General features: G+C 38.5%; 60 protein-coding genes and 1 tRNA gene (2 of these 61 cut by a window edge). 35 read left to right on the top strand and 26 right to left on the bottom strand.

The window, feature by feature from the left end:
• Positions 1-630: the 5' portion of an ATP-binding protein gene (locus ACSZOX_RS08290; RefSeq protein WP_437919397.1), read on the bottom strand. The gene continues 513 nt to the left of window position 1, outside the view; 630 of the gene's 1143 nt are visible here — the first part of the coding sequence; its start codon is at positions 628-630; the stop codon falls past the left edge of the window.
• 122 nt (positions 631-752) lie between these two features.
• On the opposite strand from ACSZOX_RS08290, the gene dnaN reads away from it, so the two are divergent.
• From dnaN to nadD, 6 genes are all read left to right on the top strand, one after another.
• A complete protein-coding gene (gene dnaN / locus ACSZOX_RS08285) occupies positions 753-1874 on the top strand; it encodes a DNA polymerase III subunit beta (protein ID WP_437919396.1) in 1122 nt (373 codons plus the stop codon).
• A gap of 11 nt (positions 1875-1885) precedes the next feature.
• Positions 1886-2551: a DedA family protein gene (locus ACSZOX_RS08280; protein ID WP_437919395.1), complete on the top strand. Its 666-nt coding sequence runs from the start codon at positions 1886-1888 to the stop codon at positions 2549-2551.
• Between the two features lie 149 nt (positions 2552-2700).
• Positions 2701-3288: a CAP domain-containing protein gene (locus ACSZOX_RS08275; RefSeq protein WP_437919394.1), complete on the top strand. Its 588-nt coding sequence runs from the start codon at positions 2701-2703 to the stop codon at positions 3286-3288.
• A 67-nt stretch (positions 3289-3355) separates the two neighbouring features.
• Entirely contained in the window at positions 3356-4231 is an 876-nt protein-coding gene (locus ACSZOX_RS08270; RefSeq protein ID WP_437919393.1) for a YicC/YloC family endoribonuclease, read from the top strand.
• A gap of 2 nt (positions 4232-4233) precedes the next feature.
• The gene (gene gmk, locus ACSZOX_RS08265; RefSeq protein ID WP_437919392.1) at positions 4234-4803 is read left to right on the top strand and encodes a guanylate kinase; all 570 of its coding nucleotides are present in this window, start codon (positions 4234-4236) and stop codon (positions 4801-4803) included.
• Positions 4804-4809: 6 nt separating this feature from the next.
• Positions 4810-5385 carry a nicotinate (nicotinamide) nucleotide adenylyltransferase gene (gene nadD / locus ACSZOX_RS08260; RefSeq protein ID WP_437919391.1) on the top strand — a complete coding sequence of 192 codons (576 nt, stop codon included), beginning with the start codon at positions 4810-4812 and terminating at the stop codon, positions 5383-5385.
• Between the two features lie 41 nt (positions 5386-5426).
• Here the strand turns inward: nadD and ACSZOX_RS08255 are convergent, their stop codons facing one another.
• Positions 5427-6191 (bottom strand): SDR family oxidoreductase, encoded by a 765-nt coding sequence (locus ACSZOX_RS08255; protein ID WP_437919509.1) that lies wholly within the window; start codon positions 6189-6191, stop codon positions 5427-5429.
• A gap of 48 nt (positions 6192-6239) precedes the next feature.
• Positions 6240-7088, bottom strand: coding sequence for a 5-dehydro-4-deoxy-D-glucuronate isomerase (kduI, locus tag ACSZOX_RS08250; RefSeq protein WP_437919390.1), 849 nt, complete (start codon positions 7086-7088; stop codon positions 6240-6242).
• 188 nt (positions 7089-7276) lie between these two features.
• Between kduI and ACSZOX_RS08245 the strand changes: the two genes are divergently transcribed.
• From ACSZOX_RS08245 to ACSZOX_RS08205, 9 genes are all read left to right on the top strand, one after another.
• The gene (locus tag ACSZOX_RS08245; RefSeq protein WP_437919389.1) at positions 7277-7465 is read left to right on the top strand and encodes a CsbD family protein; all 189 of its coding nucleotides are present in this window, start codon (positions 7277-7279) and stop codon (positions 7463-7465) included.
• A gap of 121 nt (positions 7466-7586) precedes the next feature.
• Positions 7587-8375: a 5'/3'-nucleotidase SurE gene (gene surE / locus ACSZOX_RS08240; RefSeq protein ID WP_437919388.1), complete on the top strand. Its 789-nt coding sequence runs from the start codon at positions 7587-7589 to the stop codon at positions 8373-8375.
• On the top strand, positions 8365-8634 hold the full coding sequence (locus tag ACSZOX_RS08235) for a hypothetical protein (protein ID WP_437919387.1): 270 nt from the start codon (positions 8365-8367) through the stop codon (positions 8632-8634). The genes surE and ACSZOX_RS08235 overlap by 11 nt, the downstream gene beginning before the upstream one ends.
• A 55-nt stretch (positions 8635-8689) precedes the next feature.
• Positions 8690-9568, top strand: a complete 879-nt coding sequence (locus ACSZOX_RS08230) for a menaquinone biosynthesis family protein (RefSeq protein WP_437919386.1) — start codon at positions 8690-8692, stop codon at positions 9566-9568.
• Between the two features lie 221 nt (positions 9569-9789).
• Positions 9790-13095: a preprotein translocase subunit SecA gene (gene secA, locus ACSZOX_RS08225; RefSeq protein WP_437919385.1), complete on the top strand. Its 3306-nt coding sequence runs from the start codon at positions 9790-9792 to the stop codon at positions 13093-13095.
• A gap of 8 nt (positions 13096-13103) precedes the next feature.
• Positions 13104-13559, top strand: coding sequence for an SPOR domain-containing protein (locus ACSZOX_RS08220; protein ID WP_437919384.1), 456 nt, complete (start codon positions 13104-13106; stop codon positions 13557-13559).
• 19 nt (positions 13560-13578) lie between these two features.
• A complete protein-coding gene (locus tag ACSZOX_RS08215; RefSeq protein WP_437919383.1) occupies positions 13579-14772 on the top strand; it encodes a M20 metallopeptidase family protein in 1194 nt (397 codons plus the stop codon).
• Positions 14773-14818: 46 nt separating this feature from the next.
• On the top strand, positions 14819-15385 hold the full coding sequence (locus ACSZOX_RS08210) for a thiamine diphosphokinase (protein WP_437919382.1): 567 nt from the start codon (positions 14819-14821) through the stop codon (positions 15383-15385).
• Positions 15385-15876 carry a GNAT family N-acetyltransferase gene (locus ACSZOX_RS08205; protein ID WP_437919381.1) on the top strand — a complete coding sequence of 164 codons (492 nt, stop codon included), beginning with the start codon at positions 15385-15387 and terminating at the stop codon, positions 15874-15876. Before ACSZOX_RS08210 ends, ACSZOX_RS08205 begins: the two co-directional genes overlap by 1 nt.
• 42 nt (positions 15877-15918) lie before the next feature.
• On the opposite strand, the gene ACSZOX_RS08200 is transcribed toward ACSZOX_RS08205, so the two are convergent.
• The gene (locus ACSZOX_RS08200) at positions 15919-17232 is read right to left on the bottom strand and encodes a M28 family metallopeptidase (RefSeq protein WP_437919380.1); all 1314 of its coding nucleotides are present in this window, start codon (positions 17230-17232) and stop codon (positions 15919-15921) included.
• Between the two features lie 332 nt (positions 17233-17564).
• Here ACSZOX_RS08200 and ACSZOX_RS08195 point away from each other — a divergent pair, with 332 nt between their 5' ends.
• The 4 genes from ACSZOX_RS08195 to ACSZOX_RS08180 all read left to right on the top strand — a co-directional run bounded on the left by ACSZOX_RS08195 (position 17565) and on the right by ACSZOX_RS08180 (position 20188).
• Complete coding sequence (locus ACSZOX_RS08195; protein ID WP_437919379.1) at positions 17565-17879, top strand: rhodanese-like domain-containing protein; 315 nt, start codon at positions 17565-17567, stop codon at positions 17877-17879.
• A 247-nt stretch (positions 17880-18126) separates the two neighbouring features.
• On the top strand, positions 18127-19551 hold the full coding sequence (locus tag ACSZOX_RS08190) for a Glu/Leu/Phe/Val family dehydrogenase (protein ID WP_437919378.1): 1425 nt from the start codon (positions 18127-18129) through the stop codon (positions 19549-19551).
• 101 nt (positions 19552-19652) lie between these two features.
• Positions 19653-19946, top strand: a complete 294-nt coding sequence (locus ACSZOX_RS08185; RefSeq protein WP_437919377.1) for a hypothetical protein — start codon at positions 19653-19655, stop codon at positions 19944-19946.
• A gap of 8 nt (positions 19947-19954) precedes the next feature.
• Positions 19955-20188, top strand: a complete 234-nt coding sequence (locus ACSZOX_RS08180; protein ID WP_437919376.1) for a DUF6358 family protein — start codon at positions 19955-19957, stop codon at positions 20186-20188.
• Positions 20189-20219: 31 nt separating this feature from the next.
• Here the strand turns inward: ACSZOX_RS08180 and gcvT are convergent, their stop codons facing one another.
• The 5 genes from gcvT to ACSZOX_RS08155 form a co-directional block, all read right to left on the bottom strand.
• Positions 20220-21299, bottom strand: coding sequence for a glycine cleavage system aminomethyltransferase GcvT (gcvT, locus tag ACSZOX_RS08175; RefSeq protein ID WP_437919508.1), 1080 nt, complete (start codon positions 21297-21299; stop codon positions 20220-20222).
• Positions 21300-21394: 95 nt separating this feature from the next.
• Positions 21395-22219, bottom strand: coding sequence for a DUF6929 family protein (locus ACSZOX_RS08170; protein WP_437919375.1), 825 nt, complete (start codon positions 22217-22219; stop codon positions 21395-21397).
• The gene (locus ACSZOX_RS08165) at positions 22216-22899 is read right to left on the bottom strand and encodes a pseudouridine synthase (protein ID WP_437919374.1); all 684 of its coding nucleotides are present in this window, start codon (positions 22897-22899) and stop codon (positions 22216-22218) included. The genes ACSZOX_RS08170 and ACSZOX_RS08165 overlap by 4 nt, the downstream gene beginning before the upstream one ends.
• Positions 22899-23270 (bottom strand): DUF4359 domain-containing protein, encoded by a 372-nt coding sequence (locus tag ACSZOX_RS08160; protein ID WP_437919373.1) that lies wholly within the window; start codon positions 23268-23270, stop codon positions 22899-22901. Before ACSZOX_RS08160 ends, ACSZOX_RS08165 begins: the two co-directional genes overlap by 1 nt.
• Positions 23271-23400: 130 nt before the next feature.
• Entirely contained in the window at positions 23401-24123 is a 723-nt protein-coding gene (locus ACSZOX_RS08155) for an SIMPL domain-containing protein (protein ID WP_437919372.1), read from the bottom strand.
• Positions 24124-24274: 151 nt separating this feature from the next.
• On the opposite strand from ACSZOX_RS08155, the gene ACSZOX_RS08150 reads away from it, so the two are divergent.
• A complete protein-coding gene (locus ACSZOX_RS08150) occupies positions 24275-24466 on the top strand; it encodes a cold-shock protein (RefSeq protein WP_148909422.1) in 192 nt (63 codons plus the stop codon).
• 141 nt (positions 24467-24607) lie between these two features.
• Here the strand turns inward: ACSZOX_RS08150 and ACSZOX_RS08145 are convergent, their stop codons facing one another.
• Positions 24608-25051 carry a DUF805 domain-containing protein gene (locus ACSZOX_RS08145; protein ID WP_437919370.1) on the bottom strand — a complete coding sequence of 148 codons (444 nt, stop codon included), beginning with the start codon at positions 25049-25051 and terminating at the stop codon, positions 24608-24610.
• An 82-nt stretch (positions 25052-25133) separates the two neighbouring features.
• Complete coding sequence (recO, locus tag ACSZOX_RS08140; protein ID WP_437919369.1) at positions 25134-25859, bottom strand: DNA repair protein RecO; 726 nt, start codon at positions 25857-25859, stop codon at positions 25134-25136.
• A 327-nt stretch (positions 25860-26186) separates the two neighbouring features.
• Between recO and rpmB the strand changes: the two genes are divergently transcribed.
• From rpmB to ACSZOX_RS08095, 9 genes are all read left to right on the top strand, one after another.
• A complete protein-coding gene (gene rpmB / locus ACSZOX_RS08135; protein WP_437919368.1) occupies positions 26187-26420 on the top strand; it encodes a 50S ribosomal protein L28 in 234 nt (77 codons plus the stop codon).
• Positions 26421-26491: 71 nt separating this feature from the next.
• Entirely contained in the window at positions 26492-26674 is a 183-nt protein-coding gene (rpmG, locus tag ACSZOX_RS08130) for a 50S ribosomal protein L33 (RefSeq protein WP_002998409.1), read from the top strand.
• 40 nt (positions 26675-26714) lie between these two features.
• The gene (locus tag ACSZOX_RS08125; RefSeq protein WP_320186571.1) at positions 26715-26876 is read left to right on the top strand and encodes a DUF4295 domain-containing protein; all 162 of its coding nucleotides are present in this window, start codon (positions 26715-26717) and stop codon (positions 26874-26876) included.
• 250 nt (positions 26877-27126) lie between these two features.
• Positions 27127-28089 (top strand): signal recognition particle-docking protein FtsY, encoded by a 963-nt coding sequence (gene ftsY, locus ACSZOX_RS08120; protein WP_437919367.1) that lies wholly within the window; start codon positions 27127-27129, stop codon positions 28087-28089.
• 136 nt (positions 28090-28225) lie between these two features.
• Positions 28226-29560, top strand: coding sequence for a 30S ribosomal protein S12 methylthiotransferase RimO (gene rimO, locus ACSZOX_RS08115; protein ID WP_437919366.1), 1335 nt, complete (start codon positions 28226-28228; stop codon positions 29558-29560).
• Positions 29561-29993: 433 nt separating this feature from the next.
• On the top strand, positions 29994-31583 hold the full coding sequence (gene bshC, locus ACSZOX_RS08110; protein WP_437919365.1) for a bacillithiol biosynthesis cysteine-adding enzyme BshC: 1590 nt from the start codon (positions 29994-29996) through the stop codon (positions 31581-31583).
• A complete protein-coding gene (locus ACSZOX_RS08105; protein ID WP_437919364.1) occupies positions 31583-32191 on the top strand; it encodes a Crp/Fnr family transcriptional regulator in 609 nt (202 codons plus the stop codon). The genes bshC and ACSZOX_RS08105 overlap by 1 nt, the downstream gene beginning before the upstream one ends.
• Positions 32192-32417: 226 nt before the next feature.
• A complete protein-coding gene (gene gcvP, locus ACSZOX_RS08100; protein WP_437919363.1) occupies positions 32418-35291 on the top strand; it encodes an aminomethyl-transferring glycine dehydrogenase in 2874 nt (957 codons plus the stop codon).
• 115 nt (positions 35292-35406) lie between these two features.
• Entirely contained in the window at positions 35407-36234 is an 828-nt protein-coding gene (locus ACSZOX_RS08095) for an N-acetylmuramoyl-L-alanine amidase (RefSeq protein WP_437919362.1), read from the top strand.
• A 61-nt stretch (positions 36235-36295) separates the two neighbouring features.
• Here ACSZOX_RS08095 and ACSZOX_RS08090 read toward each other — a convergent pair whose 3' ends face one another.
• The 6 genes from ACSZOX_RS08090 to ACSZOX_RS08065 all read right to left on the bottom strand — a co-directional run bounded on the left by ACSZOX_RS08090 (position 36296) and on the right by ACSZOX_RS08065 (position 42328).
• A complete protein-coding gene (locus ACSZOX_RS08090) occupies positions 36296-37609 on the bottom strand; it encodes a nicotinamide mononucleotide adenylyltransferase (protein ID WP_437919361.1) in 1314 nt (437 codons plus the stop codon).
• Positions 37610-37680: 71 nt separating this feature from the next.
• On the bottom strand, positions 37681-38223 hold the full coding sequence (locus ACSZOX_RS08085; protein WP_437919360.1) for an NUDIX hydrolase: 543 nt from the start codon (positions 38221-38223) through the stop codon (positions 37681-37683).
• Between the two features lies 1 nt (position 38224).
• On the bottom strand, positions 38225-39964 hold the full coding sequence (locus ACSZOX_RS08080) for a phospho-sugar mutase (protein ID WP_437919359.1): 1740 nt from the start codon (positions 39962-39964) through the stop codon (positions 38225-38227).
• 97 nt (positions 39965-40061) lie between these two features.
• Positions 40062-40691, bottom strand: coding sequence for a hypothetical protein (locus ACSZOX_RS08075; RefSeq protein WP_437919358.1), 630 nt, complete (start codon positions 40689-40691; stop codon positions 40062-40064).
• Positions 40688-41560, bottom strand: a complete 873-nt coding sequence (locus tag ACSZOX_RS08070) for an SDR family oxidoreductase (protein WP_437919357.1) — start codon at positions 41558-41560, stop codon at positions 40688-40690. The genes ACSZOX_RS08075 and ACSZOX_RS08070 overlap by 4 nt, the downstream gene beginning before the upstream one ends.
• Positions 41561-41563: 3 nt before the next feature.
• A complete protein-coding gene (locus ACSZOX_RS08065; protein ID WP_437919356.1) occupies positions 41564-42328 on the bottom strand; it encodes an enoyl-CoA hydratase/isomerase family protein in 765 nt (254 codons plus the stop codon).
• Positions 42329-42416: 88 nt separating this feature from the next.
• Between ACSZOX_RS08065 and ACSZOX_RS08060 the strand changes: the two genes are divergently transcribed.
• Entirely contained in the window at positions 42417-42944 is a 528-nt protein-coding gene (locus ACSZOX_RS08060) for an ExbD/TolR family protein (protein ID WP_437919355.1), read from the top strand.
• 49 nt (positions 42945-42993) lie between these two features.
• Here ACSZOX_RS08060 and ACSZOX_RS08055 read toward each other — a convergent pair whose 3' ends face one another.
• A complete protein-coding gene (locus ACSZOX_RS08055) occupies positions 42994-45645 on the bottom strand; it encodes a TonB-dependent receptor plug domain-containing protein (RefSeq protein WP_437919354.1) in 2652 nt (883 codons plus the stop codon).
• Positions 45646-45735: 90 nt separating this feature from the next.
• Here ACSZOX_RS08055 and purD point away from each other — a divergent pair, with 90 nt between their 5' ends.
• From purD to ACSZOX_RS08030, 5 genes are all read left to right on the top strand, one after another.
• Entirely contained in the window at positions 45736-47010 is a 1275-nt protein-coding gene (purD, locus tag ACSZOX_RS08050) for a phosphoribosylamine--glycine ligase (protein WP_437919353.1), read from the top strand.
• A 98-nt stretch (positions 47011-47108) separates the two neighbouring features.
• Positions 47109-47180 (top strand) — tRNA-Glu (locus ACSZOX_RS08045).
• 252 nt (positions 47181-47432) lie between these two features.
• A complete protein-coding gene (locus ACSZOX_RS08040) occupies positions 47433-48311 on the top strand; it encodes an SDR family oxidoreductase (protein WP_437919352.1) in 879 nt (292 codons plus the stop codon).
• A gap of 9 nt (positions 48312-48320) precedes the next feature.
• The gene (locus ACSZOX_RS08035) at positions 48321-49238 is read left to right on the top strand and encodes a helix-turn-helix domain-containing protein (RefSeq protein ID WP_437919351.1); all 918 of its coding nucleotides are present in this window, start codon (positions 48321-48323) and stop codon (positions 49236-49238) included.
• A 290-nt stretch (positions 49239-49528) separates the two neighbouring features.
• Entirely contained in the window at positions 49529-50230 is a 702-nt protein-coding gene (locus ACSZOX_RS08030) for a hypothetical protein (RefSeq protein ID WP_437919350.1), read from the top strand.
• Positions 50231-50793: 563 nt separating this feature from the next.
• Here ACSZOX_RS08030 and ACSZOX_RS08025 read toward each other — a convergent pair.
• The 8 genes from ACSZOX_RS08025 to ACSZOX_RS07990 all read right to left on the bottom strand — a co-directional run.
• Positions 50794-51048: a hypothetical protein gene (locus tag ACSZOX_RS08025; RefSeq protein ID WP_437919349.1), complete on the bottom strand. Its 255-nt coding sequence runs from the start codon at positions 51046-51048 to the stop codon at positions 50794-50796.
• A 173-nt stretch (positions 51049-51221) separates the two neighbouring features.
• Positions 51222-51785 (bottom strand): biliverdin-producing heme oxygenase, encoded by a 564-nt coding sequence (locus ACSZOX_RS08020; protein ID WP_437919348.1) that lies wholly within the window; start codon positions 51783-51785, stop codon positions 51222-51224.
• Positions 51786-51798: 13 nt separating this feature from the next.
• Positions 51799-53073 carry a S41 family peptidase gene (locus ACSZOX_RS08015; protein WP_437919347.1) on the bottom strand — a complete coding sequence of 425 codons (1275 nt, stop codon included), beginning with the start codon at positions 53071-53073 and terminating at the stop codon, positions 51799-51801.
• A 158-nt stretch (positions 53074-53231) separates the two neighbouring features.
• Positions 53232-53516: a hypothetical protein gene (locus ACSZOX_RS08010; protein WP_437919345.1), complete on the bottom strand. Its 285-nt coding sequence runs from the start codon at positions 53514-53516 to the stop codon at positions 53232-53234.
• 15 nt (positions 53517-53531) lie between these two features.
• A complete protein-coding gene (locus ACSZOX_RS08005) occupies positions 53532-54554 on the bottom strand; it encodes a hypothetical protein (RefSeq protein WP_437919344.1) in 1023 nt (340 codons plus the stop codon).
• Between the two features lie 206 nt (positions 54555-54760).
• Positions 54761-55429 (bottom strand): hypothetical protein, encoded by a 669-nt coding sequence (locus tag ACSZOX_RS08000; protein ID WP_437919343.1) that lies wholly within the window; start codon positions 55427-55429, stop codon positions 54761-54763.
• A 78-nt stretch (positions 55430-55507) separates the two neighbouring features.
• A complete protein-coding gene (locus tag ACSZOX_RS07995; protein WP_437919342.1) occupies positions 55508-56233 on the bottom strand; it encodes a hypothetical protein in 726 nt (241 codons plus the stop codon).
• 19 nt (positions 56234-56252) lie between these two features.
• A protein-coding gene (locus ACSZOX_RS07990) for an HmuY family protein (protein ID WP_437919341.1) crosses the window boundary here: on the bottom strand, positions 56253-56820 show its 3' portion. The gene runs 230 nt beyond the window's last position; the window shows 568 of its 798 coding nt (coding positions 231-798); its start codon lies beyond the right edge, outside the window; it ends in the stop codon at positions 56253-56255.

Genomic DNA, 56820 nt, shown 5'->3' with positions numbered 1-56820 from the left:
CTCATCGTGTTTAAGCTTAGCGACTTTAACGAGTTGTGTTCGTGATATAATGGTATTTAATATCCTATCTTGATTTTCGGCAACCAGTAAAAAAAGTGTTTTAGCAGGAGGTTCTTCTATCAACTTCAATAGTGCGTTTCCTTGAATATCCAAATACTCTGGAAGCCACATAATAAGTACTTTATATTCGGCTTCGAAAGCTTTAAGACTAAGCTTTTTTATAATATCATGGGCTTCAGCTATATTAATATTAGCCTGCTTATTCTCCGCCTCTAAGTTATGCCTCCAAAAGTCTAAACTTAAGTACGGGTTGGCTTGAAAAGCTTTTCTCCATTCTTCTAGATAGGTTGCAGCAACATCATCTTTTCCTTTAGCAAAGAAGGGGTAAGAGAAATGTAAATCAGGATGAATGAGTTTTTGGTATTTATTACAGGAACTGCATATTCCACAACTGTCTTGTTCACCCTTATTTTCGCAATTTATATATTGTGCATAAGCTACCGCTAATGCTAGTCCACCAGAACCTTCAGGACCAAGAAAAAGCTGCGCATGACTCACGCGGTTTTCTTTAACCGTGTGTAAGAGATGTGCTTTCATTTCGTGTTGTCCTATTATATCCTTAAACTGCATATATTTCGATCTTACAAATGTACTAATTAATTAATTTGCGATAAGAATTAAGACACAATGAGTTTATAAAATGTAGATTCTTTTCTGTAATATTGCATATAAAAATCTATAAAATTCAGGAAATGAGATTTATTGTATCCACGTCAATTTTATTAAAACAATTACAAGCAATTAGCGGTGCATCGAGCAGTAGTACCGTTCTTCCTATTCTCGAAAATTTCTTATTTGAGATCAAAGATAATCTGTTGACGATATCAGCTACAGATTTGCAAACCAGCATGGTCACTTCTCTCCAAATAGAAGCAAAAGAAGAGGGAAGAGTTGCGATGCCTTCCAAAATTTTGATCGAAACATTAAAAACCCTTCCTGATCAACCCGTTGCTTTTTCAGTCGATACCAATACATTGGCTATCGAAATCAGTGCAGGCGATGGAAAGTATAAATTAAGTGGTGAGAATGCCGATGATTTCCCTAAAATTCCTATCGTAGATAATGTATCTACAGTTGCCTTAGGAGCTTCTATATTGTCGGAAGCCATTAACAAAACTATTTTTGCGGTGAGCAATGATGAGTTAAGACCAGCAATGTCAGGAGTTTTGGTCCAACTTGCTGAGCAGAGTATCACTTTTGTATCCACAGATGCACATAAATTGGTTCGCTATCGTCGGACGGATGTAGGATCGGATAAACCTGCATCGCTTATCTTGCCTAAGAAAGCATTAACTTTGTTGAAGTCCTCTTTACCTTCGGATGATACGGTGGTTTCTATCGAGTACAATAATACAAATGCTTTTTTCCAGTTCGGAAACATTCACCTTATTTGTCGCCTCATTGATGAAAGATATCCAGATTATGAAGCGGTTATTCCACAGGTAAACCCAAATAAATTAACAGTTGATAGGCTTTTATTTCTTAATACACTTCGTCGTGTCGTTATCTTTGCAAACAAAACTACCCACCAAGTGAGACTAAAAATTTCGGGAAGTGAATTGCATATATCTGCTGAGGATTTAGACTTTTCTAATGAAGCACATGAACGTTTAAGTTGTCAATTTGAGGGACAGGATATGGAAATAGGTTTTAACGCCAAATTTCTAGTAGAAATGTTGAATAATTTAAGTTCTAGCGAAGTGGTGATTGAAATGAGTACACCAAACCGTGCAGGGTTACTTATTCCTGCTATTAAAGAGGATAATGAAGACATTCTAATGCTTGTTATGCCTGTCATGTTAAATAACATTTAAACTGTATTGTTTTGGAAATCGTATATTCCGTAATTGATTTTATACTACATATTGACGATCATCTCGCTACATTAATAGCAGAATACAATTATTGGATTTATCTGATTTTGTTTCTTATCATTTTTGTCGAAACAGGGTTGGTTGTTATGCCTTTTCTACCTGGCGATTCTCTGCTTTTTGCTACGGGAATGTTTGCTGCACAGGGAATGTTGGACATTTCGACAAGTATTGCATTAATGCTTATTGCGGCCGTATTGGGAGATGCCTGTAATTATTTAATTGGGAAATACGCAGGAGATAAATTTGTGCAGATGCGTCTTTTTGGTAAACAGCTTGTAAAAGGAGAATACATCGAGAAAACGCATGGATTTTATGCAAAGCATGGCCCTCAAACTATCATTATAGCACGTTTTGTTCCTATTGTACGAACATTCGCTCCTTTTGTGGCAGGGGTAGGTAAGATGAAATATAGTATATTTCTTACCTACAACTTAATAGGTGGTGTGTTATGGGTCGTTGGGATTACTTTGGCTGGATACTTTTTAGGAAATATCCCCTGGATAAGGGATAATTTTGAAAAAGTTGTTATAGGTATTATTTTAGTTTCTGTTTTGCCTATAATTATTGGGTTTATTAAAGAACGATTAAGTACAAAAAGACAAACAATAGAAAGCTAATATTTTCATCGATATAGTAAAAAACTCGGCAAAACATGCCGAGTTTTTTTATTTTGTAATTCTTTTTGTTTATGGAGATTAACAATTCAGGGTTTAACGTCGTTAAACGTTAGTTAAAAAAAGAAGTCTCATTAAACAAACCTTACGCTATGCGAATCATTTCAATAATGACTTTTTTTGTATGTGTACTTTCGGTGTCTATTTATGCACAACGAAAGAATATTATCGTAGATAGAGTAGGTGCCAAAGAAGCTTATCATTATCTCCTAGCTTTTCGAGAGCGACCCCAGGAAATGATGCGTATGTTAGGGATTAAATTTGATGCTTCTAAAGTTTCCAAACTTCATTTAAATTGGGATTCAGACTTAGCAAAAACGGCTGAGTGGCGTGCTACCGATATGGCCAAACGAGATTATTTTGAACATAGTACCCCAGAAGGGATAGGGCCTAATCATTACATGAGTCAATTTGGTTATCAATTGAATAAAGATTGGTTGAAAAAAAAAGAAGCTAATAATTTCGAGTCCATCGCTGCAAATCATCCAACGGCTGTGGATGGCGTTAAAGCATTTATTGTAGGAAGAAACTCTCCTGGTTTTATGCATCGAAAGCATGTTTTGGGTATGGACAGTTGGAATGGATCCCTTCATGATATAGGCATTGGCTTTGTTAGAGTACCTGAAGGATCTACCTATAAAACCTATCTTAGTGTTATTATAGCAAAACACGATTGGTGAGAAAGATTAATTTCAATTTTACTTTTCAGTTTCTACTTTTTGCTTTTTACTTTTCCTACCTTTGCATATGATAAAATCTATGACAGGGTATGGTATTGGTTCCCAGGAAAATGGGAAAGTTAAATATACCGTCGAATTAAAATCCCTGAATTCCAAATTTCTTGAACTCAACTTGCGGTTGCCAAAAGTTGTTTCGGACAAAGAGTTTACTTTGCGTTCTGAATCAACGAAACTGATCGAACGTGGTAAAGTAAATATTTTTGTCACGGTAGAATATACTGACCAGACTGCAAAGGCTTCTTCTATAAATGCGACCTTATTAATGAAGTATTATAAACAGTTGGAGGAAATTGCTATTCAATTGGGCGAAAAAAATGCTTCGTTGTTTCAGATGGCGCTTGAAATGCCGGAGGTTGTAACATCCAATGAAGATGCTGTTGATGAGGAGGAAGGAAAAGTTTTGTTGGATGCATTCTATATTGCTGTTGAGAAATTTAATAAATTTCGTCAAGACGAAGGTATTGTTCTTAAAAATGATCTTGATACACGCGTGGGTATGATTCTTTCCTATTTGACCGAGGTAGAGTCTTTAGAAGGAAATCGGATCCCGCTTATCAGAGAGCGTATTAGTCATTACCTGGACGAAGCTGTAGGAAAAGAAAATGTAGATATGAATCGTTTTGAACAAGAAATTATTTTTTATATCGACAAATTAGATATCACAGAAGAAAAGGTACGTTTGCGGAGTCACTGTAATTATTTTATACAAGCTTTACGAGCGACAGACTCTAATGGAAAGAAGTTGGGATTTATTTCGCAGGAGATGGGACGAGAGATAAATACGCTCGGATCAAAAGCCAATGACGCGAACATTCAACAGATCGTGGTGCGCATGAAAGAAGAATTAGAAAAAATTAAAGAGCAACTGCTTAATGTATTATAAGAATGAGTGGTAAATTAATTATATTTTCTGCGCCTTCGGGAGCTGGAAAAACAACAATAGTTAGACGATTACTAGAAAAGCATGGGGATAAGATTTCTTTTTCAATCTCTGCAAGCACCCGGAATCCGAGAGAGGGAGAAATTGATGGAAAAGATTACTATTTTATCAGTAACGATGATTTCTTACATCGTATAGCAAAGCATGAATTTATAGAGTTTGAAGAGGTTTACTCAGGTACTTTTTATGGAACATTGCGCAAAGAAGTAGAACGGATATGGGATGAAGGAAAATCGGTGATTTTTGATATCGATGTTATTGGTGGACTTCGCTTAAAGTCAAAATTTTCCGAAGAAGCATTGGCAATCTTTGTAAATCCTCCTTCATTAGAAGTTTTAAAGGATCGTCTTCGTGGACGGGGGACAGATTCTGAAGAAAAGTTACTTGAACGCTTTGCGAAAGCAGAAACAGAGCTAAGTTATGCTGATAAATTCGATATTGTTCTCAATAACTTCGATTTAGATACTGCTTGTGAAGAAGCGGAGCAGCTTGTATTGGATTTTCTTAAGTCATAATTAGGAATGACAAAAGTTGGTTTATTTTTTGGATCATTTAATCCGATCCATATCGGGCATCTGATTATTGCCAACTATATGACAAGCTTTACTGCTCTTGATGAGGTTTGGTTTGTGGTGTCACCTCATAATCCCTTCAAGGAAAAGAAAAGTTTAGGTAATATGTATGATCGGTTGGAGATGGTAAATCTCGCTATCGTAGGAGAGGAGAAACTTCGGGCTTCCGATGTTGAATTCAATCTTCCGCAACCTTCTTATACAATTGATACGTTGACTCATCTTAAAGAACGTTATCCGAATAAGGAATTTCTGTTGATAATGGGAGAAGATAATCTTCAGGGATTTTCCAAATGGAAAAATGCAGATATCATTTTGAGGGATTATAAACTTATCGTATATCCTCGACCTGGTTTTCATGGTGGAGAATTGAGAAATCATTCGTCAGTCATTTTAACGGATAGTCCTGTGATGGAATTATCATCTACCTTTCTTCGATCTGCTATTAAAGCAAAAAAAAATATTCGATTTTATACACCAGACTCGGTATTGGAATTTATTGACAAGAAAGGATTGTATTCCTAGTAAGAGGCGAAAATTTCTTACTAGGAATACGAAGTGTAGATTTAACGACCCATCCAACCGCCATCCACCGTTAATATGGTGCCGTGGACGTAGTCGGATGCTTTAGAGGCAAGGAATACAGCCGGACCTTTAAAGTCTTGAGTTTCCCCCCATCTTCCAGCAGGTATCCGGGATAATATCGATGCTGAACGTTCTGGATCATCACGCAAAGCCTCCGTGTTATCCGTAGCAATATAGCCAGGAGCTATTGCATTAACATTCACACCTTTGCTTGCCCATTCATTCGCAAATGCTTTTGTTAATGAGCCTATTGCTCCTTTAGAGGCTGCGTAGCCAGGAACATTAATTCCTCCTTGGAAAGTAAGTAAAGATGCTGTGAATACGATTTTACCTGTTCCACGTGAAAGCATTTCTTTTCCTATTTCTCGTGTTAGAATAAATTGTGCATTTTGGTTGATTTCTATAATTTCATCCCAATAGTTATCTGGATGTTCCGCGGCAGGCGCGCGTAAAATATTACCAGCGTTATTGAATAAAATATCAATAACAGGATGATCTTTTTTTACCTGATCAATAAATGCATACAGAGACTCTCGTTTGGAAAAATCACATTTATACGCATGAAATTTGCGACCAATAGCATGAACCGATTGTTCGACATCAGAATTTTCAAGCTCAAGTGTTGCAGAAACACCAATAATATCAGCACCTGCTTCCGCAAGAGCTTCCGCGAGAGCTTTACCTATTCCTCTTTTGCAGCCAGTCACTAAGGCTATTTTTCCAGAGAGGTCGAATGTGTTTAAAATAGACATGGTTTCGTGTAAAAAATAAAAAATTAATTTCTAGCGTACGGCTTATCTTAATGCTGTAATAGCACATTTATCCATATCATCGTAATCTAGATTCTCTCCTGCCATACCCCAAATAAACGTGTAATTGCTTGTTCCCGCTCCAGAATGGATGGACCAAGGTGGAGAAATTACCGCCTGTTCATTCTGCATCCATATATGACGGGTTTCGTCGATAGGCCCCATAAAATGCGATACAGCCTGTCCTTCTGGTACTTCAAAATAAAAATATACTTCCATTCGACGGTCATGAGTATGCGAAGGCATTGTATTCCATACAGATCCCGGTTTTAGTTCTGTCATACCCATTTGTAATTGACAAGTGTCAACGACTTTGTTTAATAACATCTGATTGATGGTACGATGATTTGCTGTCTCCAAAGATCCGAGTTCTATTTTATTAGCTTCGGCTTTAGTTACCCTTTTCGTAGGATATGTTTGATGTGCAGGTGTTGAATTTAAGTAGAACTTTGCGGGATTAGTCGGATCAGAGCTGCTGAAAAAGACTTCTTTAGCTCCTTTTCCAATGTAAAGAGCTTCTTTGTTCCCAATTTCATATGTTGTTCCATCAACTTCCACTTGACCATTCCCCCCTACATTGATTATTCCAATCTCGCGGCGCGATAAAAAGTAAGGCTCTTTAAGAAGTGCATCGATTGTTTCTAACTGAAGTCTATCTTTTACAGGCATTGCTCCTCCCGCCATGTAGCGATCGTAATGTGTGTAGACGAAATGGATTTTATCTGGGGAAAATAAAGTTTCTATTAAGAAGTTTTCACGAAGCCCTTTCGTATCCAACGATTTGGATTCATTTGGTCCTATAGCATATCTACTTTCAAAGATGGTATGGCTCATAATAAGAATTAAATAAAACAAAGATTGATAATCAGTCTAAGATAGGAGTTAAAAACTAGAAAAATAATTTAATCTTCGGAAACGTTGTCATTGGAACGATATAGGAACAAAAAGTATTCGATTCATATTTTTCTACTGAACTTTTTTCGAGAAGCATTGTTCTCTAGGGAAACAAGAAAGGATAGAAAATGGACAAGTTAGATTTAAAAGGAAAGTGGAATGAATTAAAAGGAAAAGTGAAGCAGGAATATGCTGAGTGGACAGACGACGACTTGAAATATGAAGAAGGTCAAGATGATGAATTGTTAGGACGCATCCAGCAAAAATTAGGAAAGACAAGAGAAGAAGTGGTGGATTGGTTGAAAAGTCTAGGTTAGCAGCAAAAGACAAGTAAAAATATAAAGAGGCGTTGTATCGACACAACGCCTCTTTATATTTTTATATATACCGAAGCACTGTTTGATTCTTATTTATAGAGCTTTTTCCTAAATTAGCAATATGACAAAGAAGAAGCCGACTATTTTAGTTGTGAATGATGATGGTATAACTGCGCCAGGTATCAAAGTTTTGCTCGAAGAAATGCAAAAAATTGGGAATGTGGTAGTAGTCGCTCCAGATAGCCCTCAATCTGGCATGGGACATGCGATAACAATAGGTAGGCCGCTGCGATTAGATAAGATTAATCTTTATGAAGGTGTCGAGATGTATAAATGCTCCGGTACTCCAGTGGATTGTGTGAAGTTGGCTGTAAACAAGATTTTTAAAGGAAAGAAACCTGATCTTTGTGTTTCTGGAGTGAATCATGGATTAAATTATTCAATAAACGTACTGTACTCTGGTACTATGTCCGCCGCAGTAGAAGGTGCTATTGAGGATATCCCTTCAATTGGTTTTTCACTGGATGATTTTTCCCATCATGCCGATTTTTCCCATTGCCGTCCGTATTTAAGGGCTATTGCTACTCAAGTTTTGACGCACGGTCTTCAAAAAGCAACTTTATTGAACGTGAACTTTCCAAATAGTACTAGGCCTATAAAAGGGATTAAGATTTGTCGTCAAGCTACTGCGAAATGGTTCGAAGAATTCGATGAACGAGTTGATCCTTATGAGCGAGAATATTTTTGGATGACTGGAAAATTTCAACTGCTAGACAAAGGCGAAGATACAGATGTATTTGCATTAAGTCAAGGCTATGTATCGGTGGTTCCCACACAGTTTGATATGACGGCTCACCATGCTATTACGGAATTAAATTCCTGGACTTTTGATGTTGCAGATGAAAAATAACATAATAGTTGGTATTGTTATCGGTGTACTCCCTCCCTTTTTTGCTTATCTATTGACTGCACATACAGATTTCGCGAACGAACTTTTTCCAACAAAGCCGTTTATTTTATATGTGTTGGCTGCGGCAATTAATTTGATATTGATTCGCGTTTTTTATAAAAAAACTGCTGAAGGAAAAGAGAAAATAGCACAAGGAATTGTAATGGTGACATTTGTAGGTATGCTGCTTTTTTTGTACTTCTACAAAATTAATATGTGATGCATTTATAACTGTAGCCATTATATAAGAATATTAAAATTTTAAAAAGATAAGAATGAAACTAACATTAGGATTTTCTCCATGCCCTAATGATACCTTTATTTTTGATGCATTGATACATCATAAAATAGATACAGAAGGATTGGATTTTGAGGTGGAATACCAAGATGTTGAAACGTTAAATCAAAAGGCGTTTAAACAAGAATTAGATATTACAAAATTAAGTTATCATGCTTTTGCCTATGCAGCAAAAGATTATGAGCTGCTGGATGCTGGTAGTGCTCTGGGGTTTGGAGTAGGTCCGTTACTAATTGCAAAGGACGAAAAGCTGGCTTCACGACTTCGGGAAGCGCTTTTGTCAGGCAACGGTTTAACGAAGGAAGATCTTTCACTAAGAATAGGTATACCAGGAAAATATACGACAGCAAATTTTTTGTTGAGTTTAGCGTTTCCATCCTTAGAAAATAAAGAGGAATTGTTGTTCTCTGCTATTGAGAACTCATTACTTGTAGAGGCGATAGATTTGGGATTAATTATACACGAAAATAGGTTTACTTATCAAGAGAAAGGATTACATAAAGTTGTCGATTTAGGCGATTTTTGGGAGAAAACAACGGGAAGTCCGATTCCATTGGGTGGAATAGTGGTGAAGCGTTCGCTAGGAGAAGAAGTAAAGCTTAAAATTAATCGGCTTGTGCGTGCTAGCGTTCAATATGCTTTTGCAAATCCTAAATCTGGATTAGATTACATTCGCTCCCATGCGCAGGAAATGGAAGAATCAGTAATGTATAAGCACATTGAGCTGTATGTAAATCAATATTCTGAAAATTTGGGAAAAGAAGGGCGGCGAGCGATTCAAGAGATGTTTGATAAGGCCGTTGCATTAAACATTATTCCGAAATCAAAAGACAACCTTTTTTTAACAGAAAAATAACAAGAGGTTGCAAAGGATGCTCTTTTCTTTTAAAGCTGTATCTAAGGTCGATACAAGGTAAGAAAGTCTACAGCTATCGTTGACTAACAAATTAAAAAAATAACTTGTAATCCTGTTAGTTATCACATCTAATAAGTAAATTTGCCCGATTAGTGCCAAAATGTCTGCAAATAAGGATTGGAGTCATTATTGCACGGCGGAAATTGAGATAAAAAAATATTATGTTAAAATTTTTAAGTAAACTATTTGGCAGCAAGTCTGAACGGGATATCAAAGCAATACAACCTATTGTATCGAAGATAAAAGAAGAATACGAAAAGCTTTCAGGTTTAACCAATGATGAGTTGCGTGAAAAGACGTTGGCTTTTAAAAATCGAATAAAAGAATATTTGACAGACATCGATTCTGAAATAGCTTCGTTAAAAGCAGAAGCCGATCAGGATGATGTTGATATGGGTAAAAAGACTGAACTTTATGAAAAGGTCGACAAACTCAATAAAGACAGAGACAAGAAACTGGAAGATGTATTATTAGAAATTCTTCCTGAGGGTTTTGCCGTTGTGAAAGAGACTGCCCGCCGTTTTACTGAAAATAAAGAAATAGCAGTCACCGCAAGTGAATTCGATCGGGACCTTGCTACACGTAAGACCAATGTCGTGATTGAGGGTGACAAAGCAATTTGGAAGAATTCTTGGACAGCTGCAGGTACAGATGTTACTTGGAATATGGTGCATTATGATGTACAGCTTATCGGTGGTATTGTCTTGCACCAAGGTAAGATTTCAGAAATGTCTACAGGGGAAGGTAAAACCTTAGTTGGTACTTTACCTACCTATTTAAATGCATTAACTGGTCAAGGTGTGCACATTGTTACGGTGAATGATTACCTTGCTCGTCGTGACTCGGAATGGAATGGCCCTTTGTTCGAATTTCATGGACTTAGCGTAGATTGTATCGATAAACATCAGCCAAATTCTCCGCAACGTAGAAAAGCGTATACGTGTGATATCGTATATGGAACGAACAATGAGTTCGGTTTTGATTACCTTAGAGATAACATGACACAGACTCCTGATGCCATGGTACAACGGAAGTTACATTTTGCAATGATCGACGAGGTGGATTCTGTATTAATTGATGATGCTCGTACACCTCTAATTATTTCAGGGCCTATTCCAAGAGGAGATCAGCATGAATTTTATCAATTAAAACCGCGTATCGAACGTTTGGTAAATGCTCAAAAAGCTTATATCAATACTGTTTTCAATGAAGCAAAGAAAGCTATTTCTGCTGGAGATAGCGATGCTGAAGGTGGAGGTATGGCCCTTTTACGTGCTTATCGTGGATTACCTAAGAATAAAGCCTTAATTAAATTCTTATCAGAAAGTAACCACAGACAAATTTTGCAGAAGGTAGAGAATTTCTACATGCAGGAGCAAAACCGTAATATGCCAAAGGTGGATGCGGAGTTGTTTTTCGTCATTGATGAGAAAAATAATCAAGTTGAGTTAACGGAGAAAGGAATTGAACTGATTACTGCTTCAGGAGAAGATGCAACGTTCTTTATATTACCAGATGTAGGCTCTGAAATTGCAGATATTGAAAAATCTGATTTATCTTTAGAAGAAAAAGCGCAGAAAAAGGAAGAATTGTTGCGTGATTATTCTATCAAATCGGAGCGTATACATTCCATAAACCAGCTGCTTAAAGCATATACATTATTCGAAATTGATGATCAATATATTGTTGATGAGGGTAAGGTAAAGATTGTCGATGAGCAAACTGGCCGTATTATGGAAGGTCGTCGTTATTCTGACGGTCTACATCAGGCTATTGAAGCAAAAGAAAACGTTAAAGTAGAAGATGCTACGCAAACGTATGCAACAATCACTCTTCAGAATTATTTCCGTATGTACCATAAATTGTCTGGAATGACGGGAACAGCGTCTACTGAAGCGGGAGAGTTGTGGGAGATATACAAACTTGATGTTGTAGAGATTCCAACAAATAAAGGAATTCAACGCGACGATCGTCAGGATTTTATCTATCGTACTGCTCGTGAAAAATACAATGCGGTAGCACAGGAGATACAACGTCTTACCGAAGAAGGAAGACCGGTATTGGTAGGTACAACTTCTGTTGAGATATCAGAATTGCTAAGTCGTATGTTGAAACTACGGGGCATTAAACACAATGTTTTGAATGCGAAGCTTCACCAAAAGGAGGCGGATATTGTAGCAGAGGCAGGTCGTCCGGGGCAAGTCACTATCGCAACAAATATGGCAGGCCGTGGTACCGATATCAAGTTAACAAACGAAGTTATCAACGCAGGCGGTTTGGCAATAATAGGTACGGAGCGTCACGAGTCTCGTCGAGTGGATCGTCAGTTGCGTGGTCGTGCCGGTCGTCAAGGAGATCCTGGATCTTCTCAATTCTTCGTATCCTTAGAAGATAACCTTATGCGTTTATTCGCTTCAGAGCGAATTTCTAACATCATGGTCAAAATGGGGGTAGAAGAAGGAGAAGTGATGCAACACAGCATGTTGACCAAGTCTATCGAACGTGCACAACGTAAGGTGGAAGAAAATAACTTTGGTATTCGTAAGCGGTTGCTGGAATATGACGATGTTATGAATTCTCAGCGTACAGTTATCTACACGAAACGCAAGAATGCATTATTCGGTGAGCGATTAGATGTAGATCTCAATAACACCATTTTTGATGTTGTAGAAGATGTTATTTCGGAAGCTAAAGAAGGAGGTACATTTGAAGATTTTCAGATTGAGGTTATTCGTCTTTTTGCTATCAACCCTGAAATTACAGCGGAAGAATTTGCGCACAGCAATCTTATAACATTAACTGATAAACTTTTCCATCAGGTTATAGAACATTATCATGTAAAATCACAGCATGTCGCAGCACAAACGTTACCTGTTTTAACAAACGTATTGGCCGAGCGTGGAGCGATGATTGAAAATGTCGTTGTACCTTTTTCAGATGGTATTCGTGGCATACAAGTTGCAACGAATCTGAAGAAAGCCGTAGAATCTAATGGTAAAGAGGTATTCAAATCTTTCGAAAAAGGTATTGTACTTGCTTTAATCGATGAAGCTTGGAAAGAACATTTGCGAGAAATGGATGATTTAAAGCAATCTGTTCAAAATGCTGTTTATGAACAAAAAGATCCGATTATCATCTACAAGATGGAGGCGTATAATTTGTTCAAAGGCATGTTAGCGTCTATGAATAAAGAAATTGTAAGTTTCTTATTTAAAGGTGAGATTCCGGGACAACAGCAACAGCCACAAAATATACAAGCAGCTCGCGCTATACCTGCTCAACCAGCACAAGTAAAGGCAACAAAGGCAGAACTGTCTTCTCCTACAGGAGTTTCTGAGGAGGATAAAGATACACGAGAACAACAAATAACACAACCTATCCGTAAAGAACAAACAGTAGGTCGTAACGATGAATGTCCTTGTGGTTCAGGATTAAAATATAAAAACTGTCACGGTAAGAACAGCTAAATTAATAGATGATGTTATATAGAGGATTGATACTTGCCTTCATATGTATTGGATGTACACAAATTGCTCAAGCACAGTCTGGCATTGTAGAAGTTCAAAAGGATTCTTTAATAAGTTTATTGCAAGAATTTAGGGCAGAGAATGGTATCAATCCCACAACAGCACGGTTGGTGAGTTTGGGATCGAAGGTGGTGGATAAAAAGAATGCCAAACGTGTTAAGGTAAGGGGATTCCGCGTGCAGGTTTTTTCGGGTGCAAATCGTAGTGAAGCGTATGCCGTTCAGGCAAGATTCCAAAATTCTTATAGTGATATAGGGAGTTATGTTACTTACGACGAACCAAACTACCGAGTGAAAGTCGGAGATTTTAGAAGTCGGACGGATGCAACAGCTTTCATGCGAGAGCTCCGCTCACAATATAACAACGTGTTTGTCTTTACCGAAGATATTTGGGTCTACGAATAGGACGTTAGTTTCAATAGGTATGTCTACGCTCAAGGAAAAAATAGAACAGGTAGCACAGGATTTTTTTGAAGATACTGTGCGCCTAAGAAGGCATTTGCATCAAAATCCCGAACTTTCGTTTGAAGAATTTCAAACGGCTGCTTTTGTAAAGGAACGATTAGATTTTTTAGGCATTCCTTATAAGAGTATGGCAGAAACGGGGATTGTGGCGCTTATCCATGGAGAAAAAAACTCGGATAAAGTGTTGGCTCTTCGTGCAGATATGGATGCTCTACCTATTCAAGAAGTTGAAGGTAGAGAATATGGCTCTCAAAATAATGGCGTAATGCATGCCTGCGGTCACGATGTACATACTTCCTCACTCTTGGGGGTAGCGGCTATTTTGCAGTCTCTAAGAAGTGAATTTGGCGGTACGATAAAGCTTATCTTTCAACCTGGTGAGGAACGACTTCCAGGAGGCGCATCGATTATGATTAAAGAAGGCGTGTTGCAAAATCCAGAACCGCAGGGGATTATTGGACAGCATGTTATGCCTTTGATTGAAACAGGAAAAGTTGGCTTTCGTTCGGGAAAATACATGGCGTCTTGTGACGAATTGTTTATGACGATAAAAGGTCGTGGTGGACATGGAGCCCATCCACATCAAAATATTGACCCTATTGCCATAACAGCGCAAATTATTACAGCTCTTCAGCAAATCGTGAGCAGAAATGCAGATCCACGTACACCGACCGTACTCTCTTGGGGTAAAATTATTGGCATGGGGGCGACGAACATTATTCCTAACGAAGTTTATCTAGAGGGTACCTTTCGTACGTTTGATGAAAAGTGGCGATCGGAAGCACATACCCTTATGGTAAAAATGGCTGTGGGAATTGCCGAAAGTATGGGGGCAACGTGTGATTTTGAAGTTCGGAAAGGGTATCCATTTTTAATAAATGAACCAAAAATAACAGATTCTTCAAGGCAATTTGCGATAGAATATTTGGGTGAAGAGCAAGTATTAGAACTAGATGTTTGGCCAGCAGCCGAGGATTTCTCCTATTATTCCCAAGAAGTGAATGCTTGTTTTTATCGATTGGGAACAGGCAATAAAGCTGCTGGAATTACTTCTGCAGTGCATACTCCAACTTTTGATATAGATGAAAAAGCATTGAAAGTTAGTATAGGATTAATGGCTTATATCACGCTACGGCAGTTAGAACAAAAATAAAACGGCCTATAGGTTGATTTTTTACGTAATTCTACTTTTTTGATAAATGTCTTCCCATCATATTGTTAGAGAGAACCAAGAGCCCGCGCTGATCATAGCGTCTATTGATGCACTTTCTAGTGAATACCTAGGACAACTTTTAGAATGGAGTCCTACTATTATAGCAAATGAGTATACCCTCGATTTTTTCCTTGCTGATAATATTAAAGTAGATGTTGTTTTTACAGAAAAGAAAGAATGCTATTCGCAAGAACAGATCAAAGTCTTTCAGCTTACCCAGAGTTTTTTAGTGGAAAGCCTGACTTATTTAGTTTCTAATAACTACGCAGCAGTACATATTATCTCTGATGAAATTGTCGTAGATGAAATACTTCCATTTTGTGATAAAATGAACATCTCTCTTTTTTCGGCTGATCGAAGATATGTCTTTGTTCAACAGCATTATGAAAAGTGGAAAGTAGCCCATTCTCTAATTTATGTACACGAAGACAAATTAAAGTCATTTGTCGGGCTTCGTAAGTTGTCTGATAATGTTTTTGAAACAGTACAGGACGGTTTTTTTTATATAGATTTTAATACGGATGCTTACGTATTAATAGGCGAAGAAATTTAATGAAAATTATACAAGCCGAGGAAAATGATTGGTCTATAATTTCTGCAATAGCGTCTGATAGTTGGAGAGTGGGATATACTTCTATTCTTTCTTCAGAACAGATTGAGTTTATGCTGGCAAAATCTTATAGCCATCAAGGAATTATTGAGGCGATGCAAAAGGGTCAATATTTCTACTTGCTAGAAACTGAAGAAACCTTTGTGGGATTTATAGCATTGCAATCCAAAAAAAATCACATTTTAAGAATTGAAAAATTGTATTTGAGCCCCTTAGTCCAGGGTCTTGGATATGGAAAGGAGCTTCTTGAGTTTGCAAAGCAGAGGGCGCTAGCTTTAGGTTTTCGGATTTTAGAATTGAATGTTAATAGAAGAAATAAAGCATACCATTTCTATTTGAAACAAGGGTTCAACGTGTTATCTGAAGTTGATATACCTTATTACAATTTCATATTGGACGATTATATTATGCAGAAAGAATTGTTGGATCTGTAGTGTTCCGGTTCTCTATTTTCGTGAAATTACGGTCTATATGCTCTAATCTTTGAGTTTTTCAACTCTAGAAGGTGTCTGTAGGCCTTTAACAATACCAAGAACTCCCTGCGCAATGGCCTCTATACTGGATTGAATATTTTTTAGATCAAGAGTAGATAGTTCATCCTTCACGGTGTGGTAATATTCATCCTTGTCGATTTGTGAGGTAGAAAAGGTATGTGCGGGAACTCCCAATGCCGCTAAGACAGCGTTGTCACTTCGATAGAAAAGATTTTGTTGGGGATAAGGATCAGGATAAAATTTAAATTTTGTACCCTTTAGATTTTCTTGCATCAGCGAGGCTAGATTCGAATTATTATAGCCCGTTACATAAAGAGAATTTGGGCCAAATTTGGAATCTTTTCCAATCATTTCTATATTAATCATGGCCGCGACTTTATCGGCGTCAATATGTGAAGAGAAATACTTTGAACCGAACATGCCAATCTCTTCGGCAGTAAAGGCTACGAAAATTAAGGTTCGCTCGTTAATATCGCTTAGTCGGAAATGTTTTGCAAGAGCGATCATAGCGGCTGTTCCAGATGCATCATCATCGGCTCCGTTTGCAATGGAATCCTGATTTACAGGATCTAAAATTCCGATATGATCATAATGTGCGGAGAAAATAACGAACTCATCGGCTTTCGTTTTTCCAGGAAGGATTGCAGCAACATTGAAGAGAGGAAAATCCTCGTGTAACGTATTTATTTTGATTTCAAAGTCTTCTATTTTTCTAGGACTAATTGCGAAGACCTTCATGAGACCGTAGTCAACGTTTTGTTGTTTGGGAACTACATTTTCGTTGGAAATAATCTTTTTGAATCGTGCGAGCTGTGATTCAAAAACTGGATCTACCCATACGAGATTGTCATTTTTATTTTCACGTACGATTTCTCGAAATCGTGCTGAAAAATCCTCTCCCTTTTTTATCTCCAGAATTTCTATGGGTGAACCCTTTGTCCAGTCAAGCTCTGGAGCATTACTTATTGCGATAAATTTTTCAGAAGCCAATTCCTCTCCATTTACGCGGATCAGTTGCTTTCCGGGACTTACTTTGGTTACATGAAAGGTTTGTCTAAAGTTGTCTTCAGCATAGGGTTTTAAACCAGCATTTCGAAATTCATTTGCAATAAAATCTGCTGCTTGTCCAATGTCCGGCGTCAAAGCAGCCCTTCCTCGCATACTGTCGTCAGTCAGTGCTCCCATGACTCGTTGAATATCATTAAAATCAATATATTGCTCTTGTGAATAGGAGTACTGAGCCGTAAATTGAATAGCTGTAAAAATAGAATAGGTAAGAATTTTTATGTATTGCATACCACATTAAATTTATCTAAGTTTGATAAAAGTAAAAAAATATATGGAATAACGCATGTTTCAAAAGATAGAAATACACCTATTTGATTAAAAATACAGGGCGTCAAGAAAACATGAAGAAATACAGACGAATAATATACATATATGAAATGTCCATGCTTGCAAAGCACAAACACGAATGAAAATAATCCCGAAGGGCTCATTGAATATAACCGAACGAAGTGAGCTCTCCAAAGGAAATCTGGACATTCCATATGACCGTTAGAAAACACCGAGTGAAACGATTTCATTGAAATAAATGAAATCTAATACTTATAAATAATTATTTACATATGAAAGAAGTTACAGTTCAAGAGTTGAAAAATTTGATAGATAACAACGAGGAATTTCAACTGATAGACGTTCGCGAGCCATTTGAGTATGAAGTTTCAAACCTAAATGGATTGAACATTCCTTTGGCAGGAATAGTTATCGAGTCGGATAAAATAGCGAAGGATAAGCCAGTAATTATTCAATGCCGAAGCGGGAAACGAAGCGCACAAGCAGTGATGTTATTGGAACAACAAGGCTTCGATAACCTAGCGAATCTAAGTGGAGGAATTTTAGCCTGGAAAGAGGAAATTGATCCTGAAATTGATGTTTATTAAAAAATTGGAAAAAATTAGAAAAAGGAGGCTCGATAGCCTCCTTTTTTGTTTTCAAAAATCTACAGTTTTAGAGCAAAATTTGTATCGTTTCGATTGATTTTTTGAGGGTTCCAAAACAAAATCAACGTAAAAACGTAAAAGAAGTAAAAGTATACAATGAAAGGTTTTTTGTCGGCAAGTCGGCGAAAGATTTTTTAATTTTATGATGAAAAATAAAACCAAAATAAACATATAAAGAACAATTGTTATGGCGATAACAAATTCAGCAAACAACAGTTTTTTTGAGAGTGTTCTGCAAAATTTTGATAAAGCAGCTAAACACACGCGGTTCGATAAAGGTATTCTCGACCAGATAAAAGCCTGTAACTCTATATTAAGGGTGAAATTTCCTGTTAAGATAGGCGAGAAAATCGAAGTAATAGAGGCCTATAGGGTACAACATTCCCATCATAAGTTGCCCTGCAAAGGAGGTATTCGTTTTAGTTTAGAGGTAGACCAAGAAGAAGTCATGGCCTTAGCTTCCTTAATGACTTACAAATGTGCGATTGTGAATGTGCCTTTTGGTGGAGGAAAAGGAGGAATAAAGATTGACTCTAAAAAATATTCTGCATTCGAATTGGAAAAAATAACAAGACGTTATACTTCAGAGTTATGTAAAAAGAATTTTATTGGTCCGGGTATTGATGTTCCTGCGCCAGATTATGGAACAGGGGCAAGGGAGATGAGTTGGATATTAGATACTTATTCTTCTCTTAATCCGAATGATATTAATGCACAAGCCTGCGTAACGGGAAAACCAATTTCGCAAGGAGGAGTTCGTGGACGGACTGAAGCGACAGGTCTTGGTGTTTTTTTTGGAGTACGGGAGGCCTGTTCATTTGATGTCGATATGGAAAAGCTGGGAATTACTCCAGGAATTGAAGGAAAGCGTGTCATTGTTCAGGGCCTTGGAAACGTTGGATATCATACTGCAAAATATTTTCAGGAAGCAGGAGCTAAGCTGGTTGGATTAATAGAATATGATGGTGCTATTTATGATGAAAATGGGCTAGATTTGAATGCTGTACAAGCACACCGCCAATCAACAGGTGGAATTTTGAATTATCCCAATGCTGTTAGCTTTTCTAATCCGGCAGAAGGACTAGAGCAAGATTGTGATATTTTAATTCCAGCAGCTTTAGAGAGCGTGATTCATAAAGATAATGCAGATCGTATACGAGCAAAAATAGTCGGCGAGGCTGCCAATGGACCTTTAACCTCTGAAGCAGATGAGATTCTTAACAGAAAAGGTGTATTGATTATTCCTGATATTTATTTGAACGCAGGTGGAGTAACTGTATCTTATTTCGAATGGTTGAAGAATTTAAGCCACGTTCGCTACGGTCGTTTAGAAAAACGCTTTAGTGAAAATATGTACAAGGAACTTATTGATATTATAGAATCTACAACCGGAAAACGCGTTTCAGATTTAGAGAGAAAGACGATTTTGCGTGGCCCTGATGAGATTGATTTGGTACATTCGGGCTTGGAAGATACTATGATTGGTTCTTATCGAGAAATTCGGGATATTTATATGTCTCTAGAGGGAATCGAAGATCTACGAACTGCGGCATTTGTTTGTGCCATTAACAAGATTGGTGTAGCTTACGAGGAGTTGGGAATTTTCCCTTAATCGGGTTATAAAAGAAAATATCGGAACAGTCTTGTTATCATTCCTCGTAACAGAACAAGACTGTTCTGCTGTATTCGTGCGAATTTGCTTATTTTTGTGGTATGCGTAATTTAGCACAGCAAACAAAGCAAGCTTTTTATTTTAGTTTGGGGTTTTACCTACTGGCGATCGTTTCAAAATTGCTCCAGTTTTATTTGGCAGATGTTCTAATTAGCGTTGGACTATTGCTTTCCCTTGTTTGGATAGTACTTGTGCTTCGTGAGGTTATGCTTTCTGTCAAATTGAGTAATGGAGAACGCTTGTTGTTAATTATTTTTATCATCTTTGGTAATATATTGGCAGGCGTAGTTTACTTTTTCTTTATTCGTGAAAAAGTGTTGGCTGACGCAAAATGAAGATAAGCATGACAAAATATTTTATTCTTAATATTGCATTGAACTTTGGTATAATTTTCCTGCTTTACAGCGCTTATATGTCATATCAATCAGGAAATCAACTCTTTTTATTTCTTTCTGTTGCTTTACTTGTGGTGCTGATTTACCTCAAAGTTGTCCTTTTTAAAATTGTAAAAAAGAGGACCGCTGCAACAAAAGAAAAGCCAACTGAAGTGCTACAAAAAAAAGGAACAAAAGCATAGACTTTGTTCCCTTTTTTCCTTTCTTTTGTTGCTACTTTACAAAAGGAGCTTTCCGAACGACAGCTTTGATTGCTTGATTTCGAATATTGACAAAGATTTCGGATCCATCTTTGGCGAATGCACTATCTACATATCCTAAACCAATAGACTTTTTTAATGTAGGAGATTGCGTTCCAGAAGTTACCCGACCGATCTTATTTCCGTTAGCATCTACAATTTCGTAGTCGTGGCGAGGGATTCCCCTTTCAATCATCTCAAAACCTACTAATTTTTGAGATAGTCCTTTCTCTTTTTCTAATTTCAAGTTCTCGCTGTTTACGAAATCTTTTGAAAATTTTGTTACCCAGCCTAGTCCTGCAGCGAGTGGGGAGGTTGTGTCATCAATATCATTTCCATACAAGCAGAATCCCATTTCTAGTCGTAAGGTATCCCGCGCTCCAAGTCCTATCGGTTTAATACCAAAATCAGCACCTGCCTGAAAAATTGCATCCCATACTTTTTTTGCGTTTTCATTGGCGACATAAATTTCAAATCCACCAGCACCAGTATATCCTGTTGCGGAAATTAATACATTTTCAACACCAGCGAATGTGCCTTTTTGGAAGCTATAATATGCCATCGGAGCTAGCTCGATCTCGGTAAGAGCTTGTAAAGCTTCTGCTGCTTTAGGGCCTTGTACGGCAAATAAAGAAGTTTGATCAGAAATGTTTTTCATTTCAACATCGTATACGTTGTATTTTGAAATCCAATTCCAATCTTTTTCAATATTTGAAGCATTAACTACTAAAAAGTAAGTGTATTCATCAATTCTATAGGTCAAAAAATCATCTACAATACCCCCTGTTTCGTTGGGGATATAAGCATATTGCACTTTTCCATCATAAAGTTTGGACGCGTCATTGGAAGATATTTTCTGTATAAGATCAAGGGCCTTTTCTCCTTTTAAAATGAATTCACCCATGTGACTAACATCGAAAACGCCGACACCTTTGCGGACTGTTTCATGTTCATTGTTGATTCCAGAATATTGTACCGGCATATTGAAGCCTGCAAAAGGCACCATTTTAGCGCCGAGGGCAACATGATGTTCGGAAAGTGCAGTATTTTTAATCATAGCAGTCTGATTATCTAATTTTTTTTCAAAAATAGATAAAAAAAGGGCATTTCTGCCCTTAAATTTTATCATATGTTGACGCAAATCGTTGTTTAAAGAGGAATTTGCAAATAATAAATTGTTGAAGATGGGTTGCCATCATCAGGATCTTCACAAAGTAAAAATTCTACCGTACGGTTACTTTTTTTGTAGAAAGATATTCCTTCAAATTTATGCGTATTGGAAATTGTGCTTATGGATTCTATTTTGTGAGATATGGGATTTAGTATACCTAATATAGAGCCCTTTATTGCGCCATCATGATAGTTGGAATTGCTATCCTCAGCAGCGGCTAAAAAGTAGATTTTTTTATTCCAGAAAGTGGCGTCAGTGAAGCCAGTCGATATGCCCTGTAATTTTGGTAATGAAATAGGAAGAAAAGCTTTGGGACGTAGGCTCGTTTTATCTAAAATAAAGATGCCATTTTTTTCTTGCGGTCCGTTTCCTCGATTGAAGAGCCATAGTTCATTCTCTTTTTTGAGGATGATAGCCCCTTCTATATTGAAATCAGCTGGAGAGACATCAAATTGTGTTTGTAGCGTTTGATAGATCGTCTTCAATTGCACTGGAACAACCTTCTTTTTTTTGTGTTTTATCAAAAGATTTCTGTTTTCTCCAGATCCCGAGCCAAAAATATAAAGCTCATTTCCTATTCGTGTGATTGCTTCGAAATCTGATTTGTCTTTTTTAGGTATCTGTTCCGAAACAGCCGTATTCAGTAGGTTTTGTTTGTCTAGGTGTCGATTGCTAAAGTTGTAATGATAGAGCAAATTACTGTCGTCAGCGATTAGCGTCAATTTGTTGTCTTTATATAAAAGACCAGAAGCAGCACCTATCCCATGTATAGTAAATAGTATTTTTAGAAGGATTTCATTCATGGTTGTAAATTTAAGAGATGTAACGCGCGGATAAATTCTCCTTGTAGCGGCGCTTCTATACAGATTTTCTCCTTTGTTCGAGGGTGTTGAAATTGCAGTTTTTGAGCATGCAAAAGCATCGTGTCAAGATCAAATGTTTCTTTCCATAGCTTATTTTGTTTGTTACAACCATGAGGTCTATCTGCGATGATCGGATGGAGAATATGTGCAAAATGTTTTCTGATCTGATGCATTCTTCCTGTTTCTGGATAGACCTCTACAAAAGAATAACGAGAGGTGCTAAACTTTCCACACGGAAGATCGATTTCTGCTCTGCCTCGTGTAACAAAATGTGTAATGGCATCCTGTATCGTACCGTTTTCCTTTTTTAAAGGATAGTTAACCGTTCCTTTATCCTCTGTGAAACCTCGTACTATGGCAAGATAGGTTTTTTCTATGGCTTTTTCGGCAAAGAGCAACTGTGTCAATTTATCCATCTCTTTATGGAGAGAAAAGAGTAATATCCCACCAGTTTTTCTATCTAATCGATGTGCAGGATATACGGTTTGTTGGATTTGGTCCCTTAAGATTTGTAATGCAAATTCGGAGCTGTCAGCAGCGATGGACGAACGATGTACGAGTAGTCCGTGGGGTTTGTTCACGGCAATTAGATCGTCATCTTGGTATAAAATGTCTAACATCACTTCCCTTTTATCATGTTGACAACATCAGCCGCCATATCATCTATTTTAGCGCTTAGCCAGACTTTTTTAAACATACCTAAGCCGATTATCTGTTCTTTGTCTTCCCACGTCACCTTTGTGACGGAGAATAAATAATAATTCTGTACGTGGATATGATTCTTCATAAATTGGTCAACAAGAGTGTTGCCGAATAATTGTACCCCTAAATTGAGTACATTGTTGTCGTTATTTTTTCCTGTGTGTTGCTGCAGAAGCTCCAGGGCTTTAATCCGTACCGCTTCTTCATGCTGTTCGTTGCTAGGGTTTGTAAAGAAGGCCACTAGCATCAATACGATTGTGCTAAGTGAGAATATGCGTGTTTTACTCATAAAACAAAAATAGGATTTTATAAAACGAATCCGAATGGAAATTCCATCTCGAGGGGAGGTACTCGTTCACATTTTATACGACAAAAGGAGAACATTTGTTCTCCTTTTGTCGTATAAAAATTAGTAAGGATTATTGAAGCTCAAATACCCCATCGATATTACAAGTCAACTTAATAGGGTGAATGCTGATATCAAGCCCTTGATCGGTGTTGTTCATATCCGCAGATGCCATCTCAGCTTTGGCCATATAAGCCCGTGTTACAGGCATAACATCGTTCCAGCCGAATGAACTGTTATCATTTATAACGAGCACTTTTCCGATTTTATCACCAGTAGCAGAGGCAATGATTTCAGCGTTTGCACGTGCGTCTTGCACAGCAGCTACTTTTAGTTCTTTTTCTATTTGTCTTTTTTGTGAGTGATCATAACCATTTATTGATGTACTTTGGAGTCCTTTCGGATCGACCTTGTCCATCATACCATTCAATCCGTTGAGATTTGAAATCTTTAAACGATATTGTTTAGCTTGTAAAAGCTCAGAATTTCCTTTTTTCTTGTTGTCAGTATTGTAGCTGTAGACATTTTGTATCGTAAAATCTTCTTTTTTTACACCGATAGCAAGGGCTGCGTTGTAAAGTTGCTTTTCTAAACTTTCAATATCGACCTTCTTTTTGTTGTTTCCATCAACAAAGTATTCCTTTAAAGATACAGATAGGTATATGATATCGGGAGTCACCTCTTTTTCCGCATAGCCTCGAGTGGAAACTTTTCTGCTGAACTCATAATTGTTCGTTTGTGCACCAACCATCGTGATCATACAGATGGCTAAAATTAGACCGAATACTTTTTTCATATTATTCTTTTTTTAGTTTCAAATACAAATATACATTTAGGATGTTTGACGTTAAATCAATCATATCGTTTAAAAAAATTAAAAAGAAATAAAGGCGCATTGAAAAATAATTTATACCTTTAGGAACAATACATAATAATACAATAATAAAATGCAAGAAGGCGTAGTAAAATTCTTTAATGAGACCAAAGGTTTCGGTTTCATCATTCCTAACTCTGGCGAAAGTGAGATCTTTGTTCACGTTTCAGGATTAGTAGACAAAATTCGTGAAAACGATCATGTTTCTTACGAAATTGAACAAGGCCGTAAAGGTCTTAATGCGGTAAATGTAAAGCTTATCTAATCTTAGATTTCAAATATATTTATTGTGAAAAAGCCAGATTTTTGATCTGGCTTTTTTATTTCTCCTGTTGGAGATCAGTGAAAAAATCCGTTCGTATACATCGACTTGAAAGCCGGGAATAAGTAGACTAAAGGACTATTATTATGGGTTGGGGTTAGTAAATGGATTATTTCCAGGTGTAGGAGGGAAATTCCCAAACGAGTTAATACCATTCTCATCGGCCTTTGGATCAGGTCCAAATTCGTTCGGGCCTCTATCTCCTTCTTTGACCATCAAGTAGAGAAAATAGAAATTTACAAGAGGTATGAATGCAAATACAATATACCAAGTCGGATTTCCCGAATCATGTAGACGACGTATGCCAACGGCTAAATAAGGAATCAATAGAGCCAATCCTACTAAAGAAAGCAAGCCGTAAACAAGAAGCCCCAAACTTTCGCTAATAAACGATAAAATACCGCTGACAATAAGTAAGGCGATATAAATTGCGATATAGATAAGAATAAACATCCAAAATTCTTTGCGACGAGCCCGTCCTTCGAAATTAGCGTAATTATCCCTTACTACTTTTAGAAACCATTCCATATCTGTTTGATTTATAAGTTTATAAAGTGTTACTTTCTTTTATCATTATAAATATAATAATAAAAATGTTACAAGAAAATATTTATTGAAAAATTTCTTCTAAAATGTCGAGCGAATGTATAGAACCAAAGTTTTCTGTATGTAGTTTATAGAATTCAACAATTTTTCCAAGTAAGGTTTTTCGGTCTTCTTTGTTTACTTTGAAAGTATTGGCGTTTTCAAATCCTATAGCCAAAAGCTGTCGAAATTGTGAGGTGTGAGGTTCTTGCAGTACGTGGCTGTGTGCGGGCAGATTGGGTGTAAATGTTCCTTCTAATAAATTAAAGTATGGTGATCTGTTGAGGGAGGAAGGAAGAGGGAGAAATCCCAAAAAACGGCTTAGCTTAAGTAAGAAAATAAGATGAAAGTTAGCAAGTCCTCGCTGGGATTCATCAAGCCATAAAATTGCTTGTTGTATGAAGTTGAAAAGAAAAGGATCTGGTGCCTGCTGTCGGAGTACCTTATATAAGATTTCGTCAATGAACAGCGCAATTGCACTTTTGGTAATATTTAATGGGATGTCTCGTAGAACAGGAATCTGGCGGACTTCCTTGATGCGTTGAAGGCCCCCGTTATCTTTATGATAGACTACCATTTCTAATGGATGCAAAGGTTGGAATAGGTTGGCAGAAATCTTCGCCTTAGGCTTTTTTGCTCCTTGGATAAGATAAGATTGCATACCAAAGGTCTCCGTAAATATATGTACTACAATACTGTTCTCAGAGTAGGCCGTTGTTTTAAGAGCAATTCCTTTCGTTTTGTGGAGCATGCGGTTAAGGTGTTTTTGCAAACATAGAGATTTGTATTTTATTTTCGAAAATTTGCACTTTCGATTATTGTTAACGGAATAAGATTACGCGCGGGAAGTCTTGCAATAGCGATTATGTGCAAATGTGAATTGTGGAAAACTATTTGTTTGTCTATCGTTTACATTTGGAGTTTAAAACGGTAGTTTTGCTTGCCAAAGCAAAGGCTAACCTAAATTTAAAAAATTATTCTTTTCAGTCCTTGCATTTCACAAAAGAAATATAGATATTTGCAAACTCTTTGTGAAAAGAGTGTAAGACAATAGATAACAATAAAAAAATCAAATATCATGTCAAGAATTTGTGATTTAACAGGCAAGGCGGCATTAACAGGAAATAACGTTTCACATTCAAACGTTAAGACTAAACGTAAATTTTACCCGAATTTACAAACTAAGCGTTTCTACATTCCAGAAGAAGATCGTTGGATTACGTTGAAAGTGTCTACATCTGCAATTAAGACAATTAACAAAAACGGTATTACAGCAGTAATCAATAAATTTATCCAAAAGGGATCTATTTAATAATTACAGCCTGTTATCAAAATATTCATGAAATCTATCCATCAAAGCGATGGGTTAAATAAAGTAAAACAATGGCAAAAAAGGGAAATAGAGTACAAGTAATCTTAGAGTGTACTGAGCACAAAGAAAGTGGTCTTCCGGGCATGTCTCGTTATATCACAACAAAGAACAAGAAAAACACAACAGAACGTTTAGAGCTTAAAAAGTTCAATCCAGTTCTTAGAAAAGTTACTGTTCATAAAGAAATTAAGTAATAAACCATAGGGCAAAGGCACTATATAAAAAAATAAAACAATGGCAAAGAAAGCAGTTGCGTCGTTACAAAAAGGTGGTGGTAAAGAATTTACAAAAGTTGTTCTTACTGCGAAATCTGCGAAAACGGGAGCTTATACTTTCAAAGAGAGTATGGTTCACAATGATAAAGTGAAAGATGTTGTAGCAGCCGCTACTAAATAAGCTTACGCAGGAAATATTCCTTTTTTTTAAAGTTTTTCTTTAAAAATAAAAGAAGCCGTTTTGGTATCCGCCGAAAGGGCTTTTTTAGTATAGCTTATCAAAGCTTTTCTTTCGTCTTTTGTATAGAAATCGACAGGAGATGAGTGGGGTCGTTTAGTTTATATTGCGTTGATTGTTATTGTATATAAAACTAAATTTATCTAAGTTTGATAGGTTATAATCAAAAACATATCCATTCACAGATCATAAGATGGGATTATTCGATTTTTTTAAAAAGAAGCAAGAGACACCCGAGGCGCAGGAAGCTTTAGATAAAGGTCTTGAAAAAACGAAAGAGGGTTTTTTTTCCAAGATAACTAAAGCCGTTGTTGGGAAGTCAACAATTGACGATGAGGTTTTGGATAATCTGGAAGAGGTGCTTGTCATGTCGGATGTTGGTGTGACAACAACCTTGAAAATCGTTGATCGTATACAGAAGCGTGTCGCAAGAGACAAATATCTGGGGACAGATGATTTGAATCGTTTGCTGCGTGAAGAGATCCAAGATTTATTGGCGGAGAATAACAGTAATGATTTCGAAACCTTTGAATATGGAAGCCATAAACCCTATGTTATTATGGTTGTCGGTGTGAATGGAGTTGGTAAAACAACAACGATCGGTAAATTAGCACATCAACTAAAAGAGGCCGGAAATAAGGTCGTTTTAGGTGCGGCAGATACGTTTCGTGCAGCAGCGGTGGATCAGATTAAGCTTTGGGGCGAGCGCGTAGGTGTTCGGGTTGTTGCTCAGGCAATGGGTTCAGACCCTGCATCAGTAGCTTATGATACCATTAAATCTGCTATAGCAAATGGAGATGATGTAGCTATCATTGATACAGCAGGTCGCTTACATAATAAAGTCGGCCTGATGAATGAGTTGACGAAGATTAAGAACGTAATGCAGAAGGTGGTTCCTGAAGCACCTCACGAAATTTTGTTGGTGTTAGATGCTTCCACAGGTCAGAATGCAATAGAGCAAGCTACGCAATTTACACAAGCGACAGATGTGAATGCCCTTGCTCTGACAAAATTAGACGGTACAGCGAAAGGTGGGGTTGTGATCGGTATATCAGATCAGTTTAAAATCCCTGTGAAATATATTGGTGTAGGGGAGAAGATTGGGGATTTGCAACTATTTAATAAGAAGGATTTCGTCGATTCTTTGTTTAAATAGATAAAATAGACTTCCAACTTGGCTTGAAACCAAATTCAAGCGTAATTTATTAAAAGTGGTTGATCAAGGAGCTCGCTATTCTTTGTGTAGTGTAGAAAAGCTTGATTGTAATTGCTTTGCTAGTAAGAGATAAGAGATGAAAACAAAATATGTAAAGGTTGCTACGACGGTGCGTAAGCCGCGAGTGAATGTCGTGACATTGGGTTGTTCTAAAAACATTCATGATTCGGAAGTGCTCATGGGACAATTGAGAGGCAATCAAATGGAAGTTGTGCACGAATCAACGAACATTCAAGCGAACGATATTGTTGTAATCAATACATGTGGGTTCATTGACAACGCAAAACAAGAATCTATTGATACGATTCTACAGTATTCAGAGCTAAAGGATCAGGGAAAGGTTAATAAGGTTATCGTGACAGGATGTCTTTCGGAGCGTTATAAACCCGAATTGCAATCTGAGATCCCAAATATAGATGCCTATTTTGGAACCAACGATTTGCCCGAATTGTTATCTACAATCGGAGCGGATTATAAACATGAACTTTTAGGAGAACGTCTTTTGACCACTCCATCCCATTTTGCGTATTTTAAGATTGCAGAAGGATGTAATAGACCTTGTTCTTTCTGCGCTATTCCTTTAATGCGTGGAAAACACATTTCAAAATCAATAGATGATTTGGTTAAGGAGGCTAAGTTTTTGGCCGCAAATGGAACAAAGGAACTAATTCTTATTGCACAAGATCTTACATACTACGGACTGGATATTTATGGAAAGCGAAATCTTTCCGATTTAATGCGACATTTATCGGACGTGGATGGTATTGAATGGATTCGTTTGCAATATGCGTATCCTTCCGGTTTTCCAATGGATATTTTGGACGCAATGAATGAAAGATCGAACATCTGTAACTATTTGGATATGCCATTACAGCATGTTAGTGATAACATGTTGAAGTCGATGCGGAGAGGTACAACTAAACAGAAGCAAATTGATTTGGTGAATCAAATTCGTGATAAAGTGCCAGATATTGCTTTGCGTACTACATTAATATGTGGTTATCCAGGAGAAACAGAGCAGGATTTTCAAGAAATGTTGGAATGGGTGGAAGAATCCCGCTTTGACAGATTGGGATGCTTTACTTATTCGCACGAGGAAAAAACTCATGCTTATAGTTTGAAAGACGATGTGCCTGATGAGGTTAAGCAATCGCGTGTAGAGCAGATTATGGAAGTTCAGCAGGGCATTTCTTATGAACGAAATCAGGAAAAGATAGGTGAAACCTTTAAAGTTCTCGTAGACCGTGTTGATGGGGATTACTTTATAGGCCGTACAGAGTACGATTCTCCAGAAGTGGATAATGAAGTCGTATTGAGTGCTAAAGATAATTATGTCCGGATTGGCGATTTTGTGCAGGTGGAAATCGATAGAGCAGAGGATTTCGATCTTTATGGAAAAATTGTTCGCTAGTCTTTGTTTTCGGTCAAACGAGTTTAGATAATAATGGCGGCTATTTGTATAAAAAGTTTTCCCGAGATTTTAACAAAAAAAAATAGATTTTAAACCTCGCTACAACTTTCGACCTTTATTATTTCCGGGGCCGATATCGTGTAAACTACTATATCTGTTAGGAACAGAGCTAGTAGTATTGTTTTATAGCTAAAAGAAAGGACACACAGACGTAGTGTCCTTTCTTTATTTGTTATGGGGAAGTATAAAGCAATTGTCAAATAAACAAGAAAACGAATTACTGTAATAGACCTTTTCTGAAAATTATGTAATTTGAGCTCCGTTTAGAGACGGAGAGGTGAAGGGATGTCTAGCTCGTTTAGAGCGAGATGTGAGGAGGCCTTCTTCCGATAGTTTGTCCCTAGTCTCTAGATGCCGATACAAGAAGAGATAAATGAAAGCAACATATATCGATTATAGCGATACAGCAAGTTTTTCTAAAACTCTATTAGCCTATCTAGCTAATGATGAAGAGTTAAAGCCTTTCTATGGTCAAAAGCCTGATTTAGCGGGTTTTTTGTCACAGATGGAATATAAACAAGATTTTCAGCACCGTGATTTACTGGTTTCACAATTAATTGACCAATATGGAGGATTACTCGAAGAAAGTCCTCTTGTAGCGGCGCACATTGATTTGTTAAAAAAGAAGGACACATTTACGGTGACAACGGGTCATCAGCTTAATATTTTTACTGGACCGCTTTATTTTATTTTTAAAATTGTAACAGCAATACGGTTAGCGAAAGATCTCAAAGCCGCTTATCCCGATAAAGATTTTGTACCAATTTATTGGATGGCGACAGAGGATCATGACTTTGCTGAAATTAATCATACTCGTGTCTTTGGAAAAAAAATCAGTTGGGATGTGCCCGCTGTTTCCGGTACGGGACGTATGTCAACGGCTACAATACACGATGCGGTAAAACAGTATTGTAACACCTTTGGTCTTTCTATTAATGCAGATCGTTTAAAATCAATTGTAGAGAAAGCTTACCTGCAAGAGTTATCCTTAGCGGATGCAACGCGTATCATGGTTAATGAACTATTTAAGCATGAGGGGCTTATCATTATAGATGCAGATAGAAAAGCACTTAAAGAACCTTTTATTCCCTATATAATACAAGATATCTTAGAAGAGAAAAGTGTGAAGGCGATAGAGAATACATCAAGGAAGTTGGAGGATCTTGGATTTCAAACACAAGTACATGCCCGACCGATCAATTTTTTCTATTTGACAGACTCATTTCGAGAACGCATTGTACTTACCGAGGATGGTCAATTCGAGGTCCTACACCAAGGACTCTATTTTTCGAAAGAAGAAATGCGTGCCGAGATAGAAAGGCATCCGGAACGCTTCAGCCCCAATGTTGTCATGCGCCCTTTATATGAGGAAATTATTTTACCGAATTTAGCATATATTGGGGGAGGTGCCGAAATTGTTTATTGGTTGCAACTGAAAGCGAACTTTAATCAATATGATGTTCCGTTCCCTATCTTGATTCCACGTAATTCAGCGATGATAACCGACGATAATGTTGCCGGAAAAGTTTTTCGTCTGGATCTCACCTTTAAGAGTGTTTTTAAACCCATGGATGTGCTGAAAAATGAGTACGTACGTAGACATACCAAACATCGCTTGAACCTCCGTGACGAGTGGATGGAACTAAATGCCATCTTCGGAAAGATTAAGCTCAGGACGCATAAGATCGATCCTAGTCTTGGTGCGAGTAGTGAAGCGGTCAAAGCCCGCTTAAAAAAAGCAATCAATAGTTTGGAGAAAAAACTACTTAAGGCAGATAAGCATAATCATGAAGATGCGTTAATCCAAATCGAGCGTCTAAAAGATAAATTATTTCCTAATGGCGGCTTGCAGGAGAGGACAGAGAATTTTGCTTCTTTATATCTAAAACATGGAGATACATTGATTTCGGAACTTGAGAAACATTTTAACCCCTTAGAATTTAAGTTTACAATATTGTATTAGTGGAAAACTCAAAAATCAATTTAACGGAGAGCAGATTTTATAAATATTACACAGAAAAAGGAGGATTGACAGCCGCCCAAATGGAGCAACTGAGTCCTTACTTTTCGTTCAAAACAGTTGCTCATAATACCTATCTGTTACGTGCGGGAGAGTTAAGCCATTATGCTTTTTTTGTTGAAAGTGGTTTGTTACAATCGTTTTCATTGGACGAAAAAGGAGGCGAGCATATTCTTCAGTTCGCTCCCGAAAATTGGATTATTTCAGATAGGGCAAGTCAGTATTTTAATAAACCCTCGGATTATTATATAAAAGCAATAGAGCATTCTACTCTTGTCTTTATTCAGCCTGACTTTATGGAAAAGGCATCGCTCTGGAGTAATGAATTCGCTTGTTTTTTGGAAAATTCGCTGCAAAGAAATATTTATGTACAGCAAAAGAGGATTAGTTCATTGCTTGCAATGAATGCCAAAGAACGCTATCTTTCCTTTATGGAGATGTATCCAGGATTGTTATTACGTGTACCGCAGTGGATGATTGCTTCTTATTTAGGAATTACTCCCGAAAGTTTAAGTCGAGTACGGCGAGAACTGCTTAATGACAAGATTTGATCTTCCTTTTCTAGACCTGCATATAAGAGTTTTCGTCGTTGCTGTGTGTTCTTGGAAGAGGACGCTGTTGTCTTTTCTTTTTTACTGTATAAGAAATGATTAGACACATTTTTATTAGCAGATAAAATCGTATTTTTGCACTCTCAAAAAGTATATGAAAAGTGTCTTTCTAAAAACCTGTTTTGGAGTGATTTAGGACGATGCTAATGAAAAAGTTAAGCGAAAAATGAGCAACGTATTTTATCAAGAAAAATTTCAAGATCGCCACAACGGCCCGCGGGCTGTAGAAGCACAAGAAATGTTAGCCTATTTAGGTGTGCAATCGGTGGACGAACTTATCGAGCAGACTGTTCCTCGCCAAATTAGGTTAAAGAAATCACTGAACCTGCCTGAAGCGTTAAGCGAGCAAGCCTATTTAAGAAAGGTAGAGCAGTTGGCAGATAAGAACAAGGTTTTTAAATCTTACATCGGTCAAGGTTACTATGATGTAGTGGTGCCTGGAGTTATTCAGCGGAATGTATTGGAAAATCCAGGATGGTACACCCAATATACGCCCTATCAGGCGGAGATTGCACAAGGACGTCTGCAAGCGCTGTTAAACTTTCAAACCGCAGTTTCTGATTTGACGGGATTGGAAGTTGCAAATGCTTCTTTATTGGACGAGGCAACGGCTGCTGCAGAGGCTATGTTTATGCTGTACAGCGCCCGTAAGAAAAAGAATGCAAACGTGTTTCTCGTTACTCCTCAAATTTATCCGCAAACACTAGATGTGTTGCAAACGAGATCTGTTCCCTTTGGAATTGAAATTCGTGTAGCAGATATCGTTGAAGAGAACCTGTCTGACGAAATTTTTGCAGTGTTTATTCAATATCCGGCAGCGGACGGTACTCTTGCAGATTATGCTTCGTTTACCGCAGTGGCCCATGACCAACAAATAACGGTATGTGTGGCTGCTGATCTCCTGTCTTTGACTTTGTTAATGCCTCCTGGAGAGTGGGGTGCTGATGTCGTTGTCGGAAATTCACAACGATTTGGTGTACCGATGGGATTTGGAGGTCCTCACGCGGCATTTTTTGCTACAAAAGATGCCTATAAGCGTAATATCCCAGGACGTATTATCGGTGTAACTTCGGATGCACAAGGTAACTACGCTTTACGGATGGCCCTACAAACCCGCGAACAACATATTCGTCGCGATAAAGCGTCTTCTAATATTTGTACAGCTCAAGCATTATTGGCCATAATGGCTTCCTTTTATGCCGTTTATCATGGTCCGGAAGGAATAAAACAAATCGCTAATCGAATCAATGACTTAACGAAGCTGTTGGATAAGGCCATTCAGGAATTGGGATATGAGCAAACCAATGCGTCTTATTTTGATACTTTGCGTATCGTCGTTGGGGAACAAGTCGGTGCATTAAAAGCGGAAGCACTCAACAATGAACTTAATTTCTTTTATCATGAAGGTGTTGTCGGAATTTCTATTGATGAGACCAGCACATTCGACGATGTTCAGACCATTGTAAAAGTATTCGCGAAGATTAAAGGGAAATCATTGAACGATGTAGATTTGACAGCATTCGTCGATCAACTTTCAACCTCTATTCCAGAGACCTTGTTACGCACATCGAGCTATCTTACCCATCCGATTTTCAACAGCTATCACTCAGAAAGTGAAATGTTGCGTTACATCAAGTCTTTAGAGTCTAAAGATCTTTCTTTATGTCACTCCATGATTCCTTTGGGTTCTTGTACCATGAAATTGAATGCAACAACAGAAATGGTTCCCTTGACTTGGGCACATTTCGGTGGTTTACATCCTTTTGCGCCAGTTGATCAAACTTCGGGTTATATGCAGTTAATCAATGAACTTAATGATTGGTTGTCCGAAATCACAGGATTTGCGAAGATGTCTTTTCAGCCGAATTCAGGCGCACAGGGCGAGTATGCTGGATTAATGGTGATCCGTGCTTATCATGAAAGTAGAGGTGATAGCCACCGTGATATTTGTTTAATTCCTGCCTCAGCGCACGGAACAAATCCCGCCTCAGCTTCTATGGCAGGGCTTAAAGTTGTTGTCGTGAAGTGTGATGAACTCGGCAATATTGATGTTGCAGATCTTCGTGCTAGAGCAGAGGAGCATGCTACCAATTTAAATTCATTGATGGTAACCTATCCTTCTACACATGGTGTATTTGAGGAGTCTATCATCGAGGTCTGTGAAATTATTCACGAAAATGGAGGCCAGGTTTATATGGATGGTGCGAATATGAATGCGCAGGTTGGGCTGACTAGTCCTGGTTTCATTGGTGCGGATGTATGTCACTTGAATTTGCACAAAACATTCTGTATTCCACATGGTGGAGGTGGGCCAGGTATGGGGCCTATTGGTGTGGCATCACATTTAGTTCCATTTTTGCCAAATCACGAGGTTATAGAAGTTTCTGGAGATCAGGGTATTTCTGCGGTATCAGCAGCGCCATTTGGCTCCGCTTCTATTTTAACTATTTCATATGCTTACATTGCAATGATGGGGGCTGATGGATTAACGGAAGCGACAAAAACAGCCATTTTAAATGCAAATTATATCAAGGCTCGTCTAGAGGGACATTATGCTGTTTTGTATGCAGGAGCAAATGGACGTTGTGCACATGAAATGATTTTAGATTGCCGCACATTTAAAAATGTAGGCATTGAAGTCGCAGATATCGCTAAGCGTTTGATGGATTATGGTTTTCATGCTCCTACAGTTTCTTTCCCTGTAGCTGGAACACTTATGGTTGAACCCACAGAGTCTGAATCGAAAGCAGAATTAGATCGTTTTTGTGAGGCCTTAATTGCAATTCGTTCCGAGATTGCTGCAGTAGAGGCGGGAGAGGTTGACCAGAAGAATAATGTGTTGAAGCACGCTCCACATACAGCAGAAATTGTTACTGGAGATGATTGGGATAGACCTTATAGCAGACAAAAAGCAGCTTACCCGCTTACTTATGTAAAAGCTAACAAGTTTTGGCCTTCAGTAGGGCGCGTAAATGATTCTCAGGGGGACAGAACGTTAATCTGTTCTTGTCCATCTATAGAAGAATATGCAGAGGCATAGTTCTTGTATACTATAAAGTAAAACTCCTGTTTTTTAAGTAAAGCAGGAGTTTTTTTTGATGAGGAAGTTGCTTAAGGGGTGGTTTTTGTTTAGTATGAATTGTATTTTTGAATATATGAGACGAATGAGATATGTATGGTATGCTTTGCCTAGCATGTTATTTATTGCTTCCTGTGGCGGCGGAAAGTATGCTGCGACGGAGAAAGTTTATAAAGAGAAGGCAAAGGTATTAGCGCAACAATATGAAAATGCTCCTGCGGAGGGACAACTTGAAAAGGTATTGGTGGCAGACAAACAGTGGATTGCTTCTGTAAACTTCGGTGTACGGAAACCTAATTATGTGATGATTCATCATACTGCTCAGGATTCCTTGGCGCAGACCATTAAGACCTTTCATAGTGTCAAAGCAGGTGTGAGCTCACATTATGTTGTCGGTCGTGACGGCAAAGTAGTCCAGATGGTTAACGATTTATTCAGAGGACATCATGCCGGTTTGGGAAAATGGGGAAATGACACGGACCTTAACTCTTCATCTATTGGTATAGAGCTCGATAATAATGGAACAACAGATGTTTGGCCGGAAGCCCAGATTAATGCATTGGTAAATCTTTTGCAGTACTTGAAAGATACCTATAAGATACCCCAAGCAAATTTTATCGGTCATATGGACTATGCGTCTACAAGGAAGAACGACCCCTCTCGATTTCCTTGGAAGAAACTTGCCGACCGAGGTTTTGGATTTTGGTATGATGCTAATTTGGAAACACCGCCAATAGGATTTGATCCAAAATTAGCCCTGCGTATTATCGGTTATGACATCAAAAATCTGGATGCGGCGATAAAAGCATTCAAAATACATTACATTCAAAAAGATACAAATTCTGCGATTTTAAGTGAACAGGATTTGAAAATTTTATATGCTATTTTTAAGAAATTTTTGTAGGTATAGGGCGAAAAAAATGCAGGCCTGTCATTGATGGGCCTGCATTTTTTTTGGATTGTTTTTAAACTGTTTTTACGAATTTTTCATCGTAATTCTCAATATCAACAATGTATTTGTTTTGAATAAGAAAGTCGAAAAGATGTTGTGCTTCTTTTGCAACAGGCATGTTTTTCGTTGTCACAATCTCGTTTGATTTTCGATCTAAGTAAGGATAAGCATATAATTTTACATCTTTGCTGAACATCCCCGATATGTAGGAGAGTAATTCGTGTGTATACTCTTCCATATTATACTTATCGGTATTGAATATGTTCTTAAGATTAGAGACGTTCGTCGCAATACCGATATTTTTTGGTTTGAAGGACTTAATGAATTCGGCCAGGTGATTGTTACGACGGAAATTGGAAACCATAATATTGTTTCCTGTCGAACAAAGGTATTCAGCTCTCTCTGCAAAATATGTCAAATCTTCATCCGTAATTGTACTTTCTTCGTCTAATACATTTCCCATAAGTACTTCAATAAGGACTACTGTGTCTGCTGGAATTGCCGCTGTATTTTTTTCGAATTGTTCTACGGCGAGGTTAAACAAGTCGAAGTTTGGGTTTGATTTTTGGCGATATTTTGTGCGGAGAATGATAATGTTTTTTTTGTACAAATAGTCTTTAATTTGTGCTGCTTTTGCGTCAGGTCTAAATATGGCTGCTTTAGCAAAACCTTTTGCAATAAGATAGAGATTCAGTAAACGTTCATTTGCCTGTTCGAAAGCCGGGCCAGATACTTTTACGAGATCGATTTCAACAGAACCGACAGAAAGGTTGTCTACTAAAGATTCGATCATGACCTGTGGCGTCTCTGCATAGTAATACGCTGCAAATATCAGATTGACACCAAGGATACCCAGTACTTTAGATTGTAGATGGGAATCACTGTCTAAAAGGCGTACATGAATAACGATGTCATTTACTGGTCCGCCCACCTCATGTTGAAAACGAACGCCAATCCATCCATGGGGATCATTTGTTTTTGTGAAATTGAGTGTGGTAACGGTGTCGGCAAAAGCGAAGAATTTTTTAGATTCGTATTTTTCGGTATGAAGGCGCTCGGTTAAGAGATCAAACTCGTGCTCTAACATTTTCAAGAGCCTTTCTCTGCTTACATATCGACCTGAATCTTCTGCTCCGTATATGGCGTCGCTAAAAGCCATGTCGTAGGCCGATATTGTTTTTGCGATTGTCCCCGAGGCAGCCCCGGCTTCAAAGAAATTTCTTGCAACTTCTTGTCCTGCTCCTATCTCGGCAAAGGTTCCGTAGATGTCTGGATTTAAGTTAATTTTTAACGCTTTTCGCTTGGTTTCAAAAATTTCTCTTGCCATATGGCAAAGTTACGAAAATCATGGAGATTATTCGGACGGGCCCAATGTTTATGAAATAAAATTAGGTCTGCTTAAAGCAAACCTAATTTTTGAAATGTGTGAAATAAGGCTGCTGTATGCAGTGCTTGACCAATTTTATTTTCGTATAAAAATTGTCTTGCTTCATCAATAGACATTAGAACAACATCGATATCTTCCGAATTGTCCAATTCCTGTTCCTGAACTTTACGCCCGCCTTTTAAAAGATAAGTATAGGTAATGTTGCCACTAGTTGCTGGATTGGCATACAGTTGACAGATTTTTTCAATAGAGTCAAATGCATAGCCGGTCTCCTCCAGTAATTCGCGCCGGGCGGCAACTTCAGGATCTTCACCTTCTTCTACAACACCTGCCGGCAGTTCAGTTAGAATCTCGTCGGCCCCATGTCTATATTGTTGAACAAAAAGAATCTGGTTGTCACTGGTTATTCCAATCATATTTACCCAAGTGGGGTACTCAAGAACGTAGTATTCGTCTTTGATATTGCCATTGGGTAATTGTAGTTTGTCCACGCGCAATGTAGCCCATGGTCGTTTTATGATGTATTTAGAGTCTAATAACGTCCACTTTTCCATATTAATCTTGCACGATATCGGCCATGATGTTTTTCACTTTTTGTTCTAATTTATCGGCGGTTGCTTCGTACTGATCGCGCGACACCAATGCCTCTTTTACGGAGCAATAAAACTTGATTTTTGGTTCCGTACCTGATGGTCTTGCAGAAATGACATCACCATCTACTGTGATAAACTGGAGGACGTCAGATTTAGGAAGATCGATTGTCGTTTGGCTGTTTGTTGCCAATACTGATGCTGTTCCATTGGCGTAATCACGTATTTCTTTTACCTCGACACCACCAAGTGAGCTCGGAGCATTACTGCGCAGATTAGCCATCATCTGTTTGATTTCATCAGCGCCAGCTTTTCCTTTTTTCGTCAAGGATATTAGTTTTTCCTGATAGAAACCATACGTTTCATAAATTCCCAAAAGGATATCAAAGAGTGTTTTTCCCTGGTTTTTAAAGTATGCGGCCATCTCTGCGATAAACGCACAAGCATTGACAGCATCTTTGTCCCGAACAAGGTCTCCTACAAGGAAGCCGTAACTTTCTTCTCCACCAACCAGATAATTTTCTGTTCCCTCGACCTTTGTCATTACCTCACCGATGAATTTAAAGCCCGTCAAGGTTTCGTAATTTTTTACACCGAAACTGTCTCCAATATCGGTCATTAAATTTGATGTTACAATTGTTTTAACGATGAAGTCATTAGCCTTTAAAAGACCTTTTTCTTTTTTCGCGGATAGCACGTAATAGATGAGCAGACTACCAATCTGATTACCATTCAGCAGTTGTAGTTCGCCTTTGTGATTTTTAACCGCAAGTCCAACCCGGTCTGCATCAGGATCTGTTGCCATAACAATATCCGCATCAATGGATTGTCCCTTCTGTTTTGCCATGCTCATGGCCTCCTCTTCTTCGGGGTTTGGGTATACAACTGTTGAGAAGTTTCCATCAGGTGTAGCCTGTTCTTCAACGAGCTGTACATTGGTGAACCCCCATGCTTCAAGCATTTTAGGTACAATCGTAATTCCCGTACCATGAATAGACGAGTAGACGATTTTTAAATCGTGCTGTGCAGCAACGGAATCCGGATGGATACTCAATTTTTTGTTTGCATCGATGTAAAGCGCGTCAAATTCCTCGCCAACAACAGTGATATTATCATTGTTTCGTTCGAATTTTATAGCAGATACAGATTGAATAGCATCTACTTCTGTGATGACATTTTTGTCATGTGGAGCTACCAATTGACCGCCATCATTCCAGTAAGCCTTGTAACCGTTATATTCTTTAGGGTTGTGTGATGCCGTGAGCATAACACCCCCTTGGCAATTAAAATGTCTGACAGCAAAAGATAATACTGGTGTAGGACGTAATTCCTTGAAAAGGTATACGTGGATGCCATTTGCCGAAAATACATCTGCGACCAATTGTCCGAATTTTTGGGAGTTGTTTCGGCTATCGTAGGATACGGCTACCTTGAGCACTTGATCCGGGAATTGTTTTTTTAGGTAATTTGCCAAGCCCTGAGTCGCCTTTCCGATCGTATACTTGTTCATTCTGTTGGATCCTACTCCCATGATGCCACGAAGACCACCCGTTCCAAATTCCAATTCTTTGTAGAACGAATCAATGAGTTCGGTCTCTGCGTTATCGTCAATAAGTTGTTGCACCTGTGCAACTGTTTCTACGTCATATTCGGGGCTTAACCATTGTTGGATGCGATCGTTTGTAGCTTGGTCGATAGTATTCATTTTCTAATTAATTTTTACTCGTCTAAATATAGGGGTTTCTTTTTATCATTAATAGTTTACGTATTAATTTAGTCCAGTATATGATAAAAATCATCTTTTAGGCATCGCACCAGCCGTATGCGCGATCCAATACAAAGATATACCACGAACCTTCGTATTTTTTGACGTGGAATATTAAGTTTTCGTTTTTCGTCAGAATGACTCGGTAGGTATTTTTTTCCACTTGTTTTATCTCAGCAAGAGTACGATCGTTAATTTCCTTAAACTCGTGTTTGAAAGATGCAATTTGTGTCAACTGGTCTGCTTGTACAGTTGTGTCGCAAAAAAAACCATATTTATTCCATTTTTCCTCAGCGCAGTCAAATACTGGTAATGAGTCAAATTGAAGAACATAATCGTTTTCAAAAGTTGAATACGGAAAATGTTCTGGAATTGACCGTTGAAAATCAAGGGAATCTACATGCTGATAGGTGTCCATAGCGCCAGGTCTGTAAATGATATAGATACCAAGATCAGGGTGGATCAAAGCATTCGCTTTTTGGTTATCTTGGCTGATGTAGGCGCGCACAAAACGCGTAATAAGTTCTGTTAACTGTTGCTTATCTGCGTTCGGCAGTGCAGTGGATGTTACGGAGTCTTTGTTGTTTTCTTCTGCCTTTTTGTTGGATGATGTACAAGATGTCAAACCAATCGTGATGCAAAATAAAGCGAGAAATAGATTCTTCATGATTTATTATTATTTCGTATTGTATTTTCTATTTGGTCCCACATTTCCAAAGGTATTGCCTCCATGTTATTGAATTCTCCAGCCCCTTGTAACCATTCGCCTCCATCTATTGTTACGATTTCGCCGTTTATAAAACCAGCGAAGTCGGACAGCAAGAATGCAGCCAAGTTAGCAAGTTCTTGATGTTCACCAACTCTTTTTAATGGAACCCTATTTTTGAAGTCGAATTTTTCCAACAATTCGCCAGGTAAAAGCCTATCCCAAGCACCCTTTGTAGGAAAGGGACCAGGGGCGATGGCATTGCTGCGGATGCCATATTTACCCCATTCAACGGCTAGTGAACGGGTAAGAGCCAAAACACCGGCTTTCGCTACAGCCGAAGGAACGACGTAGCCAGAGCCTGTTGAAGCGTATGTTGTTATAATATTAAGAATAGATGCTTTTTGTTTTTTTTCAATCCAATTTTTTCCAAAAGCTAGGGTGCAGTTGACTGTGCCCTTTAGTACAATGTCTATCACAGTGGAGAATGCGTTGGCGGATAACCGCTCTGTTGGAGATATAAAATTGCCAGCGGCATTATTAACCAACATATCTATGGATCCAAAGGTCTCTTCAGCTTTTTTTAGAAGATGATCGATTTGTTCAATATCACGGATATCACAAGCAATAGGCATTACCGGGTGCCCTGTGTTTTCGTTTATCTCCTGTGCCGTTTTTTCTAATACTTCGATTTTTCGGCTAGTGATGATAAGATTGGCTCCCAAAGACGATAAATATTGTCCCATAGTCTTTCCTAGACCGGTACCTCCACCAGTGATAAGAATTGTTTTACCCAGAAAAGCATTTTCTTTTAATGCACCCTCGACCATAACTTATTTTTTTGTGAGATTTTCAATAATCGTTTTAATGATATGGCGTGTTGATGGCCGCCACCACTGTTCTAACACCTGAGCAATAGCTTCGGTTTTATTTTCTTTGATTTTGCGAAGAAGTTCTTGTCGGATATTAAGCTTTGTTTTTCCCCATGTATTGCGGTCGTATTGTGTACAGCTCTTTGCTTTTCGTGTTGCGGTCGTATGTATTCGGTCTGGTGGAACGGTTTCATCGATGAGTCCGATCTGCAAAGCTTCTAATGGAGAAAGGAGCTTGCCTTCCAAAAGGTTTCGATGAGCTTTCGACTGACCTACCCAAAAGCTGTAGAGATTAAATATGCTATGTGGGACAACGATACCGACAGGCACTTCGTTCAGGCCGATTATGTAGTTACCTTCCGCCATCACACGATAATCACAACAGAGCGCCAAGACACAGCCGCCAGCAGGGCTGTGTCCTGTGATGGAGGCAACACTAGGTTTGGGAAATGCCGTCAGGTTGTAAATTAATTCCATGAAGCTATTCCAAAAAATTGTCATGGTTGATTCATCATATTGATATAAGGTTATTAAGTCTAGGCCAGCAGAAAAAAAACCTTCCTTTCCATGCAGAATAATGGCCTCTATTGCAGGATCATTTTTGGCCTTATCTAACTCTTCTATGAGTTCGATAATCATTTCGAGATGTAAAGCATTCGATTTTCCACGGTCGAGCCCAATGTAGGTGATATGGTCGGTTGTTTGTGCTTTAATAAATTCTCCCATAATCGCTTTTATAATAGTTTATGGAAAATTACAGAAAAAAACATCAAGATTATAAATAACCGATGTTTAACTTTTTAAAGATAATGTTATGGCAGAGCTAGCAAACAACAGTAAAACCACAGGAAAGAAAGAGCGCAGAAGTATTCGGAATAGACCGATGCCAAAGGTGGATTTAACAGCAATGGTTGATTTAGCCTTTTTGTTAATCACATTTTTTATGCTAACAACGTCACTAAGTACCCCGAATAAATTGGATGTCGCGATGCCTGATAGAGATAAAGGGCTTTCAACACCAATAAATATCAGTGAAGATAGAACATTAAATTTGCTGTTGGGGGGAAATAATGAGTTAACGTATTATTTAGGGGCTTCTGAGTCACCTAAAACTGCTCCTCAAAGAGTAGCCTATGGCAAATTAGGATTAGGTGAGCTTTTAATTCAGATGAAGAACAAAATAAAGATGTCAAGCAATGGACAGGATATTATTGTATTGATAAAACCAAGTGACATTGCTGTAACAAGGAATGTAGTCGATGTTTTGGATGCAGTGCAGCGAGCGTCTATTAAGCGCTTTATGGTGACGAAAATAAACGAGCTAGAGAAAAAAATGCTCTAGCAGATAGCATGTAAAAAACAAAAGGGGAATCTCATTTCCCCTTTTGTTTTTATTTTACATCGAGCGTCAATATTTTTCGCGCGATTCGGCCCATAAAATCTAAGCCTTCTATGGTGATAACATATCGACCTGCTTCATCCGATGTGTAGAAGTCAAAACTTGCCTTGCCATCGTTGTCGGAAACGATATTGGGTTCCCAATGGATGGTTGTACGAAGGTCTTGGTTCAGTTTGGTCTCCGAATCAACTTCATAAATTGGCTTGTAAAAAATTTTGTTGATATGTAAGCCTTGCGGTTGGACAGTAACAATACCTTTTGGGGTATAACTTCGCATGGCATCTTTACCTGTTTTTGAGGTGATGATGAGAAGACCATTTCCGCCATATGATCCATAAATGGAGGTGTAGTTAATATTACGTAGTACCTCTACACTTTGTATATCAGAAGGATTGATCATAGAAAGTTGATCGCCTTCAATGTACATACCATCCAATACCACCTGCATTTCTCCGCCACCTCGCGTTGTGTGCGGAACTCCGTTTTGGAAGGTTACACCCATTAATCGACCGTTGAGACACATGTCTAATGTAGGACAGGTTTCGAGATCTTCAGCGGTGATAACTTGATCAGCATTGCCTGGCCCGTTTAGGTTAGCGGAGCTTTCTGATGCTTTTTTCGCGGTTCTCCTTGCTGTGACAACGACTTCTTCAATAGCAATACTTTTTTCCATAAGGCCTTGTGCTTCGAGACCTGCAAAATATTTCTTGTTGTTTAGGATGTCTTCTAGAAAGGAATAGTTGACGTCATTTCTTTCTCCTGGCGCATTTTTATTGATGTCGTGAGTCGGAATAGTATTTTCGGAGATGATAATATCGATGTTATTTTTTCCTTTCTCGTCTTTTGCTGTGATTAGAAACTTAGCACTATCTGGAAAAAGGAGATTGTCAAATTCAAAATAGCCCTCCTCATTTGCTAAGGTATCAATATAATCCATAAAATTTTTTGTGGACACCAACATTAGTTTTGCACCGGAAGCGGGAGCTTTGCGGCCTAACTTCCTTGCTTGTCCTTTAATTGATATGGCTTTTTCGGGTAGAAAAGATGGTGCTGTCGCCTCTAAGTTCGCTTTCCATTCCAGCTTTCGCCATCCCTGCGTCAGGAGTAAATCATCAATCTCTGTGCATTTCAATCCTTGATCAAAATAGTAACCAGGATTCTCTATATAGCCCGAAAGGTCTGCATTTAGGAGGAGACTTGAAAGTATATTTGGGCTATTTTTCCAATCCTCTTTTTTTATTTTAGAGGCGTTGACGACAGAAGCAGAAAGTACAGCGTTGCGAATACTGTCCTGTGCTGTTCCTGTTTGTATGGAAACAGATACTTTTTTTCTAGGACTGCTTGTGGGGGAATTTAAATCGGCAGTAAACGGAACAAATTGACTCTCGTTGCAGATGAAAACAGGGCGCTCTATAAGCGGAATAAGTTGATCATTGAGGATACTTATCGTGAGGACACCCGATGGTAAGTCCTTTTTTGGAACGCTGAAAACAAGTTCGTTTTTTGATGCATTCTGCTTAGAGACATAAAAAGTACGTCCTAAGTAATGAAGGATAAAGTAGATGGAACTTCCATTTTGTTTGTCAGCGCTGAGGTTCACTTGTGCAAAGAGCTTGCTATCGGAAATGTTGTTCACCTGGATGCTATATCCTGATTGGCTATATGCAGGAAGGGCGGTCGAGGTCTGTGTACCATCCTCAAACACTGTTACGCTGGTAAAGGTTTCATTTTCTTCAACAAAGAGCGGCGCAGAGCCCATCCCTAAATTATTGGTTTGTATGCGTGCTGCGGTATCACCTCTTGACGTTAAAATGTATGTGGTTGCTTGGATACCGAGTCCATTTGGCCTTACTGCTTTGACCGCAATTTTATTCAGCGTCCCGGCGAGCAGCGTTCCACCTTCCGGAAAGAATTGAATATTATGCTGCTGCGTTTCTTGCTGGGGGAGTTTGAAAATCTTCTCTACAGGAGCCTTTTCTTTATTTTCGAAAGATACGGTCAGTTTCGCATTCCCATAATCCGATTTAAAGGGAATATTAATACGGCCTTCGACATCAGTGGTTAATCGGCCACTTTTTAAATTTTTGTTGGCTCTTGTTATTTCATAGCGAATTTTAGCATCTGCCAACGGACGTTGTTGTAGATCTTGAAACAAGATGCTGTAGTTTCCATCCTTTAATGCGGACTGCGTTAACACGTTGTCTAGGCGGCCGTTACTAATTTGTATATTTTGTTGAAAGAAATAAGCGGAACTGTCGTTGCGCATCCAGTTGCTATACCCACGTAGGCGATACGTTCCTTCGATCAATGTGTCCGAAAGACTGATGTCACCAATACCGATACCACTAAGCAGAGGTATTTTCATGTGCGCAACTATTTTATCTTTAGGACTCACAAGATCGATGTAGGCTATCTTGCTTAAGTTGGAAAGCATATTCTCTACACCGATAACTTCGTATGCTTTAAACCATATGGTTTCGCCGGCAGTGTAGTTGGGTTTGTCCAGATGCAGATGTATTTTTTCAATAGGTCGAGAGTCGTGGTTGGTGTTTATCTTTTGAAGAAGAGCTTCAATATCCTGTGCCCCTGCGACTGCGCTGACAAGCGTTAGAAAGCAACTTAACGCAAATTTTTTTAAGATCATATTGGTCAAAAATTTACTCAATTTACAAAAAAATACGTAGACCAAATTAATTTTTGTAGATTATTGATTTACATCGGTATCTTTGTCGTTATGAATATCTTAATAATTGGATCTGGCGGAAGGGAATCTGCCTTTGCTTATAAACTATCGAAAAGCCCGAAATTAAATCAATTGTTTATTGCACCAGGAAATGCAGGAACAAGTCAGTACGGGAAAAATGTGGATTTAAAAGTTACGGATTTTGAAGGTATTGCTTCTTTCGCCTTGGAAAATGCAATAAATATGCTGTTGGTTGGTCCAGAAGAGCCTTTAGTAAAAGGTATTCATGATTATTTTCTTGAACGTGAAGATCTTCGTCATATTCCAGTTATTGGTCCTCAAAAGGAAGGTGCCCAATTAGAAGGGTCGAAAGATTTTTCAAAGGAATTTATGTTTCGTCATGCTGTCCCAACAGCGGCTTATAAATCGTTCAATAAATCAAACCTAGAAGAAGGGCTAGCGTATTTAGAGACACAGAAATTACCTATTGTATTAAAAGCGGATGGTTTAGCTGCAGGGAAAGGCGTTTTGATTTGTGAAACGTTGAATGATGCTAAGCAAGAATTGACGGCAATGATTGCAGATGCGAAGTTTGGGGATGCAAGTTCTGTTGTGGTGATTGAAGAGTTTCTTAAGGGAATAGAGCTTTCCGTATTTGTTCTTACAGACGGTAATTCCTATAAGGTATTGCCTTCTGCAAAAGATTACAAACGTATTGGTGAGGGAGATACAGGGTTGAATACAGGTGGTATGGGATCAATTTCGCCCGTTCCTTTTGCTGACGAAGTGTTTCTTTCGAAGGTGGAAGAACGAGTTATTAAGCCTACCATAGCAGGTTTAAAGAAAGATAATATTCCTTACAAAGGTTTTATTTTTATTGGATTGATGAATGTAGAAGGAGAACCTTACGTTATTGAATACAATGTGCGTATGGGCGATCCTGAAACGGAATCGGTTCTGCCACGGATAGAGTCTGATCTTATTGATTTATTGGAAGGTGTAGCGCAAGGCAATTTGCATGAACGTTCTTATACCGTTAGTGCCAAGACTGCTGTTACGGTCGTATTGGTTTCTGGTGGATATCCTGGCGAATATGAATCTGGAAAGGAGATCACAAATATTGAAAATGTTGAAGGGTCTATTGTTTTTCATGCCGGGACGAAGGAGGTCGATGGTAAAGTTGTTACAGCTGGTGGACGTGTTTTAGCGGTAACAACGCTTCAGGATAATTTATTTGACGCGTTGCAACAGGCGACAGCAGATGCCGGCAGGATCTTTTATGAGCGTAAATACTTTCGAAAGGATATTGGTTTTGATTTGATTTAAAAAATAATCTTTTCAATTTCAGCTTTTTATAAAATAGCTCGAAAAAATATTTTGGTGATATAAATAATGCTCTTATATTTGCATCACCAAAAGCAAATGGCCCGTTCGTCTAGGGGTTAGGACGCAAGATTTTCATTCTTGAAACAGGGGTTCGATTCCCCTACGGGCTACAAAAAAAGCGACTTCTTAAGAGTCGCTTTTTTTGTGTCTAATTAAATTCTTTGGCTTGATGCCGGATCCTCCATACCTGCACCAATTTCCGTCCGTGTGTGTGAATTTAAAGGTTTTTAGTGAATGGCAAGGCGTTGAAAGACTGTGTTTGGCTACAAATACAATTTCCTTTTTGGCTACAAGAACCTGAATTTAGAACACATCCATTCTTTTCATTGTGTTGATCTTTGTATCGTAAAAAGAATTATAAAATGAAAGTATTCGTAACGGGAGCTTCAGGCTTTATTGGTTCTGCGGTAGTCAGAGAATTAATTAGTGCAGGGCACCAAGTAATTGGTTTAGCGCGTTCAGAAAAATCTGCAAAAGTCGTTAACGATTTAGGTGGAGAAGTATTAACAGGAAGTCTTGAAGATTTACAAATCTTAAAAAAAGGTACTTCGCTTGCTGACGGTGTTATTCATAACGCATTTTTTCACGACTTTACACAATTTTCGAAAGCCGCTGAAATGGATAAAATAGCGATTAATACAATGGGTGAAGCATTGCTTGGCACAGGCAAACCAATTGTGGTAACCGCAGGAATTTTAGGCTTGCCACTGATCGATGGGAATATCACAGAAGAAAGCGTTCTTTCAGCGAGTTTTGCACGCTATTCTGAAACTACAGCTGTAGTATTGGCAGAAAAAGGTGTCAATGCCTCGGTAATCCGTTTAGCACCTTCAGTTCACGACAAAAAAGATGCTGGATTTATTCCATTCATCATTTCGCAAGCACGCAAATATGGTATTTCCGCTTATCCCGAAGATGGTAACAACCATTGGACAGCAGTGCATCGCTTAGACGCTGCAAAGGCATTCCGGCTGGCGCTAGAAAAAGGTACAAAAGGTGCGTTATACAACGTTGTAGGCGATACAAGAATTAAACTAAAAACAATCGCAACCCTCATTGGAGACACACTCCATCTGCCTGTTGTCTCGTTGTCAGGTGATAAATTGACAAAACATTTTGAATGGATGAGCCATTTTATAGCATCTGACAGCCCGGCAACCAATTTAAAAACACAGGAACAATTAGGTTGGAAACCTACCGAGATAGGATTGTTGGAAGATATGCAACAGAATTATTTTTAATTTTGTGTTATGGAACAGCGGCAAACACAAAGAATAGAATCAATCAGCGAGTTTCACAAGTTGCGCGGTTTACCCAATCCCGAACATCCACTGATCAGCGTGGTAGACTATTCAGCCATCAAATCCGCTGCCGTTACCCACGAGGTAAATTGGGTGCTTAACTTCTATATGATTTCCCTTAAAAAAGGCATTGGTGGAAAGATGTATTACGGCCAACAGGAATTTGATTTTGATGAAGGATTGATGGCTTTTATGGAGCCTAATCAAGTTTTTAGAATACAAGTCGACCCAAGTTCGACCGAAAAGCGTTCGGGATGTATGTTGCTCATACATCCCGATTTCCTATGGAACACATCTCTTGCCAAAATGATTAAGCGCTATAATTTCTTTGATTATTCGGTAAGCGAAGCCTTGTTTCTTTCAGAAAAGGAAGAAGCGACAATAAATGGAATTATCGAGAATATTAAACAAGAATATCACAACAACATTGATAAGTTCAGTAAACAAATTATCATTTCACAACTTGAAAGCCTACTCAATTATTCCGACCGTTTTTATAATCGTCAGTTCATAACAAGGGAGAAAGCTAATCATCAAACTTTGGAAAGGTTAGAAAACTTACTTGACGAATATTTTGAGAGCAAGGTTTCAGAACACGGATTGCCATCGGTTCAATTTATCGCAGAAGAGCTGAATGTGTCTCCCAAATATTTAAGCACTTTACTGAAGGTCTTGACTGGACAGAACACGCAACAGCACATACACGAAAAGTTGATAAATGTTGCCAAAACGAAATTGTCCACGACAAATTTATCGGTTTCTGAAATTGCCTATGAATTAGGCTTCGAGCATTCACAATCTTTCAGCAAACTTTTTAAGGCAAAGACGGAAATCTCGCCTTTAGAATTTAGGCAATCATTTAGCTAAAAAAGCGAAATGAGTATTTTAATGGTAGTTATTAATAAAAGGTTCAATTCGATATTGTTTATGTAAGACAGTTTCTCTTCTGTTTTTCAGCAAAAGAAAGATAGCATGACAATTGGCTTAATCAAATATCTTGCAAATCCAGAAACCGAAAATTTAAACAATTACTGTAGATCAGCTACTCTTAAACAAAACTTGATGTACGAATATAAAGGTGTCAAAAAAACATTTTCTGTATTTTAGAGTTTTAATTTTTTGTACAACACAATCAATTTGGTGTATTTTTAGTCTCAATGAAGGATTATGAAGTCTATTTTCCCGCTGTAAAATCTGTTCCCGATAAACTGATGACCTATGTGCTGTTCGGTTTTTTCTTTATTTTGATGGCTTCGCTGGTGACTTGCATTCTTGCTATTCCGCTCGCTTTTCAATTTGAGCGTGGAAACGCACCAGGCTGGGGAGGTATTATCTTTGATGTTTTTTATTATGCACTCACGCTTTGGCTTTCGTGGTGTATTTTTAGTCGGTATAAAAAAACAAAAAGAATGAGGCTGAAGGAAATCGTCGTGGATCGTGATGGTATACATTATTTTAGTATCGATGGAACGAAAAACTCTATTTTATATGCTGAACTAGAAAAATCGACCAAAATGTACGAGAAAGATATCGATTGGAAACCCAGAATCAGAAATTCAGTGGGCTATATACATGGACACAGGGGCGGCAATCATTTAAAGATTAGCTTCTATAACAATGATTTTGGCGCTGCGCATCTTATTAAGAACAAAAATAAATTGATTGCTCATTTTTTGAAAGGTGTAAAGCGGTTCGATTCTAGCCTAAGTATTTCCGATAGTGTTTTCAGTGAATTTCATATTGATAAAAATACGTTCATATACGACAGAAAAGGACATTTGAAATTTGTGATTACTTGTATTATTGTCTTCGTTTTAGTCGCACTAGCAATTTATTATTTCATGCGAATAACCGGATGATTTTATGATCAACTTAGCAGGAGATAATCTTGCGAATGCTACTGCATTGGAAAGAGAATGGAACGCGAAGCTTAATGATCAAACAAATTCATAATTTTACTTCAGATGAAAGATTTTAAGAATGTACCTTATATCTTATTTTTTTAACATTATTATCGATGAGTAATTTAAAAGCTCAAACCTTGCGCTTAGAACCTTTCTGACCTGTTTCTTTCCTGCCAGGAAAAACTAAAAAGCCCCCATAAACGACACTTAGTCTGAACCAACCCGATATAAATCTGTACCAACCGCATCACAGTCTATCACAACCGCATAGCAGTTTATTGCAAACTAGAATAAGTTTATCACAAACGTAAATGCGTCTGTCGCAAACGAAGACAAGTTTATCGTCAGCTTGCATCTGACACCCCAACCGCATATCAATCTGTAGCAACCGCGATTGCGTTTGTCACAAACGAAAATCAGTTTACCGCAAACGCATCCAAGTTTATAACAAACGCATATCGGTTTATCACAAACGAAGTTCGGATACGACAAACTTACATCAGTTTATGACAAACTTTTTAGCATCTGCCCTTATTTCGGCTCTCTTCCATAGCCTTCAGAAGGTCCTCTTCGACGTAAAAATCCGTCTCGTTCAAGCGCATGGGATAGAGCAGACCCGAGCGGACGTTCCCATTATACTTGCTTTCGCTCGTACCTAATTTTTCAATCACTTCGTGCTTTGTCCATAGCGTTCTATCTTCAAGAGGCAAGAGTTTCCTTCCATAAGAAGGCTTACTATCCTCCAGCGAATTAAAGATCTTATGCAGTACCATGAAAATATGCTGCACCTATATTTTCATAGCATAAGTTGGTTTGTATAGTTTCATGGTTCTCAACACAAGCTTTGGTTGGCAGCCCTAACGTCAAAACGGAATGCAGCACGAGGAAGAGAGAAGAAAATGTCTCACGGCGTTATAAAAATACACAGGTATTGTGCTCCTAGACGTTAGTTTACCTGCGCTAATTCGTTGAATACAGCACCAAACTGTAAGAATGTTTTTTGAGCAACCTCTACGGCGGATTTTTCCTCCTGTTCATTTTGAGGCGCGGCATTTAGTGCTAGCGTAAACGATTGCCACATTTTTCCTGCATCGGCTCCGTAACCACTGAAAAAAGAAAATCCCCGGCTAATACCTAACTTTTGTAACATTTGCACGATAAATGGTCCTCCCATGATAGACCCCTCCATAACGTATAGCGCTCCCATAGCTTCGGCTGAATTAGCAATGGAGGGGGGATGGGTAACAGGAAGGTTATCCAGGTCACCGCCAAGCGCTAAGATATCGGCCTTGATAAAAGAAGAGTTGCGACGTGTTTGGTGATCGGGTAGTATATCTGTCGTGATAAAAGGTGCGATAGCACGCTCTACAGCAAAAAAATAGGCATAAAAACACTTGAGCAAAGCGATATAATCTTGCTCTGTTTTAATGTTTTTGATACGTAATACGACTTTCTTCTCTGTTTCCTGATGCCCCGATTTGGTAGCTTCTTTTATGGCAAGATGTAACATAATGAATAAAGGGTTAAAATTTAAGTTTCTGTTTATGGCTGATTATTGGAATAAATGTCGCCGATTTCTGTTGTTTGTTTGTCGTTGATTGTAGCCTGTAGGTTTTTGATATGTTGCCGCGCATTGTTTTGCTGACGCTGTTCGCTTGTATATCAGCTAATACGGCCTGCAAAGCAACTTCGCTTGGATTACCGAGCATGTTGTTTGTCATATTTGTCACTTCAATGTCGACTTCCATACCGTTGTAATAATCACCCCAGCCCTCGGCATTGTGTAGACTAAAACTTGCCAAATAGAGCTGATACTGATCTATGATTATGGGAAAGAATCCCACAGGTTTTCCGTAAGTGCGTTGGCCAACGAGTACACAGGGCAGGTGAGGTTTTAAGCTACTGATTAGTAATTCTGCCGCCGATGCGGTTGATTCTGATACAATAAAATAGATCTTTTCAATACTTTCGAGGGAGCCAACTTTACTGAAATAGGTACTATTGTTTGCTTCGGTATAGTCAACGTCGGCCATCGTTGCTAGACGACCTTGATACTGTACCGTATTGCCATCACTGTCTAGATACGGTTGAAATTGGAGAATACGAGCTGTTCCATTTTGAAGGTTCGTATTAAAACGTTCACTATACATCAGCTTGCTGTTTAGGGCGGGAGGCGCTAAGAGGTTTGCTACATACTCTGCCGTTTCTACATAGCCTCCAGGGTTATTCCGAAGATCGATAATAGCAATTGATGGAGTCTCATTCGAAAAATCGGCAAATCGGCTATCTAAAGTTGTTTTGCAGTCGCTCAACAATGGAAAGCCATCTAGCGCGAGATAGGCGATTTTGGTGCTGCCAACTTCAAAAATCCCAGATGCGGCCACAGCGGTGGCATTGCTCAGTGTCGTAGCGGCCACCAGACCAGAAGAGCCGCTGTTTTCTTGGAGGAAGGAATAACGAGGAACAGAAGAGGAGCTTTCTCCCTCATAGGGAATTGCTGTGCTCGGGTTAATTGCATATTGCGTAATATCAAAAAGCTCTTGTCGGTAGACTGATATTGTTGTTTCTTTGGTATTAATATAGCGTTCACGCGGATTAAATACGGAATAGCTTGGTAAACTGCTGTTCCAAAGATATACTTGCCTTGCGTAAAGAAAAATAGAATCTAATGTCAGCTCTGTCCGCGTTCCTGTCGAGGGGGATAGCTGTTCATCCACAGTGCTTGGCTGCGTATCTTCTTTTTTACAGGCATTTATTAGTACAACTGTACTTAATAGTGTAGCTAAGCCTATTCGCATTGTTAACGTCATTATACCCTGATTTTTCGATTTTAATTCTTTTGTTATTCATCACTTAAAGCGTAAATAAAGGCAATAATAGCTTCCTTTTCTTCGGCCGACAGGCCAAGTGGTTGCATATATCCCGAAAGTGTACCGATTCTAATATAGCCTGTTCCTCACGGCATTTCCTCATTTTTGGCATCAATCACCTCTTTTAATGTGGAAAAGGCACCATTGTGCCAATAGGGAAATGTGTTCGCGACATTTCGTAAGCCCAACGTTCGGAACTTGCCGATATCCGCTACCTGCCCTGTGGCGACATGACGCCCCGAGTCCAGCGTACTGTACGACGAGGGCGACGAATAGCCCAGGTTGTGGCAGTTGATACATTTGCCCTTGGTTCGGAACAGGTGTAATCCTTCGATTTCCTGGTCGATCAGCGCATCGTAATTTCCTTTCACAAACGTTAAGTCAGGCTATTCTGTGACAACAAGAGGCGTGCTGGTATTTGTAGAATACGATGTCGTTCCAGCTGATGTTTTTAGATATATACCGTTGTATTGTCCTAATGGTGTATCTTCCGGAATCCTTACCGTCAAATAATGCCCATCTTCTGTTGCTGATACAATTTCCAGAGGAGGTTGTACGCTCGAACTCGCCGAATAATAAATTGTTCCCTCCGTTACAGTATTGAGTAATGTACCACTAATGACAAAAGTCTCTCCTCGTTTAATGGTTGTTATGGGAAAACCTAAAGAACTACTTGAAGCAAGTGTTGTAGCAAAAGCAACCGTTCCCTCCCTAACATTAAGCCAATATTTCAGAGTTGTATTAGAATTAATTAATTCATAGGCACCATTTGTTATGTGTACCTCATATAATCCCGCGGGGGTTTCATTAGGGACCCAAAAAGATAGTTTATTTGAACGCATACCTGCTACTTCACAAATATATTCACTATTGTCAGTTTGAGAGATCAATTCTACTTTTGTTTTATTTAGATCGACCAATAGATTATCTAAAGATCTGGAGACGTTGGTTGTTGTGAAATTGTATAGACTTCCCCTGACAATATTGGCTGTAGTTAATATCGTGTATGTCGTTGGTGGTGTCTGTCTGTAATCAATTTTTAGAAAATAATCCTTGCTGGTACCTGCTGCTGAGGTGACGGTGTATTTAGTGCCCGTCTCAAAAGCTACTGTTTCGCCAGATGCCGGAGAAATACTAGCTGAATCGGGTACAGTGATCGTAGGATTGATGGTTTCCGGCAGTGAGACATATGACGACCACAGAAGCACAATACTATCGCCTTTAATTGTTGCTTCAATAGGGGAGTCTATATCAAATTCGGAAACTGTAAAAGAGACGATGCCTGTATTGCCTGAGACAAATAAAGTGTCGCCTGGAATTTCGTTGTAAAGATCGGTATATTCTGTTTTGCAAGATATTACCAGAAGAAGGATGGTGCAAATTGCAAGGTTTTTTATATTATTTAACATTATTATATGTTTTATCTTGTTACTTTTGTTGTTTATTAAAGATGTTAGTGCTTTTTAGCATCTGTATTTTTTGATATGCAGCCTACTTTCTCGATGCCATTTCGATGAAATTGAGACAGGTGATAAGAGGGGAATGGCACAGACTGGTTCAATAGGTTCGTCCATCCCCTTTCCTTTCATAACAACTTGTGTCTTTTTTTTACTATTTATTTTGCTTGTCCGTATTTAAAGGAAATGTCGCTGTAGTAGCCAGTCGCATCCGTACCAAAGGTAATAGATTGTACCTTAATAATATAGGCAATAGATGCGTTGGAAGGCGTGGACACATACTCGTAGTCACCAGATCCATTAGCATCTTTCCAAACGGCAATCGCATAAGATGGGCTCATTACGTGGGTTACAAGATCATAATAGTAGTAACCAATATCAAAATTATAGCCCAATAGAGTGCCATCGTCATAGCCCAGTACATTGTAAGGATTGCTGGATGGATGAGAGCCAACATATGCATTCTTAACATCAATTGCTAAATCTAGCCAAGGGCTACATACAGTTGTAGAATCCAATCTACCGATATACCAATTGTCAAAGGAAGCTTCCTGAGGTCTGAAGAAACTTCCATATATACCTTCCAATCTCAATGGTACGACTCCATCCAAAGTGAAATCGACCGGTGCCCAATTTCCATAAGTGGAAGAAGGTGTTGCAGTCCTATATACGCGTACTACCGTATCTGCAAATGTACAGTCACTGCTTAATATAGCTGTTTCCGACTGCAATTCTAAAGATTCGACAGTGGGAGCGTCATTTTTGTTACATGATGTAATTGTGAAGGCTACTATAGCCATCAAAGCGATACTTTTAATTTTTTTCATTTTTTTAATTTTATTTTTTTAAAATTTGCAATTTTCACGGTAATATGGCTGTGAAAAAGCAGGCTGGCATATATAAAGTTATTGTATAGTTCTAATACGGAACGGATACTGCATAGTCACGTTGTGCGCATAGCTCTCCAAATGAAACCAATAATCCGTATTAGCTTCCAAAGTTGCTCCATTACCATTAGCATCGCTAAATACATATGTTATACTGTATGAACGGATGATTCCACCCGGATTAAGTTCCCATAGCTTATTTCCTTCGGCATCAACCACGTAAAGCCTTGTCACTTCATAGGCAGGTAAAAAATTACTACCTGTAATCGTCGCTGCACTAAAGTTATTACTGTATTGGGTTGTTGTCGTCGCTGATGATATTTCGTTGAGTAATAGGCTTGCTTGTTGTACAACAGTAATGTGTGTATAGGTATTGCTGCTTCCATCACTTGCGGTCACGGTAAATGTAACTGGTTCTTCAGGAAATACAGGTACAAGCTCGTCAACAGAAGGGCTTACTGTCGCGCCGTCTGGTAGGTCGATCTCCACTTCAAGGTAATTGTATTGGTAGAATGCGGGTAAGTAAGTCGTGATGGTTTTGGTACTATCATTGACTGCGCTATAAATAACGTGGCCTTGTCCACCACTGACAACCCGAAATGAGTCAATGCGAGCATTGGGTTTGTCAATGACAACCTCGGTTACCAAATCGGCTTCTACATCTATCCAACGGTCTTTTTCTTTTGTACAGGAAAATGTTAAAATTGTAATTAATACGAGAATCGTGATTTTTATATTATTCATTATTGTAAGGTTTTCTTCGTTATTTTACTTCAAATTTGCTACTACCACTTGGAACCATTACGTACTCAAAAGTGAAGTACATGTGGGGTGTATTGCGAAACCACTCTTCTTGTTTGAATGCGTCTTTATAGCAGCTCACCATTTTTAGTTTGGCATAATTACCCTTGGCTGTTTTAATGACCAATGTGCGTGGTTTTACTTTGTTGCCGTTTGCCAAGGTCAAGGTGTCAGCCAAAGCATAAGCAACATGGGCATTATCGTAAGCGCCATCGCGTACAAGTATGCCATCAAAATCATAAAAATACCAACCGATACCATTTCCGAGATCGCCGTTTATATCGGTACCAAAGAGGTCTACTCCAGTTTTAAATTGGCTATCTTCGGGTATATCGACAACTGCGTCAAAAGCTTCTTCTAAGATGAGGATGCCACCTACCGCGGCAGTCCCGTAACCATTGTTTGAACTGTGCGTGCCATTATTGGCCGATAAGAAGCTATTGTATAAGCCGCCGAAGGCGAGATCCCAAGTTCGTGTCTTTTTATAGTCGCTACTGATATCTTTGTTACTCTCTAAGCTATAAAAAATT

The organism is Sphingobacterium sp. LRF_L2 (assembly GCF_965644235.1).
Taxonomy (GTDB): domain Bacteria; phylum Bacteroidota; class Bacteroidia; order Sphingobacteriales; family Sphingobacteriaceae; genus Sphingobacterium.
The sequence above is the reverse complement of the archived record's forward strand: the minus strand, read 5'-3'. Positions and strand labels throughout refer to the sequence as shown.

What these genes read in the sequence shown, in the direction of transcription:
- ACSZOX_RS08145 (WP_437919370.1), bottom strand. Translation starts at nt 25,051, where the DNA reads ATGGAATGGTTTCTAAAAGTAGTAAGGGATAATTACGCTAATTTCGAA.
- recO (WP_437919369.1), bottom strand. Translation starts at nt 25,859, where the DNA reads ATGCTCCACAAAACGAAAGGAATTGCTCTTAAAACAACGGCCTACTCT.
- ACSZOX_RS08020 (WP_437919348.1), bottom strand. Translation starts at nt 51,785, where the DNA reads ATGTTACATCTTGCCATAAAAGAAGCTACCAAATCGGGGCATCAGGAA.
- ACSZOX_RS08080 (WP_437919359.1), bottom strand. Translation starts at nt 39,964, where the DNA reads ATGAATACTATCGACCAAGCTACAAACGATCGCATCCAACAATGGTTA.
- ACSZOX_RS08030 (WP_437919350.1), top strand. Translation starts at nt 49,529, where the DNA reads ATGAAGGATTATGAAGTCTATTTTCCCGCTGTAAAATCTGTTCCCGAT.
- ACSZOX_RS08270 (WP_437919393.1), top strand. Translation starts at nt 3,356, where the DNA reads ATGATAAAATCTATGACAGGGTATGGTATTGGTTCCCAGGAAAATGGG.
- ACSZOX_RS08095 (WP_437919362.1), top strand. Translation starts at nt 35,407, where the DNA reads ATGAGACGAATGAGATATGTATGGTATGCTTTGCCTAGCATGTTATTT.
- ACSZOX_RS08065 (WP_437919356.1), bottom strand. Translation starts at nt 42,328, where the DNA reads ATGGGAGAATTTATTAAAGCACAAACAACCGACCATATCACCTACATT.
- ACSZOX_RS08040 (WP_437919352.1), top strand. Translation starts at nt 47,433, where the DNA reads ATGAAAGTATTCGTAACGGGAGCTTCAGGCTTTATTGGTTCTGCGGTA.
- ACSZOX_RS08165 (WP_437919374.1), bottom strand. Translation starts at nt 22,899, where the DNA reads ATGTTAGACATTTTATACCAAGATGACGATCTAATTGCCGTGAACAAA.
- gmk (WP_437919392.1), top strand. Translation starts at nt 4,234, where the DNA reads ATGAGTGGTAAATTAATTATATTTTCTGCGCCTTCGGGAGCTGGAAAA.
- dnaN (WP_437919396.1), top strand. Translation starts at nt 753, where the DNA reads ATGAGATTTATTGTATCCACGTCAATTTTATTAAAACAATTACAAGCA.
- ACSZOX_RS08055 (WP_437919354.1), bottom strand. Translation starts at nt 45,645, where the DNA reads ATGATCTTAAAAAAATTTGCGTTAAGTTGCTTTCTAACGCTTGTCAGC.
- ACSZOX_RS08220 (WP_437919384.1), top strand. Translation starts at nt 13,104, where the DNA reads ATGATGTTATATAGAGGATTGATACTTGCCTTCATATGTATTGGATGT.
- gcvP (WP_437919363.1), top strand. Translation starts at nt 32,418, where the DNA reads ATGAGCAACGTATTTTATCAAGAAAAATTTCAAGATCGCCACAACGGC.
- ACSZOX_RS08195 (WP_437919379.1), top strand. Translation starts at nt 17,565, where the DNA reads ATGAAAGAAGTTACAGTTCAAGAGTTGAAAAATTTGATAGATAACAAC.
- ACSZOX_RS08200 (WP_437919380.1), bottom strand. Translation starts at nt 17,232, where the DNA reads ATGCAATACATAAAAATTCTTACCTATTCTATTTTTACAGCTATTCAA.
- ACSZOX_RS07995 (WP_437919342.1), bottom strand. Translation starts at nt 56,233, where the DNA reads ATGAATAATATAAAAATCACGATTCTCGTATTAATTACAATTTTAACA.
- rimO (WP_437919366.1), top strand. Translation starts at nt 28,226, where the DNA reads ATGAAAACAAAATATGTAAAGGTTGCTACGACGGTGCGTAAGCCGCGA.
- ACSZOX_RS08015 (WP_437919347.1), bottom strand. Translation starts at nt 53,073, where the DNA reads ATGCGAATAGGCTTAGCTACACTATTAAGTACAGTTGTACTAATAAAT.
- ACSZOX_RS08185 (WP_437919377.1), top strand. Translation starts at nt 19,653, where the DNA reads ATGCGTAATTTAGCACAGCAAACAAAGCAAGCTTTTTATTTTAGTTTG.
- purD (WP_437919353.1), top strand. Translation starts at nt 45,736, where the DNA reads ATGAATATCTTAATAATTGGATCTGGCGGAAGGGAATCTGCCTTTGCT.
- ACSZOX_RS08035 (WP_437919351.1), top strand. Translation starts at nt 48,321, where the DNA reads ATGGAACAGCGGCAAACACAAAGAATAGAATCAATCAGCGAGTTTCAC.
- rpmG (WP_002998409.1), top strand. Translation starts at nt 26,492, where the DNA reads ATGGCAAAAAAGGGAAATAGAGTACAAGTAATCTTAGAGTGTACTGAG.
- ACSZOX_RS08230 (WP_437919386.1), top strand. Translation starts at nt 8,690, where the DNA reads ATGAAACTAACATTAGGATTTTCTCCATGCCCTAATGATACCTTTATT.
- ACSZOX_RS08245 (WP_437919389.1), top strand. Translation starts at nt 7,277, where the DNA reads ATGGACAAGTTAGATTTAAAAGGAAAGTGGAATGAATTAAAAGGAAAA.
- secA (WP_437919385.1), top strand. Translation starts at nt 9,790, where the DNA reads ATGTTAAAATTTTTAAGTAAACTATTTGGCAGCAAGTCTGAACGGGAT.
- ACSZOX_RS08070 (WP_437919357.1), bottom strand. Translation starts at nt 41,560, where the DNA reads ATGGTCGAGGGTGCATTAAAAGAAAATGCTTTTCTGGGTAAAACAATT.
- ACSZOX_RS08210 (WP_437919382.1), top strand. Translation starts at nt 14,819, where the DNA reads ATGTCTTCCCATCATATTGTTAGAGAGAACCAAGAGCCCGCGCTGATC.
- ACSZOX_RS08155 (WP_437919372.1), bottom strand. Translation starts at nt 24,123, where the DNA reads ATGAAAAAAGTATTCGGTCTAATTTTAGCCATCTGTATGATCACGATG.
- ACSZOX_RS08000 (WP_437919343.1), bottom strand. Translation starts at nt 55,429, where the DNA reads ATGAAAAAAATTAAAAGTATCGCTTTGATGGCTATAGTAGCCTTCACA.
- surE (WP_437919388.1), top strand. Translation starts at nt 7,587, where the DNA reads ATGACAAAGAAGAAGCCGACTATTTTAGTTGTGAATGATGATGGTATA.
- kduI (WP_437919390.1), bottom strand. Translation starts at nt 7,088, where the DNA reads ATGAGCCATACCATCTTTGAAAGTAGATATGCTATAGGACCAAATGAA.
- ACSZOX_RS08205 (WP_437919381.1), top strand. Translation starts at nt 15,385, where the DNA reads ATGAAAATTATACAAGCCGAGGAAAATGATTGGTCTATAATTTCTGCA.
- ACSZOX_RS08235 (WP_437919387.1), top strand. Translation starts at nt 8,365, where the DNA reads ATGAAAAATAACATAATAGTTGGTATTGTTATCGGTGTACTCCCTCCC.
- ACSZOX_RS08025 (WP_437919349.1), bottom strand. Translation starts at nt 51,048, where the DNA reads ATGGTACTGCATAAGATCTTTAATTCGCTGGAGGATAGTAAGCCTTCT.
- ftsY (WP_437919367.1), top strand. Translation starts at nt 27,127, where the DNA reads ATGGGATTATTCGATTTTTTTAAAAAGAAGCAAGAGACACCCGAGGCG.
- ACSZOX_RS08060 (WP_437919355.1), top strand. Translation starts at nt 42,417, where the DNA reads ATGGCAGAGCTAGCAAACAACAGTAAAACCACAGGAAAGAAAGAGCGC.
- bshC (WP_437919365.1), top strand. Translation starts at nt 29,994, where the DNA reads ATGAAAGCAACATATATCGATTATAGCGATACAGCAAGTTTTTCTAAA.
- ACSZOX_RS08215 (WP_437919383.1), top strand. Translation starts at nt 13,579, where the DNA reads ATGTCTACGCTCAAGGAAAAAATAGAACAGGTAGCACAGGATTTTTTT.
- ACSZOX_RS08085 (WP_437919360.1), bottom strand. Translation starts at nt 38,223, where the DNA reads ATGGAAAAGTGGACGTTATTAGACTCTAAATACATCATAAAACGACCA.
- rpmB (WP_437919368.1), top strand. Translation starts at nt 26,187, where the DNA reads ATGTCAAGAATTTGTGATTTAACAGGCAAGGCGGCATTAACAGGAAAT.
- ACSZOX_RS08005 (WP_437919344.1), bottom strand. Translation starts at nt 54,554, where the DNA reads ATGTTAAATAATATAAAAAACCTTGCAATTTGCACCATCCTTCTTCTG.
- ACSZOX_RS08150 (WP_148909422.1), top strand. Translation starts at nt 24,275, where the DNA reads ATGCAAGAAGGCGTAGTAAAATTCTTTAATGAGACCAAAGGTTTCGGT.
- nadD (WP_437919391.1), top strand. Translation starts at nt 4,810, where the DNA reads ATGACAAAAGTTGGTTTATTTTTTGGATCATTTAATCCGATCCATATC.
- ACSZOX_RS08160 (WP_437919373.1), bottom strand. Translation starts at nt 23,270, where the DNA reads ATGAGTAAAACACGCATATTCTCACTTAGCACAATCGTATTGATGCTA.
- ACSZOX_RS08075 (WP_437919358.1), bottom strand. Translation starts at nt 40,691, where the DNA reads ATGAAGAATCTATTTCTCGCTTTATTTTGCATCACGATTGGTTTGACA.
- ACSZOX_RS08180 (WP_437919376.1), top strand. Translation starts at nt 19,955, where the DNA reads ATGACAAAATATTTTATTCTTAATATTGCATTGAACTTTGGTATAATT.
- ACSZOX_RS08190 (WP_437919378.1), top strand. Translation starts at nt 18,127, where the DNA reads ATGGCGATAACAAATTCAGCAAACAACAGTTTTTTTGAGAGTGTTCTG.
- ACSZOX_RS08090 (WP_437919361.1), bottom strand. Translation starts at nt 37,609, where the DNA reads ATGGCAAGAGAAATTTTTGAAACCAAGCGAAAAGCGTTAAAAATTAAC.
- ACSZOX_RS08170 (WP_437919375.1), bottom strand. Translation starts at nt 22,219, where the DNA reads ATGAATGAAATCCTTCTAAAAATACTATTTACTATACATGGGATAGGT.
- ACSZOX_RS08275 (WP_437919394.1), top strand. Translation starts at nt 2,701, where the DNA reads ATGCGAATCATTTCAATAATGACTTTTTTTGTATGTGTACTTTCGGTG.
- ACSZOX_RS08125 (WP_320186571.1), top strand. Translation starts at nt 26,715, where the DNA reads ATGGCAAAGAAAGCAGTTGCGTCGTTACAAAAAGGTGGTGGTAAAGAA.